General features: G+C 70.4%; 45 protein-coding genes and 2 pseudogenes. 16 read left to right on the plus strand and 31 right to left on the minus strand.

The window, feature by feature from the left end:
* On the minus strand, positions 1–239 hold a 239-nt coding region (locus W5W_RS16775), incomplete at its 3' end, for a hypothetical protein (protein ID WP_238533358.1).
* On the opposite strand from W5W_RS16775, the gene W5W_RS0113290 reads away from it, so the two are divergent.
* Both W5W_RS0113290 and W5W_RS0113295 read left to right on the plus strand, forming a co-directional pair.
* Positions 231–1241, plus strand: coding sequence for a FecCD family ABC transporter permease (locus tag W5W_RS0113290; RefSeq protein WP_232611850.1), 1011 nt, complete (start codon positions 231–233; stop codon positions 1239–1241). The genes W5W_RS16775 and W5W_RS0113290 overlap by 9 nt on opposite strands.
* A gap of 891 nt (positions 1242–2132) precedes the next feature.
* The gene (locus W5W_RS0113295) at positions 2133–3320 is read left to right on the plus strand and encodes a low temperature requirement protein A (RefSeq protein ID WP_238533359.1); all 1188 of its coding nucleotides are present in this window, start codon (positions 2133–2135) and stop codon (positions 3318–3320) included.
* 108 nt (positions 3321–3428) lie between these two features.
* Here the strand turns inward: W5W_RS0113295 and W5W_RS0113300 are convergent, their stop codons facing one another.
* From W5W_RS0113300 to W5W_RS0113330, 7 genes are all read right to left on the minus strand, one after another.
* Positions 3429–5588, minus strand: a complete 2160-nt coding sequence (locus tag W5W_RS0113300) for an ATP-binding cassette domain-containing protein (RefSeq protein ID WP_017195749.1) — start codon at positions 5586–5588, stop codon at positions 3429–3431.
* A 247-nt stretch (positions 5589–5835) separates the two neighbouring features.
* Positions 5836–6738, minus strand: coding sequence for a molybdate ABC transporter substrate-binding protein (gene modA / locus W5W_RS0113305; RefSeq protein WP_017195750.1), 903 nt, complete (start codon positions 6736–6738; stop codon positions 5836–5838).
* 785 nt (positions 6739–7523) lie between these two features.
* Entirely contained in the window at positions 7524–8318 is a 795-nt protein-coding gene (gene narI / locus W5W_RS0113310; protein WP_017195751.1) for a respiratory nitrate reductase subunit gamma, read from the minus strand.
* The gene (gene narJ, locus W5W_RS0113315; protein ID WP_238533360.1) at positions 8315–9226 is read right to left on the minus strand and encodes a nitrate reductase molybdenum cofactor assembly chaperone; all 912 of its coding nucleotides are present in this window, start codon (positions 9224–9226) and stop codon (positions 8315–8317) included. The genes narI and narJ overlap by 4 nt, the downstream gene beginning before the upstream one ends.
* Positions 9223–10869 (minus strand): nitrate reductase subunit beta, encoded by a 1647-nt coding sequence (gene narH, locus W5W_RS0113320; protein WP_017195753.1) that lies wholly within the window; start codon positions 10867–10869, stop codon positions 9223–9225. The genes narJ and narH overlap by 4 nt, the downstream gene beginning before the upstream one ends.
* Positions 10869–14630: a nitrate reductase subunit alpha gene (locus W5W_RS0113325; protein WP_017195754.1), complete on the minus strand. Its 3762-nt coding sequence runs from the start codon at positions 14628–14630 to the stop codon at positions 10869–10871. Before W5W_RS0113325 ends, narH begins: the two co-directional genes overlap by 1 nt.
* Positions 14631–14751: 121 nt before the next feature.
* The gene (locus W5W_RS0113330) at positions 14752–16083 is read right to left on the minus strand and encodes a nitrate/nitrite transporter (protein WP_017195755.1); all 1332 of its coding nucleotides are present in this window, start codon (positions 16081–16083) and stop codon (positions 14752–14754) included.
* 269 nt (positions 16084–16352) lie between these two features.
* Between W5W_RS0113330 and W5W_RS0113335 the strand changes: the two genes are divergently transcribed.
* Complete coding sequence (locus W5W_RS0113335; RefSeq protein ID WP_017195756.1) at positions 16353–16919, plus strand: MogA/MoaB family molybdenum cofactor biosynthesis protein; 567 nt, start codon at positions 16353–16355, stop codon at positions 16917–16919.
* A gap of 155 nt (positions 16920–17074) precedes the next feature.
* Here the strand turns inward: W5W_RS0113335 and mobA are convergent, their stop codons facing one another.
* The 7 genes from mobA to W5W_RS0113370 all read right to left on the minus strand — a co-directional run bounded on the left by mobA (position 17075) and on the right by W5W_RS0113370 (position 25435).
* A complete protein-coding gene (gene mobA, locus W5W_RS0113340; protein ID WP_017195757.1) occupies positions 17075–17917 on the minus strand; it encodes a molybdenum cofactor guanylyltransferase in 843 nt (280 codons plus the stop codon).
* Positions 17914–19389 (minus strand): proteasome accessory factor PafA2 family protein, encoded by a 1476-nt coding sequence (locus tag W5W_RS0113345; RefSeq protein ID WP_017195758.1) that lies wholly within the window; start codon positions 19387–19389, stop codon positions 17914–17916. The genes mobA and W5W_RS0113345 overlap by 4 nt, the downstream gene beginning before the upstream one ends.
* A complete protein-coding gene (locus W5W_RS0113350; RefSeq protein WP_008730971.1) occupies positions 19386–19580 on the minus strand; it encodes a ubiquitin-like protein Pup in 195 nt (64 codons plus the stop codon). The genes W5W_RS0113345 and W5W_RS0113350 overlap by 4 nt, the downstream gene beginning before the upstream one ends.
* Positions 19581–19642: 62 nt before the next feature.
* Positions 19643–21526 carry a proteasome accessory factor PafA2 family protein gene (locus W5W_RS0113355; protein ID WP_017195759.1) on the minus strand — a complete coding sequence of 628 codons (1884 nt, stop codon included), beginning with the start codon at positions 21524–21526 and terminating at the stop codon, positions 19643–19645.
* Entirely contained in the window at positions 21523–23205 is a 1683-nt protein-coding gene (gene arc, locus W5W_RS0113360) for a proteasome ATPase (protein WP_008730960.1), read from the minus strand. Before arc ends, W5W_RS0113355 begins: the two co-directional genes overlap by 4 nt.
* A gap of 188 nt (positions 23206–23393) precedes the next feature.
* Positions 23394–23888 (minus strand): cyclic pyranopterin monophosphate synthase MoaC, encoded by a 495-nt coding sequence (gene moaC / locus W5W_RS0113365; protein WP_017195760.1) that lies wholly within the window; start codon positions 23886–23888, stop codon positions 23394–23396.
* A 47-nt stretch (positions 23889–23935) separates the two neighbouring features.
* Positions 23936–25435 (minus strand): molybdopterin molybdotransferase MoeA, encoded by a 1500-nt coding sequence (locus W5W_RS0113370; protein WP_017195761.1) that lies wholly within the window; start codon positions 25433–25435, stop codon positions 23936–23938.
* A gap of 709 nt (positions 25436–26144) precedes the next feature.
* Between W5W_RS0113370 and W5W_RS0113375 the strand changes: the two genes are divergently transcribed.
* Entirely contained in the window at positions 26145–26600 is a 456-nt protein-coding gene (locus W5W_RS0113375) for a molybdenum cofactor biosynthesis protein MoaE (protein WP_017195762.1), read from the plus strand.
* A 26-nt stretch (positions 26601–26626) separates the two neighbouring features.
* On the opposite strand, the gene W5W_RS0113380 is transcribed toward W5W_RS0113375, so the two are convergent.
* A complete protein-coding gene (locus W5W_RS0113380; protein WP_017195763.1) occupies positions 26627–26908 on the minus strand; it encodes a MoaD/ThiS family protein in 282 nt (93 codons plus the stop codon).
* A 161-nt stretch (positions 26909–27069) separates the two neighbouring features.
* Between W5W_RS0113380 and W5W_RS0113385 the strand changes: the two genes are divergently transcribed.
* On the plus strand, positions 27070–27639 hold the full coding sequence (locus tag W5W_RS0113385; protein ID WP_017195764.1) for an SMI1/KNR4 family protein: 570 nt from the start codon (positions 27070–27072) through the stop codon (positions 27637–27639).
* 99 nt (positions 27640–27738) lie between these two features.
* Here the strand turns inward: W5W_RS0113385 and moaA are convergent, their stop codons facing one another.
* Positions 27739–29052, minus strand: coding sequence for a GTP 3',8-cyclase MoaA (gene moaA, locus W5W_RS0113390; protein ID WP_081486254.1), 1314 nt, complete (start codon positions 29050–29052; stop codon positions 27739–27741).
* Between the two features lie 76 nt (positions 29053–29128).
* Positions 29129–29431 carry a DUF2249 domain-containing protein gene (locus tag W5W_RS0113395; protein WP_008730973.1) on the minus strand — a complete coding sequence of 101 codons (303 nt, stop codon included), beginning with the start codon at positions 29429–29431 and terminating at the stop codon, positions 29129–29131.
* A 149-nt stretch (positions 29432–29580) separates the two neighbouring features.
* Between W5W_RS0113395 and W5W_RS0113400 the strand changes: the two genes are divergently transcribed.
* Genes W5W_RS0113400 through W5W_RS0113415 form a run of 3 tightly spaced genes read left to right on the plus strand, consistent with a single transcriptional unit; the run spans position 29581 to position 34119 of the window.
* Positions 29581–30912, plus strand: coding sequence for a hypothetical protein (locus W5W_RS0113400; protein ID WP_017195766.1), 1332 nt, complete (start codon positions 29581–29583; stop codon positions 30910–30912).
* The gene (locus W5W_RS0113405; RefSeq protein WP_017195767.1) at positions 30912–32432 is read left to right on the plus strand and encodes a hypothetical protein; all 1521 of its coding nucleotides are present in this window, start codon (positions 30912–30914) and stop codon (positions 32430–32432) included. Before W5W_RS0113400 ends, W5W_RS0113405 begins: the two co-directional genes overlap by 1 nt.
* Positions 32425–34119, plus strand: a complete 1695-nt coding sequence (locus W5W_RS0113415) for a multicopper oxidase domain-containing protein (RefSeq protein ID WP_238533362.1) — start codon at positions 32425–32427, stop codon at positions 34117–34119. Before W5W_RS0113405 ends, W5W_RS0113415 begins: the two co-directional genes overlap by 8 nt.
* Positions 34120–34198: 79 nt before the next feature.
* Here the strand turns inward: W5W_RS0113415 and W5W_RS0113420 are convergent, their stop codons facing one another.
* The 8 genes and pseudogenes from W5W_RS0113420 to W5W_RS15330 form a co-directional block, all read right to left on the minus strand.
* Positions 34199–34945 (minus strand): helix-turn-helix transcriptional regulator, encoded by a 747-nt coding sequence (locus W5W_RS0113420; RefSeq protein ID WP_029574332.1) that lies wholly within the window; start codon positions 34943–34945, stop codon positions 34199–34201.
* 611 nt (positions 34946–35556) lie between these two features.
* The gene (locus W5W_RS0113425; RefSeq protein WP_017195770.1) at positions 35557–36222 is read right to left on the minus strand and encodes a GNAT family N-acetyltransferase; all 666 of its coding nucleotides are present in this window, start codon (positions 36220–36222) and stop codon (positions 35557–35559) included.
* 151 nt (positions 36223–36373) lie between these two features.
* Positions 36374–37597: a ribosome small subunit-dependent GTPase A gene (gene rsgA, locus W5W_RS0113430; RefSeq protein ID WP_017195771.1), complete on the minus strand. Its 1224-nt coding sequence runs from the start codon at positions 37595–37597 to the stop codon at positions 36374–36376.
* The gene (gene aroA, locus W5W_RS0113435; protein ID WP_017195772.1) at positions 37594–39084 is read right to left on the minus strand and encodes a 3-phosphoshikimate 1-carboxyvinyltransferase; all 1491 of its coding nucleotides are present in this window, start codon (positions 39082–39084) and stop codon (positions 37594–37596) included. The genes rsgA and aroA overlap by 4 nt, the downstream gene beginning before the upstream one ends.
* A complete protein-coding gene (locus tag W5W_RS0113440) occupies positions 39074–41293 on the minus strand; it encodes an NADP-dependent isocitrate dehydrogenase (RefSeq protein ID WP_017195773.1) in 2220 nt (739 codons plus the stop codon). The genes aroA and W5W_RS0113440 overlap by 11 nt, the downstream gene beginning before the upstream one ends.
* A gap of 179 nt (positions 41294–41472) precedes the next feature.
* Complete coding sequence (locus W5W_RS0113445; RefSeq protein WP_017195774.1) at positions 41473–41982, minus strand: DoxX family membrane protein; 510 nt, start codon at positions 41980–41982, stop codon at positions 41473–41475.
* Positions 41983–42069: 87 nt separating this feature from the next.
* Positions 42070–42822 (minus strand): hypothetical protein, encoded by a 753-nt coding sequence (locus tag W5W_RS0113450; protein ID WP_017195775.1) that lies wholly within the window; start codon positions 42820–42822, stop codon positions 42070–42072.
* Positions 42823–42917: 95 nt separating this feature from the next.
* Positions 42918–44657, minus strand: a pseudogene (locus W5W_RS15330) (serine/threonine-protein kinase); the annotation flags it as partial.
* A gap of 545 nt (positions 44658–45202) precedes the next feature.
* Between W5W_RS15330 and W5W_RS15080 the strand changes: the two are divergent.
* From W5W_RS15080 to W5W_RS15090, 4 genes are all read left to right on the plus strand, one after another.
* Positions 45203–45910: a sigma-70 family RNA polymerase sigma factor gene (locus W5W_RS15080; RefSeq protein ID WP_017195776.1), complete on the plus strand. Its 708-nt coding sequence runs from the start codon at positions 45203–45205 to the stop codon at positions 45908–45910.
* Positions 45910–46272, plus strand: coding sequence for a mycothiol system anti-sigma-R factor (gene rsrA / locus W5W_RS15085; RefSeq protein ID WP_017195777.1), 363 nt, complete (start codon positions 45910–45912; stop codon positions 46270–46272). The genes W5W_RS15080 and rsrA overlap by 1 nt, the downstream gene beginning before the upstream one ends.
* A 104-nt stretch (positions 46273–46376) precedes the next feature.
* Positions 46377–46451 (plus strand): 50S ribosomal protein bL37, encoded by a 75-nt coding sequence (locus tag W5W_RS16955; RefSeq protein WP_370538935.1) that lies wholly within the window; start codon positions 46377–46379, stop codon positions 46449–46451.
* Positions 46452–46562: 111 nt separating this feature from the next.
* Positions 46563–47150: an NADAR family protein gene (locus W5W_RS15090; protein WP_034499119.1), complete on the plus strand. Its 588-nt coding sequence runs from the start codon at positions 46563–46565 to the stop codon at positions 47148–47150.
* A 179-nt stretch (positions 47151–47329) separates the two neighbouring features.
* On the opposite strand, the gene W5W_RS0113480 is transcribed toward W5W_RS15090, so the two are convergent.
* Positions 47330–48538, minus strand: coding sequence for an IS110 family RNA-guided transposase (locus W5W_RS0113480; protein ID WP_017195779.1), 1209 nt, complete (start codon positions 48536–48538; stop codon positions 47330–47332).
* A gap of 194 nt (positions 48539–48732) precedes the next feature.
* On the opposite strand from W5W_RS0113480, the gene W5W_RS15870 reads away from it, so the two are divergent.
* Positions 48733–49341, plus strand: a complete 609-nt coding sequence (locus W5W_RS15870) for a radical SAM protein (RefSeq protein ID WP_081486256.1) — start codon at positions 48733–48735, stop codon at positions 49339–49341.
* Positions 49342–49471: 130 nt separating this feature from the next.
* Here W5W_RS15870 and W5W_RS0113490 read toward each other — a convergent pair whose 3' ends face one another.
* The gene (locus W5W_RS0113490) at positions 49472–51076 is read right to left on the minus strand and encodes an ABC transporter permease (RefSeq protein WP_034499120.1); all 1605 of its coding nucleotides are present in this window, start codon (positions 51074–51076) and stop codon (positions 49472–49474) included.
* Positions 51073–52011, minus strand: a complete 939-nt coding sequence (locus W5W_RS0113495) for an ABC transporter ATP-binding protein (protein ID WP_017195782.1) — start codon at positions 52009–52011, stop codon at positions 51073–51075. Before W5W_RS0113495 ends, W5W_RS0113490 begins: the two co-directional genes overlap by 4 nt.
* A gap of 62 nt (positions 52012–52073) precedes the next feature.
* Here W5W_RS0113495 and W5W_RS0113500 point away from each other — a divergent pair, with 62 nt between their 5' ends.
* Both W5W_RS0113500 and W5W_RS0113505 read left to right on the plus strand, forming a co-directional pair.
* Positions 52074–52748, plus strand: coding sequence for a TetR/AcrR family transcriptional regulator (locus W5W_RS0113500; protein ID WP_017195783.1), 675 nt, complete (start codon positions 52074–52076; stop codon positions 52746–52748).
* Between the two features lie 157 nt (positions 52749–52905).
* The gene (locus W5W_RS0113505; protein ID WP_017195784.1) at positions 52906–53904 is read left to right on the plus strand and encodes a LysR family transcriptional regulator; all 999 of its coding nucleotides are present in this window, start codon (positions 52906–52908) and stop codon (positions 53902–53904) included.
* Positions 53905–54272: 368 nt separating this feature from the next.
* On the opposite strand, the pseudogene W5W_RS15100 reads toward W5W_RS0113505, so the two are convergent.
* Positions 54273–55560: pseudogene (locus tag W5W_RS15100) on the minus strand (IS256 family transposase).
* Positions 55561–56577: 1017 nt separating this feature from the next.
* Between W5W_RS15100 and W5W_RS0113525 the strand changes: the two are divergent.
* The gene (locus W5W_RS0113525) at positions 56578–56862 is read left to right on the plus strand and encodes a hypothetical protein (protein WP_017195785.1); all 285 of its coding nucleotides are present in this window, start codon (positions 56578–56580) and stop codon (positions 56860–56862) included.
* Between the two features lie 121 nt (positions 56863–56983).
* On the opposite strand, the gene W5W_RS0113530 is transcribed toward W5W_RS0113525, so the two are convergent.
* The gene (locus tag W5W_RS0113530; protein WP_008734198.1) at positions 56984–57574 is read right to left on the minus strand and encodes a GDSL-type esterase/lipase family protein; all 591 of its coding nucleotides are present in this window, start codon (positions 57572–57574) and stop codon (positions 56984–56986) included.
* Between the last annotated feature and the right edge of the window lie 97 nt (positions 57575–57671).

A 57671-nucleotide genomic window follows, 5' to 3' on the forward strand; every position in this document is an offset into this window, starting at 1 on the left:
GGGATCGTCACCGCCTTCATCGGCGGGCCCGTGCTGCTGGCCATGGTCATTCGGCGCTCAGAGGCGGGGGCGCAATGAGGCTGAATCCGCGGCGGCACCGGGATCGGCAGGATCATCAGGGCCGTCAGGGCGTCCGGTCGGAGACCGCCCCCTCCGCCCCCTCCGCCTCCCACCGCCTCGGCCCGCCGGCCTCGCAGCAGCGCCTGCCCCTGGGGGCCGGGCGGGCTCTCATGATTCACCGCCGGGCCCTCGTGGTCACCGGCCTGCTGATCCTGGCGGCCCTGGCGGTCATGGGCATCATGCTCGTGACGGGAGCCTATGAGCTCTCCGCCGCCGGTGCGCTGCGAGTCCTGGGAGGACAGGGCAGTGATCTGGACCGCTTCATCGTGCTCGGCCAGCGCCTACCGCGGGCGATCGCCGCTGCGCTGGTGGGAGCGATGCTGGCGCTGTCGGGGGCGATCTTCCAAAGTCTGTCGCGCAACCCTCTGGGGAGCCCCGATATCGTCGGCTTCACCACGGGCGCCTCCACCGGGGGACTGGTGGTTATCCTGCTGAGCGCCGCCTCCTCCACCCTCCAGATCGCCACCGGCACGATCCTGGGTGGCTTCGCCACCGCGGCCGTCGTCGTCCTGGTGGCTCTACGGCGCGGAGTCGGCGGGGAGACCCTGGTGCTGGCCGGTATCGCGCTGTCGGAGATGCTCTCGGCCACCAACGACTACTTGATCTCCCGAGCCACGATTCAGGATGCCGAGGTGGCCAAGGCCTGGCAGTACGGCTCCTTCAACGCCATCACCTGGACCCAGGTGCGCCCGCTGATCCTGGCGGCTGTCGTACTCCTTCCCCTGGTCGTCTGGCTCACGCGGCCCGCAGGTATTCTGGAGCTGGGCGACGACGCCGCCACCGGCCTGGGGCTGAGCACCGCCCGGGTGCGCGGGGCCATGCTCGGCTACGGCGTCGTCCTGGCCGCCGTGTGCGTGGCCGTCTCCGGGCCGATCGGCTTCCTGGCCCTGGCGGCCCCGCAGCTGGCGCGGCGGGTGAGCCGGACCGCCGGGATCACCATGGCGGCCTCGGCGGCCATGGGCGCCCTCGTCCTGGCCGGGGCCGACCTGCTGGCGCAGCGCCTGCTCTCCCCCTTCCAGATCCCGGTGGGGCTTCTTAGCGCCGCCTGCGGCGGGCTCTACCTCATCTGGCTCCTGGTGATCCCCTCCGAGCGCATGGGTGGCCGCGAGTCTCCCGCGTGAGTCCGGGTTCGGGAATCGAGTGGGCGGCGTGGTCGATGCTCGGTCGCGGCCCGATCCGGCGCGTGCCCGTCCGAGTCGCCTGTAGAGCCCGTTGTTCCGAAACGCCTATAGCGCAAGGCTTCAACTCATTGAATCCCTGATCGGGCCGATCCCCCTTCGGGGTTGAGGTTGCGCATGCATACGACCTGATAGCGGCTCGGGGCGGGACGTGTCCAAAACGGAGGAGATTAAAGCACCGTTGGTCTCGGTTCCCACGGGAAACTCGGCTCTAACGCTGCTCTGGACAGCGCGTTTGATTCTCTGTCTTCTTGGTGGCGGGTGAAAAATCCTCCGTTTTGGACACGACGAGGCGAAGCTTGTTCATAGAGCCGTCCACGTCCTGTGTTTCTGTGGGTCAGGACCCGCTGGCACGACGCTGTGGATGACTCTCACTGCGGGTGCAGCCACTGATCTTGGCGACAACATGCTCGTGCTCATGGCCGTCTGGCTCGCTCGGCCCGCGGGCATCCTGGAGTTGGGCGATAGTACCGCGACAGGCCCGGGACTGGGGGCGCCCGGGTGCGCGAGACCATGCTCGGCTAGACCCTCGTCCTGATCTGAGCCGGTCAGCTCGCTCAGCGCCTGTTCGCACAGCGACTGCTCGCTCCCTCCTTCCAGATCCCGGTGGGGCTGCTGTCCATTGCATCGGGCGGCCTCCACCTCACCTGGCTGTTGGTGATCCCCACGGAGAATCCCTGAAACCCCTGAGCATCGCACCAGGGCGGAGCCCGGGCTGAAGGTCGCTGACGTCGGCGATTGCGTGGCCCATGAGGGCCTTGTGGAGTAGCGTCCACGGTGCTCGCAATACTGCAGCGAGCCCTGCTGCCCAGCTGAAAGGACCGTATGCCCGGCATGCCCAGCACTGACCATGACCTGGAGGTAGCCCCCGGCGAGGAGCAGGACGTCACCAAGCTCGAGCTCTTCTTCGATCTCATCTACGTCTTCGCCGTCTCCCAGCTCTCCGAGCACCTCCTGGACAACCTCACCTGGCGCGGCGCCCTGGAGACCCTGGTGATGTCCCTGACGGTCTTCGGGGTGTGGGCCACCACCACCTATGAGTCCACGATGGTGCTGTCCAGACGGCGTACGGCGCGCTACCTCCTGATGGGCGTGATGGTGATCGGCCTGATCATGAACGCCTCCATCACCCGGGCCTTCGAGCACTCGCCGTGGATGTTCGTCGCCCCGCTGCTGGCCATCCAGATCGGCAGGCCGCTGCTGACCCGGCGAGTGGACGTTCTGCCCGCCATGCGTCTACACCGCATCAACATGGTGGTGTGGGCGGCGGTCTCGGCCGTGCCCTGGGTGGTGGGCGCCCTGGTCGACGAGCACAGCCGCCTCGTCTGGTGGGCGGCGGCCGCCGCCATCGACCTGCTGGGCATGCGCCTGCGTCACCCGGTGCCGGGCCTGCCCGTGCCCGGCCGCGACGAGATCGACTTCGACCTGCCCCACCAGATCGAGCGCTGCCAGCTCTTCCTCATCATCTGCCTGGGCGAGGCCATCCTCACCACCGGCAACGCGATCATCCACGGCCTGGACGAGCCCTTGGTCGTGGCGGCCGGAGTGACCTCCCTACTCGTCATCATCGGCGTGTGGGCGCTGTTCTTCGGCCCGGCCAATGAGGAGCACGTCCTGGCCCCCATGACCTCCGAGGCCCACGGCGACGACCCGGCCGCCAACGTCTCACTGGCCGTCCTGGCCACCAACGGCCAGCAGGTCCTCGTCCTGGGCATGGTGGCCCTGGCCGTCGGGGCGGAGGTCGTGGTGGCCGAACCGGCTGAGCCGATCGCGCCGGCGGCCGTCATGGCGCTGTTCGGCGGCATGGTCATCTGCGTCACCGCGTTCTGGTTCTTCCTCACGCGCTCGGCGGGCCGCAGCATGTGGGTCAGCCTGGCGGCCTGCGATGCCGTCCTCATCTGCGCTGCGGGAGTGTCCGTGCTCGCTGGCCTGTCCGGGATCGCGGTGATGGGGCTGCTCGTGGTCGTGACGGCCTCGACCGCCTGGGGCTTCAACCGGGAGGCCCGTCTTCTGGCTCGATAACGGGTCGCCCGTGCGGGCCGGAGATCGGCTGACAGGGGCGAACGGTCGGCAGTGATGGGTGCTGTCGAGTGCGCGGGATTCTCGTGCCCGGGTCATTCGGTCGCTCAGTCACTCAGCACGCTCGGCGGCGCTCTCCTCCGCGCCCGCTCGGCTCCGGCGTGCGGCCGAGTCGCGCTCGCGCCGGGGTACGATGCGCACCTCGACGGCCTTGATAGCGCACCACAGCTCCTGGTCGACGGCGATGCCCATCTCGGCGACGGCGCCTGCGGTGACCGCGGCGCGGATGGTCTGCCCGCCGGTCAGGCGCACCTCAACACTTACCAGGGCGCCGGCCCGGTCCACTCCGGTGACTCTGCCCGCCAGGACATTGCGCGGCGAGCCCTGGGGAGGCTCCCGGTACATGGCCACGGCGTCCGGCGGCACCAGGGCGATGCCGGGCCCGCCGAGGCGCAGGCTCTCGCGGCTCCCACCGGCTCCCTCGCCATCCCAGCTATCGCCGTCATCGCCGCCGTCGCTTCGAGGGCGCCCGTGAACAACCTGTCCCTCATCCAGCTTCAAGGCCGGACTCTCGTCGTCGCCTGCCAGCCGCCCGGTCAGGACCGCGGTGCCGGTAAGCCTTGCGGCGAAGTCCGAGACCGGCGCGGCCAGCACCTCGGCTGTGGTTCCGCGCTCAGCCACCCGGCCGTTCTCCAGGACGACGACGTCCTCGGCCAGGGCGGTGATGTCCAGGACGTCATGGGTGACCAGCAGGACCGTCAGCCCCTCCTCCGCGGCCCGGCGCGCCACCAGGCGCCGCATCTCCCGGCGCGCGGTGACGTCCAGGGCCGACATCGGCTCGTCGAGGACCAGCAGGCGCGGGCTCGTCGCCAGGGCCCGGGCGAGCGCCACGCGAGCCGCCTGCCCGCCCGAGAGCTCGGAGCCCCGACGAGCGGCGAGGTGCTCAACTCCGGCCGACTCCAGTTCGGCATGGGCGCGCTCGCGGGCGGCGCCTTTGGTGACATGGCGGCAGCGCGGCCCGAAGGCGACATTGTCCAGGACGCTCATGTGGGTGAAGATCCCCGGGGCCTGGGACAGCAGGGCGACGTCGCGACGACCGGCGGGCACGAAGCCGCTCGGGCCATCCAGCTCCCGCTCGCCCAGGAGCACCCGGCCGCCATCGGCGTCGAGCAGGCCGGCCACGACCCCGCAGACGGTCGACTTGCCCGAACCGTTGGGGCCGATGAGGGCGAGCGTGCGTCCGGCCCCGACCTCCAGGTCCGCGGTGACATTCCGTTGGGCGGAGGCGAAGGAGACGTGGAGATCCAGGCCGCGGGGCGCGGTGGGGACGGGGCGGGAGGCCGTCGTCGAGCGCGGCGATGACATCTGGGCGCGCCGAGACGGATGCGGCAGGCGGCGCACGAGCTCGGGCCAGGAGATGTTGGTCGCCCCCACGATGAGGAAGGACATGGCGATGAGCACCACCGCCAGTGCCAGAGAGGTCGCCGTGTCGTTCTCCCGCTCCAGATAGATCGCCAGCGGCATGGTGCGCGTCACCCCCTCCTTGGAGCCGGCGAAGGCGATGGTCGCTCCGAACTCGCCCAGGCTCCTGCCCAGGGCGAGTGCTGTGCCGCGGGCCAGGGCCGGTCCCACCAGCGGCAGGGTGATGCGCGTCAGCAGCGTCCACGGGCCCGTGCCCAGAGTCCGGGCGATCGTCTCGACGTGGGTGTCGCGGCTGCGCAGCGCGGCCTCGAGGGTCACCACGAGGTAGGGCATGGCGACGAAGACCTGTGCGATGACGACGGCCGTGGTCGTGAAGGAGATCTGCACGTCCATGACGCTCAGGGTCCGCCCGAGCAGACCCCGCTTGCCCAACGTCGCCAGCAGGGCGATTCCCGCCACTACCGGCGGCATGGTCATCGGCAGCACTGCGAGCACGCGGCCCACGCGCACGCCTCGCCACTGCCGCGCCAGCAGGAGCGCCAACGGCACGCCGAGGCAGACCGAGATCGCGGTGGCGATGGCGCAGGTGCGCAGCGACAGGCCCAGAGCGCGGGTGGCCGCCTGCGACGTCAGCAGCGTCGGCAGCTCTGTCCAGGCCACGCGCGTGCCCAGTCCGACGAAGGGCAGGACGATGGCGCAGGCGCCGAGCACGCCGAGTGCGAGCACGGGCAGCGGAAGCGGCGAGTGGGCGGCTCGTGATTGGCCGCGGCGCTTGCCGGAGCGGGAGGCGGACCCCGGCTCGGTGGCGGCACCGGGTTCGGCCGGGCGGGTGGAGGCGCGGAGTGTCACGTCATCAAACCTGTCACATCATGTGGGCCGGCGTCCGAGCGGGACGCCGGCCCAGGCCGGGGTGAATTCTGGTGAAATCTGGCGAATCAGAGGGGGGCGAGTGCAGTGCGGCCGGCCCCCTCGGTGCGGCCAGTGCGGCCGGCCCAGCCAGCCCAGTCGGCGCAACCCGCACAGTCGGCCGGGCTCAGTCGGCTGAGCAGGTCAGGTCGGCCCAGCCGGCCCAGCCGGTCGAGCGCACTGCCGGCCGTCAGTTGGACTCGCCGGACTCAGCGGGTTCGGTGGCCTCGGTGGATTTCTCCATCGCCGGCTTGGTCGCGGCGGCCGAGTCGGCGGGAGCCCCGAACTTGTAGGTGTTCTGCAGGATCTCCTGGCCCTTGTCGGAGAGCACGAAGTCGACGAAGGCCTTGCCTCCGGCCTCGTTCTTCGAGGAGGAGGTTGTGGCGATCGGGTAGTGGTTGACGACGCCGAGATCCGGGATCGTGATCTCCTCGGTGCCCTTGGCTGTCGCGGCGTCCGTGACGTAGACGATCCCGGCATCGGCCTCGCCGGACTCGACCTTGCTCCGCACGTCACTGACCTTGGTCTCCTTCGAAGCCGGATTGGCGAGGGTGACGCCGGTGGTCTCCTCCATCTTCTTGGTCGCGGTGCCGCAGGGGACGTGGGACTCGGGGTCGCAGATGACGAGGTTGACGCCCTCGGCGTTCAGGGAGTCGTCGAAACCGGTGATGCCGGCCGGATTGCCCTCGGGGACGATGATGCTCAGGGTGTTAGTGGCGAACTCCTGCGGATCGCCCACGAGCCCCTGGCTGACGGCGCTGTCCATGATGTCGGTGTCGGCGGTGGCCAGGACGTCCGCGGCCGAGCCCTCGGACAAATTGGACAGGAGCTCCTGAGAGCCCAGGAACTCGAAGTTGACGGTGGCGTCGGGGTTGGCCTCTTGGAAGGCGGCGCCGATGTCCTCATAGGCCTTCTTCAGCGAGGCCGCTGCGAAGACATTGATCTCTCCGGAGACCTGTTCGGCGGCCGCTCCCGAGGAGGCGGCGTCGGAGGCCTCCGTCGTGGGGGTGGAGGCCGAGCCCCCGCAGGCGGCGAGCGAGACGGCGGATAGGAGGGCGACGGCGGCCAGGGCCGCGCGACGGTGCATGCGCATGGAAGTGGTCCTTTCGTCATGGGTCCCGTGTGACAGAGGGCCTGTGCCGGTTGGCGGTGAGCTGAGCAATGACGGCTCGCAGCCGACGAGCGGCCGGCTAGTTGTTGACTACCGGCCGACTCAACGTCGGGTCGTGGTTGGCTGCTAACCGATTCAGAGTCTCATGTGGCCGGGCCAGATGAAAAGCGAATGAGTTCGGGTGTCCGAAAAGTTTGGAGGTCGGCATCGTCGCGAGTTGATCGAGCGCGTCCGAAATCCCTCTGATCTGGTGCGGCCGGTGCGCGCATGTCCTGTTGGCCCGCGGTCAGGCGGACCGATCTCGGTGCGGAGGTGCTCGGTTGGTTAACACCGCTGTCAGGGGCGGTAGGCGCTGATGCCTGGGTGAGCCGGGATGCTTGACACGCTCTGCAGGACTGCTGCCCTGCACTCTGTCGGTGTCCGCGTGGTCTGCGTGGGCTGGGGGTGGTGGGTGTTGCACACTCGCGCGTGCTCTGCGTCGGTGGGAACCGCGGAATCATGCGGGACAGCAATGTCAGTAGCGGTCACGGTTCCGCTCCCATGTGCAACACCGACGACAACCACGCCCCACACCGAGATCGGTCCACTTCCGGCACGAGATCGGTCCAGGTCAGCCCGGCCAACCCGACGTCGAGGCACGCACGACAAGCTCGAGGGCGAAGGCCGCATGCCGCACCTCAGAACCATTGGCGAGCAGCAGGCCCGCAGCAGCGCAACCGATCTCGGTGCGGAAGCGGACCGATCTCGGTGGAGTTGGCGGCAGTCGGTCAGGCGCCCTGCGAGGGGGTGACGTCGTCGAAGCCCTGGTTGCCGGTTCCCTGGGTGCGCACGGGCGTCCATCCGCGGCGCGGAGCGGCGGCGGAGGTCGCCCCCTCCCGCGAGCGGTAGACGACGTAGGGCCTGGTCATGTACCCCACCGGGACGCTCACCACGTGGACCAGCCGGGTGAAGGGCCAGATGGCGAAGAGCAGCAGGCCGGCCACGATGTGCAGCTTGAACACCGTCGGCACATCGGCCATGAGCTCGGGCTGGGGATTGAGCAGGAAGATCGAGCGGAACCACGGGCTGATGGTCTCGCGGTAGTCGTAGCCGCCGTGCAGACCGCCCAGCAGCTGGGTGGAGACCGTCGCCCACGCTCCCAGGCAGATCGGCACGAGCAGGAGGACGTACATGATCTTGTCGTTGGTCGTCGTCGCCAGGCGCACGGACTTGACGACGATCCGCCGGTAGATCAGGCCGCCCAGGCCCACCAGTGTCATGATTCCCGCCAGCGTGCCGGGAATGACCGCCATGAGGTGGTAGACGTGCTCGGGGATGCCGGCCGCCTCGGTCCAGTCCTTGGGGACCCCCAGGCCCATGCCGTGGCCGGCGGCCACGAACAGGATGCCGAAGTGGAATAGCGGGGAGGACCAGCGCAGGATCCGCGACTCGTTCCACTGGGAGGATCGGCTCGTCCAGCCGAACTGGTCGTTGCGGTAGCGCCACACCAGTCCCGCGCCCAGAAGGAAGAACGACACGTACGGCAGGGCGATCCACAGGAAGTACTGCTCGAAGGCGCTCATGATCGGGACTCCTGTGATGCTGCTCGGGGCTCGGGTAGGGAAGCCGCCCGGGCCGGTTCTGAAACGTCTGAGGCTTCCGCGACTTCTGCGGGACCGGCCGGGTCGATGGGGCCGCCGGCCGCTGTGGTCGCTGCGTCCGCTGCGGTTGCTGTATTGAGCGGGCCGATCGGGCTGAGCGAGCTGATCGGCGTCGAGGGGAAGGGCAGCATGTCCGTGACTCCGACGGTCTCAGTGGGCGGTCCGGCGGCTACCAGTGCCCGCACCCGATCGGCCGTGGCGGCGTCGATCTCGGGCAGGGTCATGGAGATCGCCTCCACCAGGTGGGCGTAGGGGGAGCCGGCGTCCACCAGGGCGCTGCGCAGCACCTCAATGCCCTCACGATGGCTGGACAGCAGCGTCTGGGCGATCTCGTCGCCGCTGCGCGCGGACAGCTCCAGCACCACGGGCAGGTAGTCGGGCAGCTCATCGGCGGCCATCTCGTAGCCGGCCGCCGCCAGCGCCTGCTTGAAGGCCAGCAGCGCCGCCCCGCGGTGACGGGTGTCGCCCACCGCGTAGTAGGTCAGGTACAGGCAGCAGCGCCGCCTCCGATCGAAGGTCTCCACGTAGTGCTCGGCCAGCACGCGGGCGCCCCAGGAGCGAGCAGTGGCCACGAACTCCTCCACGGGGGCGGCGACCGCTGCGGGCGGGGCATCCGGGCCGGTCAGGGCGGCCTCGACCGCCTCCAGCCGCGCCTGAAGGGCGTCCTCGGCCGGGTAGTCCAGCAGCAGGGAGGCGGCCATGTGCACCGTCGCCCGCTGCGGCGCCGTGAGCGCCACCCGCTCGGGCGCCGCCAGTAGGCGCGGCGCCCGCACGAAGGAGGGCGTGCGGACCCTCGTGGGGTTTCTCTTGGGGGTTCTCTTAGGGATCATGGTCGGCCGCTTCCGACCGGGGAGCCGACCTCGACCACGGAGTCGATTCCGATCCCGGCCCCGGCCTTGTCCGGGCCCGCGGCCGGCACCGGATCGCGGCGCACCGTCGGCGTCGGCAGGAGCACCGGAGTAGAACCCGGCCGTCCGTGGAAGGAGGAGACGTCGGAATGGCAGCCGGCCGGGGCGCCCTCGCCCAGCAGCGTGCGCACGTCCGCGCCCATCGCCTCCATGCCGCGGGGGATCTCCGGCTTGGAGGTGGGGATGACGTAGCGGTCGTCGTACTTGGCGATGGCCAGTAGACGGTACATGTCCTCCAGCTCCTGTCCACTCATGCCCACCGAGGCGGCGATGGCCGGGTTCGCCTCGCGCTCCAGACGCACCTCACGCATATGGGAGCGCATGGCCGCCAGGCGGCGCAGGGAGCGCTCGACCGGGTCGGTATCCCCGGCGGTGAACAGTCCGGCCAGGTACTCCAGCGGGATGCGCATCTCGGCCACGGCCGTCAGCAGCACCCTGTGGTCCTCGCCGTCCAGTCCCGCGGCCGCGACCTCATCGACGAGGGGGCTCAGCGGCGGGATGTACCACACCATCGGCATGGTCCGGTACTCGGGGTGCAGCGGCAGGGCCACCTCGTAGGTGGTGATGAGGTCCCAGATGGGCGAGGCCTGAGCCGCGGTGATCCAGGTCTCGGGCACGCCCTCGGCGCGGGCCGCCCGGATGACGTCGGGATCGTGCGGGTCCATGAGGATCTCGCGCTGGGCCATGTAGAGGTCCCGCGGGTCCTTGACGGCGGCGGCCTGGGAGACGCGGTCGGCGTCGTAGAGCAGGACGCCCAGGTAGCGCAGGCGCCCCACGCAGGTCTCCGAGCACACGGTCGGCTGGCCGATCTCCAGGCGCGGGTAGCACAGGGTGCACTTCTCGGCCTTGCCGGTGGCGTGATTGAAGTAGACCTTCTTGTAGGGGCAGGCGGACACGCACATGCGCCAGCCGCGGCAGGCGTCCTGATCCACCAGGACGATGCCGTCCTCGGTGCGCTTGTACATGGCGCCCGACGGGCAGGCGGATACGCAGGTGGGGTTCAGGCAGTGCTCGCAGATGCGCGGCAGGTAGAACATGAAGGTCTGGTCGATCTGGTGCTGGACCTTCTCGCTCATGCCCGCCAGGACCGGATCGTCCGCCAGGGTCTCGGTGGAACCGCCCAGGTCGTCGTCCCAGTTGGGTCCCCACTGGATCGTGGGCATGTACTCGCCCGTGAGCTGGGACTTCGCCCGGGCCACCGGGAGGGTGGGGGAGTCCTTGGGCGCGGACAGTAGACGGTCGTACTCGTAGGTCCACGGCTCGTAGTAGTCCTCGACGCCCGGCATGTCCGGGTTGGAGAAGATCTGCGCGAGACGGCGCAGACGACCTCCGGAGCGGGGCACCAGGCGGCCGCCCGGGGTGCGGGTCCAGCCGCCCTTCCAGCGCTCCTGATCCTCCCAGCCGCGCGGGTAGCCGACGCCGGGACGGGTCTCGACGTTGTTGAACCACATGTACTCGGTGCCCTCGCGGTTCGTCCACGCCTGCTTGCACGTGACCGAGCACGTGTGGCAGCCGATGCACTTGTCGAGGTTCATCACCATCGCGATCTGGGCCATCACCTTCATCAGAAGGTCACCTCCTGGTTGCTGCGGCGACGGATGAGGGTGACCTCGTCGCGGTTGTTGCCGGTGGGGCCGATGTAGTTGAAGGCGTAGGACAGCTGGGCGTAGCCGCCGGCGAAATGGCTCGGCTTGAGCACGATGCGGGTCAGCGAGTTGTGCGTGCCGCCGCGGCGCCCGCTGGTCTCGGTCACCGGGGTGTTCATGGTGCGCTCCTGGGCGTGGTGCATGAAGACCATGCCCTCGGGGATGCGGTGGGAGACGATCGCCCGAGCCGCCACGATGCCGTTGCGGTTGTAGGCCTCGACCCACTCGTTGTCCCTGACCCCGATCTTCTCGGCGTCGGCCGGGCTCATCCAGATGGTCTGGCCGCCCCGGCCCAGCGTGAGCATGTGGAGGTTGTCGTAGTACTGGGAGTGGATCGCCCACTTGTTGTGGACCGTCAAGTACCGCACCGCCACCTGCGCGGTGCCGACCGGCGAGGTGGAGACCGATCCAGGTGCGGCCTCGCCGTACAGGGAGGCGTAGTCCAGCGGTGGCCGGAAGGCGGGCAGGGCCTCGCCCATGTCCCGCATCCAGTCGTGGTCGAGGTAGTAGTGCATGCGACCGGTCAGGGTGTGCCACGGCTTGGCGTGCTCGACGTTGACGACGAAGGCGGAGTAGCGCCGCCCTCCATGCTCGGAGCCGGACCACTCGGGCGTGGTGATGACCGGCTGCGGCTTGATCTGGGTGTCGGCGAAGGTGATCTGCTTGCCGGCCTCCTCCTCGCTCAGCTCGATCAGCGGAGTGCCGGTGCGCTTGGACAGCGTTCCCCAGCCCTGGGTGGCCAGGCGGCCGTTGGTCGCCCCCGACATGTGCATGACCGCGTCGCCGGCCTTGATCGGGGTATCGACGAGCGGGCGGTTCTCCCCGGCGCCGCGGCCGGTGCCGTGGGCGCGGCGGAGCTTGTCCATCTCCTTGTCGGCGATCAGCATGATGCCCTTGGCCGGGATCCCCGGCTTCTCCACCAGCGGGCCGATCGTGTCGAACTTGTTGAGGATCTGGGTGTAGTCGCGTTCGACGGGCACCAGCTTGGGCATGGTGACCCCCGGCACCCACTCCTGCGGCAGCGAGGAGATGTCGCCGTGCGGCATCGTCATGGCGTCGGGGGTGTCGTGGGTCAGCGGGACCGCGACGACGTCGGTCTGGGCGCCGAGGTACTGCGGCGCCCAGGCGCTGACCATGGCGGCCAGCTGGCGGTAGATGTCGAAGTCGCTGCGGGCCTCCCACGGCGGGTCGATGGCCGCGTTGAAGGAGTGGATGAAGGGGTGCATGTCCGTGGTGGACAGGTCGTACTTCTCGTACCAGGTGGCCGCCGGCAGGACGACGTCGGAGTGCAGCGTGGTGGACGTGTTGCGGAAGTCCGCCGTCCACATGAGGTCGAGCTTGCCCTCCGGGGCCTTATCGCGCCACGTCATGGACACCGGCCGGCGTCCCGGAGGCGTCTCGGCGGCATTGACGTCGCCCCCCGTGCCCACCATGTGGCGCAGGAAGAACTCAGTGCCCTTGGCCGAGCTCCCCAGCAGGTTGGTGCGCCAGGAGGCCAGGATGCGGGGGAAGTTCTCCGGGGCGTCGGGGTCCTCCGCCGCGAATCGCAGCTGGCCGCGCGTCAGCTGGTCCACGACGTAGTCCTTGGGTGCCATGCCGGCGTGCCGGGCCTGCTGTCCCAGCAGGAGGGGATTGCGGTTGAAGGTCGGGTACGACGGCGTCCACCCGCGCTTCATGGCCTCGACCATGGTGTCCGAGACGGTCTTGCCGGCCAGCACCCCCGGACCCAGCGGGGAGGCGAGGCGCTCGGCGGGAGTGTCGTCGTAGCGCCACTGGTCGGTGGTCAGATACCAGAAGCCCGTGGAGATCATCTGGCGGGGCGGCCGCTGCCAGTCCAGGGCGAAGGCGAACTGCGCCCAGCCGGCGATGGGGCGGACCTTCTCCTGACCCACGTAATGGGCCCAGCCGCCGCCGTTGACGCCCTGGGTGCCGCACATGGAGGTCAGCGCCAGAATCGAGCGGTAGATCTCATCGGCGTGGTAGTAGTGATTGATGCCCGCGCCCATGAGTACCTGGGAGCGGCCCTTGGATTCGACGGCATTGGTGGCGAACTCGCGGGCCACGCGGATCATGGCCGGTGCCGGCACGCCGGTGAGCTCGCTCGCCCACGCCGGGGTGCCGGGCACGGTGGCGTCGTGGTAGTCCTCGGGCCACTGACCCGGCAGGCCCGCCCGGTGGACGCTGTAGTTGGCCAGGAGCAGGTCGTAGACGGTCGTCACCAGACGGCCGTCGGACAGGCGGGTGGCGGGCACGCCCCGGTGCAGGACGCCGCCGCCCACAGAGCCGGTGGGCGTGGTGGAGCCGGGCAGGTCGAAGCGGGGCAGGAGCACCTCGACGCCCTCGACGGGCGAGGTCGTGGTGCCCAGCTCGGCGATGCTCATGATCGGGGAGATGCCCTCCATGAGCAGGTTCCACTTGCCCTCGCCCTCGGGGGTGAAGCGGTCGGCCAGGGTGCCGCCGGGATCGGTCGGGCCGCGATCGCGGTCCCACACCAGGGGCCGGAAGTCGTTCTTCGGCTGCCCGTCGGCCGTGCCCGGCACGCCGTCCGCGGTCAGGAAGCGGCCGGGAACGTACCCGCCGCCATCGGGCGAGGCGTCGAGCTCCAGCAGGAAGGGGGAGTCGGTGTAGCGCCGCATGTACTCCATGAAGTACGGCTCGTGGCGGGCGACGTGGAACTCCTTGAGGATGACGTGACCCATGGCCATGGCCATGGCGCCGTCGGTGCCGGGGGCCACGCGCAGCCACTGGTCGGCGAATTTGGTGTTGTCCGCGTAGTCGGGGGAGACCACCACGACCTTCTGCCCGTGATAACGGGCCTCGGTCATGAAATGGGCGTCCGGCGTGCGGGTCAGGGGCAGGTTCGAGCCCCACATGATGAGGTACTGGGAGTTGTACCAGTCGCCCGCTTCGGGGACGTCGGTCTGGTCGCCGAACACCTGCGGCGAGGCCGGGGGCAGATCGGCGTACCAGTCGTAGAAGGACAGCATGGTGCCGCCGATGAGCTCGTGGAAGCGGCCGCCGGCCCCGTAGGAGAGCATGGACATGGCCGGGATGACCGAGAAGCCGGCGCAGCGGTCGGGACCCCAGGTGCGAATGGTGTGGACGTAGGCCGCGGCGATGATCTCCATGGCGTCGTCCCAGCCCACGCGCACCATGCCGCCCCTTCCGCGGGCGGACTTGTAGGCCTGTGAGATCTCGAGGTTGCTGGTGATATCGGCCCAGGCGGCCACGGCGTCGCCGTCGTGACGCTCCTTGGCATCGCGGAAGGCGTCGAGCAGCACGGAGCGCACATAGGGGTAGCGGATGCGCGTGGGCGAGTAGGTGTACCAGGAGAAGGCGGCGCCGCGGGGACAGCCGCGGGGCTCGTACTCCGGCATGTCCGGGCCCGTGGTCGGGTAGTCGGTGATCTGCTTCTCCCAGGTGATGATCCCGTCGGTGACGTAGACCTCCCAGGCGCACGAGCCGGTGCAGTTCACCCCGTGGGTGGAGTGGACCATCTTGTCGTGGCTCCACCGGTGCCGGTAGAAGGTGTCGGCCTCGCGACCGCCCGTGAGGAAGAGACGGCGGGCGTCCGAGCTGGCCCGGCCGCGACGCAGGTAGGAGCCCAGGGCGAACAGCGCGGGGGTGTTCTCGACCTGCTTGTCGGGTCCGTCAACGAGAGGGTCGGTGAAGGTGGTCATCGATGGTCTTTCACTGTGATGGTCAGCGGCTGTCGGTTCACTGGGGGCGGGCCGATATGCGCCCGGGAGGGGCGCCGCCCGGACGCTCCGGACCGGCCGTCCCGCCGTCGTCGGGAACGGATCAGCCCGGGAAGGGAGCCCCCGGTCGGGCGTAGCGGATCCAGCAGATGACGGCGCACAGGGCGCAGAAGGCCACGGAGATCCAGTACCAGGCGGTGGCGCCGAGCGAGGCGATGGCGACGCCCACGATGAAGGGGCCGAGGCTCGCGATCGCGGCGGTGAAGCCGATGGCGCCGCCGGCCTGGCGCTTGGGCATGATCATCGGCATCTGCTTGAAGGTGCCGGCATTGCCCAGGCCGGAGAAGAAGAACATCGCCAGCATCGACCACAGGAAGCCGGGGAACTGGGCCGGATCGGTGGGGTGGAGGAAGAACGTGGTCACTGCCAGGGTGACGCCCATGCCGACCACGGAGACGAAGGTCCAGATGGCGCCGCCGAACTTGTCGCACAGCGGACCCCAGCACATGCGGATGACCGAGCCGATGAGCGGGCCCAGGAACGCGTAGGTGGCTCCCAGGGGCAGGAGCGACTTGTCGAAGGTGGCGGCCAGCTCCGAGCTCGGCCCGTAGGTGTTCTTGATGAGCAGCCCGAACTGGGCTGCGAAGCCGGAGAACAGCCCGAAGGTCGCTACGTACATGAGGGTCATGTACCAGGTGTCGGGGTTGGAGAAGATGTCGATCTGCTGGCGGATGTTGGCCTTGACGGGCACATCCTTGAGCAGGGTGAAGGCCAGGATCGCGGCCACGATGGTCCATGGTACGAAGAAGATCGCGACGTTGTGGACCCACACCTGGCCATCCTTGGCTTGCTGGGGCGCGATCCAGGTGATGCCGAACAGTCCGAAGCCCATGAGCCAGGGGCCCATGAGCTGGATGATGCTCATGCCCATATTGCCCACGCCCGCCTGGATGCCCAGCGCGGTGCCGGCCAGGCGTCTGGGGAAGAAGTAGCCGGTGGAGGGCATGTAGCCGGAGAAGGAGCCGCCGCCGATGCCGCAGGCGAAGGCCAGCGCCATGAGCACCCCGAAACTGGTGCCGGTGTTCTGCACGGCGAAGAACCACCCCAGCATCGGCAGGGCGTAGAGCAGGGAGGAGTAGGCCACCAGCTTGCGCGTGCCGACGATGGGCGGCAGGAACATGTAGATGAAGCGGATAAGCCCGCAGGCCAGGCCCGGCATGGCGGCCAGCCAGTACAGCTGCCCCTCGGTGAGGGTGAAGCCGATCTCAGTGAGCTTGGGAGCGATGGCGCTGGGCAGGAACCAGACGCAGAACGCCAGGATCATCGAATAGGTGGTGATGATCAGGGTTCGCCAGGCGATGGGGGCCGACCAGTTCTCCGGCTCCTCCGGGTTCCAGTCGGTCAGGACCCGGCCTGTGGTGTCGAGCTTGCTCATGAGGCTCCTGTAGTGACGTGGGGACGGAGCGCGGTCGCGGGCCTCGGGCCGCGTCGTCCGGGGCGGGCGCCACGAGATACGAGTCCTTGTGGCTCAGACCGACCCATGATGACGGAGCCGGTGCGCGCACGGGGAGAGTGCGCGTCGTATCCCGTCATTCCAATGGTTGTGCAAGGGACCTTTTTCACGGTGTGCGCCGTATTTAGCAAACATCATGTATCGTAATAAATGACGGTGCGCAGGCGGGGCGGCATCATTACGGTGGTCTCATGCGTCAAACCGCCGACAGTCCCCGTCATGATCAGCCCGCCGCCGAGGTCGTCCAGAAGACCCTTCATCCGTTGCCCGAGCCGGTTAAGGGCGCGGTCATCACCGTCTCCGATCGTTGCTTCAACGGGGAGCGCGAGGACGCCTCCGGGCCGCTCGCCGCTCAGCTCCTGGCCCGGCACGACGTCATCGTCGATGAGGTGCGCGTGGTGCCCGACGGGTCCGAGCCGGTGCGGGCGGCCATCGAGGTCGCCGTGGCCGCGGGCGCCCGGGTCGTGCTCACCACCGGGGGGACCGGGGTCACCCCGCGCGACCTCACCCCGGAGGGCACCGCGCCCCTGCTCGTGGCGCGGATGGAGGGCCTGGAGGAGCAGATCCGCGCCCACGGCCTGACCAAGACTCCGCTGGCCGGCCTGTCACGAGGGCTGGTGGGCGTCACGAGCCGCGGAGACGACGGCGCCCTCGTGGTCAATGCGCCGGGATCGCGCGGCGGGGTCAAGGACACCGTGGCCGTCATCGGCCCCCTGGTGCCGCATGTCCTGGAACAGCTCGGCGGCGGCGACCACTGAGCACGCGAGCGCTCGTGGGCGTTCGTGGGCATTCGCGGGCGCTTGTGAGCACTGCTAAGGCGGCGATCCAAGCACCGATCGGGCCGCTGCTGGGCGGTTTACTGGGCCGCCACCAGGCACTGGCCGGTATCGCGGACTCGCCCGTTCGCATTGGCTCAGTGGCGGTCCCAGGCGCGGACGTCCTCCCACGTGTCCAAGTCGCGGGCCGCGGATCGCAGCTCTCCCAGATCCACATGGACCACCGACATGCCCCCCAGGGCCCGACGCACGGAGATGTCCCGCAGGGCCGCGCCCCCTGGCGCCACGCACTGCGTCAGTGCCGCTGTGCGGTAGACGCCGAGCAGGTACTGGACGTGGTCGCCATCCAGCGCGCAGGCGCCGTCCGCGTTCTGCGCGCTCCCGGCGGCCGCCACGAGAGCGGGGAGCCCGCGCCCGGACTCGGGCGCATCGCAGGTGACGACCGCGGTCAGCTCTGCCGGAGCCGCTGTGTGGGCTACGCGGGCAGCTGGTGCTGTGCTCCCGGGGGACCCGGGTAATTCGGGCGATCCTGAAGATCCTGAGGATTCGGCCAGTCGTGCGAGCCCGGCGGCGATACCGGCGACCGGGCCGCCCAGCGGCGGATCCTCCAGCGCGCGCAGGACGCCGGCGGGCAGCGCGACCTCTGCGGGCGCCACGACGACGACGCGACCCACTGTCGCCACTGTCGCCACTGCCGGGCTGCGCTTCTCCGGCGCGGACCGCCCCGTCGGCTCGGCCCCGCTCGCCGGTTCAGCCAGATCGGTCAGCCCAGACAAGCCGGCCAGCACATGATCGAGCAGCCGGGCACCGCGCGCGACGACATCGGGCTTGGAGGCCCCGCCGAGCCGACGCCCGGTTCCGCCCGCCAGCACGACGACGTCGAGCCGTCCTCCATGGGCCGTGCCGGGCGGATCGGGTGAGCCCGTCGTGCTCCCGTTGCCGACTGCGGCGTCGCCCCCGCCGTCCGGTCCACTGGTCACGCCGGTCCCAGGGCGTCGATCTCGGCCAGGAGCGCCTCCACGTCGGCGTCCTCGGTCTGCGTCGGGTCGGGCAGGTCGATCTGAGGACGGGGCGGATTGTCCAGGCGCACATGCGCCCAGCCGATGGAGGCGACCCGCCCAGTGCGCTCGCAGGCTGCGACCACCCGACCGCGCAGGCCGGCCCGGGTTCCGCAGGGCGGCCCGATACGGGCGGCCTCCACCTCCTGCGGGCTCACAAGGGGCTTCATGAGCCCGGCCGACGTCAGCGCCCCGCGCAGGCCGCTGTCCGCAGACAGATCGTGGTAGGCCAGCTCGGCGCGCCGCACTCGAGGGTCCCGCCAGCCCGAGGCGGCGCGCTCGGCCACCCGGGCCAGGACCCGGTGCTTGATCGCCCAGTCCAGCTCGGTGGCCACGAGCTGCGGGCACCCCGACCGCAGCGCCCGCGCTCCCCGCTCCGCCAGATCGAGCACACTCGCGGTCAGCGCGTCGGTCTTGCTCGACAGCCGGCCGGTCAACCGCTCCAGGGCGAGTTCCAGCAGCTCGGGGCAGGTGATGGAACTGCGCCCGCCCACCCGCTCGCATGCGGCATTGGGCTCCCGGTTCCATGCGTGGACGGCGCGCGCCGGGTCGGCCAGCTCGCACTCGGCCATGTCCCACTCGCCGCGCTCGACCAGGGTCAGGGCGGCATCCATCACGACGATCTTGATGGCGGTCGTCCACGGGCTGACCGCGGAATCGCCGGCGACCACGTGCAGGCGCCGCCAGCGGCTCGCGTCGGCGTGGGGCTCGTCGCGGGTGTTGACGAAGGCGCGCTCGTGGGTGGGGTCGGCCGAGGCCGCCCCATGAATGTGGTCGGCGCGGGCCGAGTAGAGCATGGGGCCCAGCGGGTGATCGAGAGGGGGATCAGGAGTGTCGGGAGCGCCGGTGCCACCGTCATCGGTCCGGCTGCCGGCATCCGCCTGGCCGCCCCGCCCGCAGGCCAGCGACCCGGTACCGGCCAGGATCTGGCGCGCCGCCAGGAGCCCCACCATCCCGCCCAGAGGCAGAGGGGCGTCGCGTGTCACCTGGTAGTTCTCGTGGCAGCCGAAGGTGCTGCCCCATGCGTCCGTGTTCGACTTCAACAGGTGGATGCGCACGCCGCGGGATTCCAGTCGGGCGTTGGCGGCGCGGGTCATCGATGCCAGCACCGCGTCGCCGGCCAGGTCCTGGGCCACCGCATCGGTTACCCACACGCACTCCGGCCCCGCGTACTCCGGGTGCATGCCGATGTCGATATACAGGCGCGCCCCGCTGGTGGTGAAACGGTGCGTGCCGCTGGGCGGGGAGGAGACGTCGCGGAAGACCTCCTGCACCGCCTCCTCGACGCTCAACGGCGCGCCGTCGAGACCGGCGGCCACGTGCGCGCTGGTGACTCCGTACTCGGTCTCGATCCCGACGGCGCGATGCAGACGCCCGGCAGGGGCAGGGCTCACTGGCCGCCCTTCTGCCGGAAGCTCTGCACGAAGGTCAGCGCGTTGACCTCCAGGACGTCGTCGATACCGTCCAGGACCTCGTCCAGCCCCTGGGCTCCCTGGGTCGCGGAACTGGGCGCCGCCGGTGCCGGTGCCGGCTCGGGATCGGGCGCCTCTTCGCGCGAGACCTCCTTGTGGATGCGATCAGCCATGTCACTTCCTCCTGAGTGCGTGAATGCGTGAGTGCGTGTGCCGGGCCCGGTGCCCTAGTGCTTCAGTGCCCTGAGTGCCCTGAGTGCGCAGTGCCGTCGTCGTCCGCCGGTGCTTCGGCGTCGGATGCTCGCGGGTGGAGCGGACCCGCACCGGGATCAGCGTAGAAGCCCTCATCCCAGGCGTAGGTGCGCGGCTCGTCGGGGATGTCGATGCCCAGCGCCTCCAGCACCGCGATGAGGCGCGCGGCCCGGTCGTCATCGGCCCCCTCAGAGCTACTGGCCCCGCCGGGATCGCCAGGACCGACGCCGCTGTGCGCGAGGGCGCGCTCCACCTCCGCCGCGGTCGGGTGGAACGGATCGGGCAGGCTCACCCGCAGCAGGTCGGTGGCGTCGATATCGACCACCAGTGAGGTCCAGCTCGCCGCCCACACCCGGTCGGGGAAGGCCCGCAGGAACTCGGCCCGTCCGCCTGCGCGGGTGTCGGCGGGCGCCCGGCCGACGGCGGCGCGCACCGCTTCGTCATCCACGACCCGGCGCACCGAGCCGGCCCGCTCCAGGGCGGCTGCCAGCGACGCCGCCGGATCGACGACGGCGAACTGCAGATCGGCGGCCCGGATGCGGGGATCGTCCCAGTCGCAGTCGTAGCGTGTGCGCAGCCGCTCCAGCACCGCGAGCTTGGCGCACCACTCCACCAGGTGAGCGGCCCGGAGCGGGCCGTCCTCCAGGGCGTCGAGCGCCTCGCCCCACAGCGCCAGGACCGCGGCGGTCTCCTCGTCGAGTCCGTGGCGGCCCTCCGCGGCTCCACCCGCCGCCCCGCTCCCGTCCTGGTGGGCGGCATGAGCGGCGGCGATCTCATCGAGAAAAGCGCGCTGGACCTCCAGGGCGCCGACCGCGCCGCCGTCCGCCAGCTCGCAGCGCACCCGCAGCTCGGGATCGTGGGAGAAGGCGCGCAGTGCGCCGACCGGGTCGGCGAAGGTGAAGCGCTCGGCCAGGGCGCGCGCCCTGTGAGGGTGCTCCTCGATCAGGGACAGCAGCGCCGCCATGGACCCGGTGCGCAGCAGGCCCGTGACCGCCAGGGATGAGGAGTCGGCGGTGATGACGTGCAGGCGCCGCCAGCGGCGCTCCTCGGCGTGGGGCTCGTCGCGGGTGTTGACGATGGGGCGCTCACGGGTGGTGTAGAGCGAGACCGCCTGCTCGATGTAGTCGGCGCGCGCGAAGATCTGGAAGCCGGGCGTCCGCCCCTCCGGGCCGACGCCGACCCGCCCGGAGCCGCCGATCACCTGCCGAGTCACCAGGAAGGGCAGCGTGACGGCGGTGAGCAGGTCCCAGGGCACATCGCGGCGCACCGCGTAGGACTCATGGGCGCCCCAGGCGGCGCCGTGACCGTCGGTGTTGTTCTTGATGACCTGGATCCGGGAGCCGCGCTCCCGGCTCAGGGCGGCCTCGGCGTGATGCATGAGCAGGTCGCCGGCCTTGTCGTACAGCACCGCCTCGCGGGGGCCCAGGGCCTCGGGGGAGGCGTACTCGGGGTGGGTGTGGTCCACGTAGAGCCGGGCCCCGTTGACGGCATGACTGGCCGAGCCCCGGTAGTAGTGGGCCTCGAAGGGAGCCACACGCTTGACCCAGCGCGTGGGGGAGCCGGTCAGAACCGCTCCCGCCTCCTTGTCGGTGCGGGCCTCCGGGGCCAGGTCGTGGTCGGCGCCGTCGCGTGCGTCCCTGGTGGGCAGCTCCCCGGAGTAGTCGAAGCGGCAGCCCGCGCCGACCAGCAGATCCCGCCCGGTGGCGGCCGGCACGTGATCCGTGGACGGCGCACCGCCGGCGGCCGCATCGCGCGCATAGGCGAACAGCAGGTCGCGGGCCAGCCCGTCGGGCTCGGCAGCCGGGTCGTCGCGGTCGATGAGGGCGTACTCGGTCTCCACGCCCATGACCCTGCGCACGGTGATCATCTGGTCTCCTTCCTGGGTGCCGGGGCGAGTGCGATGACGGGGTCGGTGCGCTGGCCACGTCCGATGACGCGCGCCCACTCCTCCGGATCCGAGGCGCCGGGCAGCTCGGCGGACTCGGCCACCTCGGCGTGCAGGGCCTGCAGGAGATGGGCGGTGGTCAACCCGCGTCGGCCCGCCAGGGCGTCCTTGACGGCGGCCGCCTTGGCGCGCTCGACGACCGAGGCGATCATGGCCCCGGAGACCAGGTCGACCAGGTGCCAGGTCTCGACCGCCCCCGAGCGCCGGTGGACCTCCAGGACAGCGGTTTCGGGGCTGCGGGAGAACAGGGCCTCCAGCAGTGCCTCGCCCATGACCCGCACGGCCCGGCCCGCGGATCCGGCGGCGGCGAGCTCATCGGGGTGGATCGGCAGGTCCTCGGTGAGATAGCGCCCCAGGATCTGGCGGCTCGCCTCCCGATCGGGGCGGTCGATGCGGATGCGCACGTCGAGGCGGCCGGGCCGCAGGATCGCCGGATCGATCATGTCCTCGCGATTGGAGGCGCCGATGACGATGACGTTGCGCATCTCCTCCACGCCGTCGATCTCGGCGAGCAGCTGGGGGACCACCGTGGTCTCGACATCGCTGGACACTCCGGTGCCGCGGGTGCGGAACAGGGACTCCATCTCGTCGAAGAAGACCACCACCGGGACGCCGCGGGCCGCCTTATCGCGGGCGCGGGCGAAGATGAGGCGGATGCGCCGCTCGGTCTCCCCGACGTACTTGTCCAGCAGTTGCGGGCCCTTGATGTTGAGGAAGTGGGTGCGCCGGCCGGTGGTGCGCGCCAGGGAGGTGGCCACGGCGCGGGCGATGAGGGTCTTGCCGACACCGGGCGGCCCGTACAGCAGCAGGCCCCGCGGGGGTCGCAGGCGGTGCTCGACGTAGAGCTCGGGGTGGGCCATGGGCAGTTCGATGGCGTCGCGTATGCGCTCGATGGTCGCGTCCAGTCCGCCGATCATCTCCCAGGAGGTGTCGGGGGAGTCGTCCAGAAGGAGGTCCTCGACCTCGCGGCGGGCGATGCGGCGCAGGGCGACGCCGTCCTTGAGGTCGGCCATCAGGGCGTCGCCGGGCCGCAGGCGGACGGCGACCAGGGCGGGGGACAGGCGCAGGACGCGGGTGTCCTCGCTGCGCACGGCGACCAGAACGTGGCGCTCGTCCAGGCGCTGCTCGACGGTGACGAGTTCACCGACGTCGTCCGGCTCGGCCGTGGCCACCGCGTTGAGGCGCTCATCGAGGACGAGGGCGGTACCGGGCTCCAGGCCGCCCAGCGGCAGTGCGGACGAGGCCGTCACCCGCATCCGCCTTCCGGCCACGACGACGTCGATGGTGCGGGCCATGGCGTCGACGACGGTCACATGCGTGGCGAAGGAGAGCGGGGGCGCCGTCAGGCGCTCGATCTCCTCCTGGGCGGCCGCCAGCTCCCGGCGGGCCGATGTCAGGGCGCGGGCCAGGCTGCGGTTCTTGCGCACGAGCACGTCGGCGTCGGGAGTGCTCGGATCGGGTGGGGTGACTCCGGTGGCTTCGACGGCCCCGGCTGGTTCAGCAGCGCCGGCTGCTGCGGGGGCGGTGTCGGTGGAGCGCCCGGCACCGGCATCGGCGCCGGTGCTATGCGGCTGCGCGGGTGCCGCTTCGCCCTCATCCACGTCCTGCTCCTTCGCCTCGGTGGTGGTAGGCGGCCCTCCGGGAACCGGAGTGGCACGCTCGTACCAGAACGAGGTTAACGCGTCGGGCGGCACGGCAACAGGGGAAACAGGGGGATAGGGCCGGATTCGGGGCGGTGAATGATTGATTCCATTCATTGGGAGGAATCCAGGGGGCGGCCGGCTCCGGCTCAGTCGGCGGGGCGCACCCAGTCGCCCGAACGGCCGCCCGATTTCGCAGTCACCCGGGCCTCGCGCAGCGACACGCCCCGGTCCACGCCCTTGACCATGTCCACGATCGCCAGGCCCGCAACGGTCGCCGCCGTCAGCGCCTCCATCTCCACGCCCGTGCGGTCGGCCGTGCGCACGGTCGCGGAGATGCGCACGCCCTCCTCCTCGACGACCAGGTCCACCGCACACCCGTGCACGCCGATGACATGCGCCAGGGGCAGCAGCTCCGGAGTCCTCTTGGCCGCCGCAATACCGGCCACGCGCGCCACGGCGAGCACATCCCCCTTGGGGACGCTCCCGTCGCGCAGCGCGGCGACGATGCGGGGCGAGCAGGCCACGAATGCGGTCGCACTCGCCGTGCGCACGGTAGGACTCTTGGCGGTCACATCCACCATGCGGGCGGCGCCGGTCTCATCCAGGTGAGTCAGACGGGGCGGATCGGACGGGTCGGGCATGGGCTCCTCCGGGTACTTCTCCAGGTAATTCGGGGTTCCATTGAGGTTCAGTGCAAGTGAGTGCGATTCAGCGCGATAAGGCCGACCTCGTCGCCCACGCCGACCTCGGTCACCTCCTCGCCCACGACGGCCAGCGCCTCGGCCGCGGGCAATGAGGCCACGAGGTGCGAGCCCGAGCCCAGGCGGTGGGTCGGTTCCACCCATAGAACTGGGCTCGCGGTGCTCCCGGTGCTTTCAGTGCGCTCAGCGCATTCAGCGCGCTCGGTGCTCTCGGCGGCCGCGCCCGGCGCTGAGTTCTCCATGTCCTCCATGTCCTCCACGGACGCCCGGGCCGGAGCCTGGACGAAGCGCACGGGGATGTGCTGGCGCCTTCCCGGGGGTGTGCGCCAGGCCGCCGCGGCCCGTGCTCGCATCGAGAGGGCGTCATGAGGGCGGCGAACTCCGCTTCCGGGCAATGGGCCGGGAACAGAGTCGCGCCCGGCCAGGCGCGCCAGGGCCGGGGCCACCACGGTGATGAAGGACACGAGCACACTCACCGGGTTACCCGGCAGGGTGATGATGGGCACCTGCCGATGCGTCCCGCCGTCCTCGATACGCACCACGCCGTGGCCCTGCGGCTTGCCCGGCTGCATGGCGACCTTGGACAAACGCAGCCGCACCGTGCCGTCTGCAGTGTTCTCGCCGTTCTCGCCGTCCTCATCATCCTCAGCCAGCATGACCAGGGGGTCGAAGGCGCCGGCCGACACCCCGCCGGAGGTGACGATGAGATCGGCCCCGCGCGCCGCCTCGATGAGGGCCATCGCCAGTGACTCGGCGGTGTCACCGCTGCGGGAGACCGAGGCGAGCCGCGCTCCGTGCTCGGCGACCAGCCCCGCCAGCAGCAGGGAGTTGGAGTCGGGGATGGCGCCGGCGGGAAGCTCCTGGCCGGGCTCGACGAGCTCGGCGCCGGTGGACACCACGGCGACCCGCGGTCTGGGGAAGGCGCGCACTGCGGACAGGCCGACCGAGGCGAGGGAGGCGACGGCCGTCGCTGTCATGAAAGTGCCCGCCGTCAGGACCGAATCGCCGATGCCGACATCCTCGCCCGCCTGGCGCACGTTGAGGCCCGGCCTCGCGGCCACACGGATCCCGACCTCGGCGGGCGGCGGGTGAGGGCCGGGCGCCTGGTCGGTGTCCTCGACCTTGACAACGGCATCGGCGTTCTCGGGGAGCATGGCGCCGGTCATGATCCGCTGGGCCGTCCCGGGAACCAGGGGGGCGGGCGCGGTGCCGGCGGGCACATCCCCGGCCACCGGCAGGATGACCGGTGCCTGGGGGACGGCCGACTCCGTGTCCCGGGCGCGCACCGCATAGCCGTCCATGGCCGAGTTCGTCCAGGGGGGCACGGGCAAGGCGGCGGTGACGTCCTGGGCGAGTACCAGACCGTGTGCCGCGAATAGGGGAGTATCGACGGCGGGCAGAGGCGTCAGTGCGGCGAGGACCTCGGCGACGTAGGCCTCCACGCTGAGCGTGTCGGGCATGGCGGGCTTCTCAGCCGTCTCGGGCATGGCTCTCCTTCTCGGGGCCGGCTTGGCGCGCCGGCGGTCCGGGCCGTGCGGGCTGCGGCGGCGATGACTTCTCGGTGCCCATCATGGCCCATCATGGCCGTCCGGATGCACTAATGCGGGGCGGCCCGGTGGCGGGAGGTGAATAAGGTGAATTAGGAGGCGAATGAGCCCTTATGCCTTAAATCCCCATCATCCCTCATCATTCCTCGTCATCGTTTAGCGGCGCTCCGACCAGCTGGTGTCGCCCCGGGGAGGCGCTCGCGGATGCCAGGCCATCGGGGCTGCACACTCGTCCACCACCTGAATCGAGAAGAACCGCGGAATCATGCGAAATTCAGATCTCGGTCGGCATCATCACCCCGCTCCCATGTGCGCACACCCCCCTCAGTGCACATGGGAACCCGACAACGAATCCTGGCCGCTCGCAATAAACCCCGGAAATCCGCCCAAAAATGTATTTTGCCTGCAGCAACTCCCTTCCTCCCATGTGCAACCTCGCCCCACGGCGCCCAGCTCCGTCCCGTGACCTTTGGAATCACTCATCTGCTGGTGGTGGCGCGGCGAGCCGGGATACTGGAATCACGACCGGGGCTGAGCCGAATGCTGAGTAATCCTGAGTAATCCTGAATACGGTCGACGCGCGCATCGGCGTGTAGCCTCCCCTGCAGCAGCCCGCATCGTGAGCGCGGACCGCCTGGGAGGAGCGGGCATGACCCACACCACTGAATCGAGAGAGCAAGCAGCTGCGCGCGTCGCGCGGGCCGGGGTGATCCGCGAGCCGGTCTCGGTCCCCGAGTTGGCCGCTGCCGTTCAGGACCGGGCGGCAGGCGCCGTCGTCACCTTCGAGGGCGTGGTGCGCGACCACGACCGCGGACGGGAGGTCACCGCCATCGCCTACTCGGCCCACCCGAGCGCGGATGAGGTGATCGTCCGGATCGCCCGCGAGACCGCCGAGCAGTCGGGATTGCGGGCGGTCGCCGTCGTCCACCGCATCGGGGAGCTGGGAGTTGGGGACACGGCGCTCGGCGTCGCCGTGAGCGCGGACCATCGCGCGCCGGCTTTCGAGGCCGTCCGCGACATCGTCGAGGAGGTCAAGAAGCGACTGCCGGTGTGGAAGCACCAGCTCTTCGCCGACGGTACGCGCGAGTGGTCCGGCTGCCCGTGACGGCGGGGCCGGCGGGGGCCGGGGTCTCACCCGCCGGCGAAGGGCGGCAGGATGTCGATGCGGTCGCCGTCCTCCAGGGGCGTCAGCGAATCCGCCGGTGTTGAGAGGGCGTTGACCAGGTAGCTGGAGACGCCGATGATCCGCGCCATCTCCAGGCCGCGGCCCGCCAGCTGCTCGCGCAGGGAGGCCAGCGTCGTGCCGGCGGGCAGTTCGAGACGCTCCTCGGGGCGCCCCGCGGCTTCGGCGGCTGCGGCGAAGTAGCGCAGCTCGACGTCGATCGCGTGATTCGCGGAAGAAGAAGTGGTCACGTCGGCTCCTCTCGGGCCCGGATCCTGAACGGGCGTTCCCGGCTCATGCGGGCGAGGCCCGGTGCCGTAGGGGTCGCGTGGATGGTACCCCGCTGTCGGCTCCCGGTGGCGAGATGCGCCGGGGTGCGGGTTGGTCGCATGCGATGTGCGAGAGTCGACCCATGGATGTGGATGCCGCATGGGACATCGTGGAACAAGTACTGTCCGACCGCGTGCCGACTGTCGCGGCCACGCTGCGGGGGCCGGCGGCCTCGGAGGATATCGAGCGCCTGAGTGCGAGGGTCGGCCGTGACTTGCCGGCCGACTTCGTGGCGAGTCTGCGCCGCCATGACGGCCAGGACAATCCGACTCGGCTCCTCGACCTTTTCGACCACTTCACCCTGTTGGGCGTCGAGGACATGATCGCGACTTCCGACATGCGTGCAGAGGTCTTCGTGGGGGAGGAGGAGACGCCCATCGACTGGATGGTCCCCGACAAGGTCCGCACCGTCATGAACCGCCGGGGCTGGCTGCAGTTCACCGACGCCGAAGGCCGTGGCTACGCCCTCGACCTCGACCCGCTCCCGGCGGGCCGGGCGGGGCAGGTCATCTACCTGCCGATCGACGGCCTTACGCCCGAGCCCGACTACCCCTCCTTCACGGCCTGGTTCTCCGAGGTCGCGGAGAAGTTCGCCGCCGGCGCCTTCAGCGTCGAGGACGGCGATGCGATCTGGCTCGATTACGACGAGTGACGTCTGGACCGATCTCGGTGCGGAATGCGACCGATCTCGATGCGGAACCGGACCGATCTCGCGGCGGAAGCGGACCGATCTCGGTGCTCAGCCTCAGCCTCAGCCGCCGATGGCGGACATGGTGCGGGCCGGCCGTGCGAAACCGGTGCGGCCCCGTTCCGGGGCGTCCGCGCCATGGGCGAGCGGCTTGTACCAGGTCGCCCCGGCCCAGATCCGGATGAGCTCGTCGTCGCTCGCGCCGGCGCGCATGGGGCCGCGCAGATCCGTCTCCTTATTGGAGAACAGGCAGGTCATGAGTCGTCCATCCGCCGTCAGGCGGGTCCGATCGCAGTCGGAGCAGAAGGGCGCGGTCACCGAGGCGATGATCCCTACCGTCCCGGCTGGGTAAGGCCCCTGCCGATTCGCACCGGCGGCGACCTCCCACACGGCCGCCGGACGGTGGTCCGGTCTTCCCCGCGCGTGCAGCTCGAAGCCCGCCGCTGCCAGGACCTCGAGCACCTGCTGGGCGCCGACCACGTCCTCGGCGCGCCACGACTCGCGCGGTCCCAATGGCATGTGCTCGATGAAGCGCAGACTCCAGCCGCGCCGCAGGCACTCGCCCAGCAGTCGGGGGGCGCGCTCAGCGAGACCGTCGGGCATGGCCACGGCGTTGATCTTGATCGGCGACAGCCCCGCCGCCTGTGCCCCGGCCACGCCCCGCAGAACCCCGTCGAGACGATCGCGACGGGTCACGCGCGCATATTCGGCCGGATCCAGGGTGTCGATCGAGACGTTCACCCTGTCCAGGCCTGCTTCTCGCAGGCCGACGGCGCGCCTGTCCAGGCCCAGCCCATTGGTCGTCAGGCCGATGTCGGGCTTGACTCCGCGCCGCGTGTGCAGACCGGCCACTGCGGCGACGATCTCTTCCAGGTCCCGTCGCAGCAGCGGCTCCCCGCCGGTCAGGCGAATCCGCTCCACTCCGAGGCGCTCCACCGCCAGTCGCGCCAGCCGCCCGATCTCAGTGGTGGTGAGCAGACTGGGCGTCGGCAGCCACTCGAGCCCGGCGGCGGGCATGCAGTAGGTGCAGCGCAGATTGCAGCGGTCCGTGATGGACAGGCGCAGGTCGCGCACGGTGCGCCCGTGGCGGTCGGTCAGCCGGTCGGGGACCGTGCCTCCCGCTGTTATCGGAGCCGTTATCGGCGCTGCCGGTCCTGCCTGTCCTGCCTGCGCTGTCAGGGCCGGCAGGGCTGCCGGCGCCTCTGGAGCGAGAGGGGCCCGACCTCTCTCAAGCCCGGTGCTCCCGGCGTCATGATGCGGCCCGGCCGGCGGCGCCGGAAGCGCAGACGGCACCGGGCGCACCGCCGGAGTCGGCAGTGCCACGGGCGTGCGCACCGTCATCTCGGCGACGCGGCCGTCAAAGGGCGAAGGAGCCATGACGAGGAGGATACGGGTCCGTGCGGGCCGGCCTTCTCCCGCAACCGGAAGGTCCGGCTGGCCGGCGTAGGATCACTCAGGCGACGCGCAGGATCTCGACGCGCGCGTAGCCGTCCTCGGCCTCCAGCAGGGTGTGCTGGAAGGTGAAGGGCAGCTGGTCGATCTGGTTGAGCAGCGGCGTGGGCACGTGCGGGGCGACCAGGTCGAAGCCCTCGCCCACGTTCAGCGAGGAGGCCGCGCCGATCACGGCGGCGTGACGCAGGCGGTGCGGGATCGCGCGGGCGTCGAGGGTCAGACGGTCGGAGTCGTGCTCCTGGCACCCGCAGGCGTGGGAGTGCTTCTTCTCCTCGATCGGGATGAGGTTGGGGTTATCGCTCATGGCGCTCTCCTTGTCGTGAGTGTGACCGCTGTCGGTTGCGCATCGGATGCGCAACCGCCCGATCTGTGACGCTGAGCCGGAGCGCGTCGTGAGATCATTGCCCGGCCTGCGGCTACTTTATTACGGTGAACGATGTGGAAAAAAGTGAGGTGAGTGTGTCGAAGGACCCACGTTCGGCCGCCTCCGATCAGATCTCGGGTGCATCCCAGCCGGCTGTATCTTCTGCATCGACTGCATCGGCTGATCCGGCCCGCTCCGGTGCTCCTCGGCTGGCCCCCAGGCTCGTCGCCCTCGCCCTGGGCGGCGCATGCCTCCTGTCCGGCCTCGATGCGGCCCTGCTGAGACTGGGGGCATGGGCGCCGGTGGACGGCGCGGCACTCGCGGCCTTCCACGGTCCTCTCATGCTCGTCGGCTTCCTGGGCACGGTCATCGGTCTGGAGCGAGCGGTGGCGGCGCGCACGAACTGGGCCTTCCTGTCGCCCGCGGGCAGTGCCCTGGGGTGCCTGTCCCTGGTGGCCGGGGTCCCCGAGCCGGTCGGTCAGGTCCTGGCACTCCTCGGCTCTGCGGCTCTGTGCGCGGTCTACGTGCACGTTCACCGGCGCGTCGCCTCCATCGCCGTGGATGTCGAGGCCATGGGCGCCATCGCCCTGACACTGGGGAACCTGCTGTGGCTGCGAGGCATGGCGATCGAGACCTGCGTCCCCCTGTGGCTGCTCTTCCCGGTGCTGACCGTCGTCGGCGAAAGGCTCGAGCTGGCCCGGATCGCCTTCGTCGGTGGTGCCGTTGAGGAGGTCGTGCGCGCCCTGTCCGCCGCCTCCCTGATGGGCGCCTGCATGCTGGCCGTCACCGGCACCGCCCGTCTCGTGATCGGCCCGGCCCTGCTCGCCCTGGCGGTGGTCATGGCCCGCTACGACGTCGCTCGCCGCACGATCCGCGCCACCGGGGCCGTGCGGTTCGCCGCCGCGGCCATGCTCGCCGGCTACTTCTGGCTCGCCGTCGCCGGATTGGCCTGGAGCCTGGGTCCTCTGGACGCCGCCTACGACAATTACGACATCATCATCCACTCCATCGCCCTGGGCTACGCCTTCTCCATGATCCTGGCTCACGCACCGACGATCATCCCCGCCATCGTCCACCGCCGTCTGCCCTACCACCGGGCCATGTGGCTGCCCTACGCCCTGCTGCACGTCGGGCTGATGGTGCGGGTCGTCGCCCGACTCCGCGCCGGGGTCGCTGAGCTTGCCGAGGGCACAGTATGGCGAGCCGGCGGCGTCCTCGGCGTCGTCGCTGTGCTCGTCTTCCTGCTGCTGACAGTCGCCCGCGTCGCCACTGCAGGGCGGATCGGCGCCGGCCGGCCAGCTTGGGCGACTGGGCCCGCCGACCCCGGAGGACCCACTGAGCCCGGAGAGCCCGCTGAGCCCGCCGGGTCGGTCGGGGCCGGGGCGGACCCGACCGCCGGCACTGCACGGGGGAATGAATGATGCCCGTGTCCATCGGACGTCCCGACGAAACCGGCCGTCGGGAGGAACGAGCCCGCAGAAGGCCCGCATCCGCTACCGCGGCCGGCCTGCAGCGGCGCCCCGAGCGCAAGCCGTCCCGCCGCAACACCCAGGTGCGGCGCAACGCCCTCGTGCTGGCCTGGATCGTGGTCGCCGCCGTGCTCGCCGTGCTCATCATCGCCGGACCACTGGCCTCCTGGGGCACGTGGCTGCCCCTGCACGCCCTCCTGCTGGGCGGCATCGGCTCGGCGATCACCGTGTGGTCCGCCCACTTCGCCGACACCCTGCTGCACCGTCCGGCGCTGGGCGGAGCCGCTCTGCTCGACGCCCGCCTGTACGCCCACGGGGCGGGCACGGCGCTCGTCCTGGTGGGGATCACCGCGAGCCTGCCGGTTGCCGCCATCGCCGGCGTCACGATCATCGTACTGGCCGCCCTGACGGGCGTGGTCGCCATCTCGGTGCAGTACCGGCGCGCCGTGGCGCCGCGCCTGGCGGCCCTGGCGATCCACTACGCCGTCGCCCTGATGCTCCTCGCGCTCGGCGCAGTCTTCGGCTACCTCACCAACTGGGCCGAGGCCCGCGGATCGATGCACCTGTCCGACGTCTTCTACGTGGCCCACACGACCACCATGGTCCTGGGCTTCGTCGGCACCACCGTGCTCGGCACGCTCACCGTGTTGTGGCCCACCATGCTGCGCACCAAGATGGAGCCGGAGGCGCCGCGCTGGACCACCCGCGGCCTGCCCCTCCTGGTGTGCGGCACTGCGCTCGTGGCGGCCAGTGGGCTGTTCTCGCCGCTGGCCGTAGTCGGCATGATCGTTTACCTCGCCGGGGCCTGCGGCGTCATCGTGCCCGGGTTCAAGACCGCTCGGCGAGTGCCGCCCACATCCTTCGCCACCGCCTCGGCCGCCGCCGCGGTCATCTGGTTCCTCATCGGCGTGGTGCGGATAGGCACGGGCATCGGCGTCTCGGCGCTCGGCGACGCCGGGGCCGTGGGGCAGGCGGCCGCCGCTCGAGAGGTCATCCACGGCGTGCGCGTGCTCCTGGCTGCGGGCTTCGCCCTGCAGGTGCTCGCCGGTGCCTTGAGCTACCTCAGTCCCGTCATGCTCGGCGGCGGGCCCGCGGCCACGCGCGCCACCAACGCCATCATGGACCGCGCGGCCGCCTACCGGGTCGTCGCCGCCAACGCCTGCCTGGCCCTGGCGCTGCTCACCGTCCTTCCCTGGGAGGTGCGCATGAGCGGGGCCGTCACGGCGGGCGCCATCGCCGCCTACGTCCCGATCGGAATGGGGCTGAGCGTGCGGGAAGTCGTGGTCCGTGCCCGCGAGAAGAAACGCGGGGCCGCCGTTACGATCCCTGGTGGTTCACCCGCTGCGGCGCCAGGTGCGTCGTCGTCCAGAATGCCGGTCTCGTCCGTCAGGCAGCCGCACCCGCGAGCCGAGAACGGCCGGAGGCCGGCAGCATCCCAGCCCCCTCAGCCCCAGGAGAGCGCCGATGAGTGAGAAGAACGCCCCCGAGGATTCTGGGAATTCCGGGGAATCTAAGGCCCGCGGTCGGGCTCGGGCCGGCGACGCCGGTGACGGCCGGAGCGGTGCGACTGGCCGCGCCGGCGCTGCCGAAGGAGTCGGGAGTGCCAGTCAGGCCGGTAACCCCGATGGCCCTGGCCGTGCGGATCGAGCGGGCCGGGCGGATCGAGCAGATCGTGCCGACGGGGCGCGCATCCATCGCGGGGCCGTGACGGCGGGCACGGCCCCCGCCGTCGGCCGCGGGCGCGCCGTCGCCTCCCCTCAGGACGCCGATGCCGCCCGCCGGCAGGCGCGCGCCGTCGACCGCCGAGGAGCTCTCTTCGGGCTGCTCACCGCCGGGGCGGCCGTCGTCGTGGGCGCCGCGGTCGGCGGTCGCGGAGAGGGAGGCGCGGGGACGCGGTCGGTGACCGCCACGGGCAACACCGTCGAGGCCGCCATCAGCGTGGACGGCATGCGCTTCGTGCCCGACACTGTGGACGTCGCTGTCGGGGACCGGCTCGTCATCACCCTGGACAACACCTCCGACCAGGTCCACGATCTGGTCGTCGAGCTCTCCGCCGGGGGCACCGCCACCACCGGGCGCATCGCAGCGGGGGCCAGCGGAACCCTCGATGCGGGTGTCGTTGCCGGGCCGCTGGAGGGCTGGTGCTCGATCGCCGGGCACCGCGCTCAGGGCATGGTCTTCCACGTCACTACCGGTGGGCGCAGTGCCCAGGCGAGCGACCATGCGGGCCACGGCGATGGCGGCGCCCGCTCCGGGGTCTCCTCCGGCGATGCGGTGCCGGACTACTCGGCGACTCTGCCCGACGATGTCTCCGCCTTCGACGCCGTCCCGCCCTCGGCGGACACCTCCACGGTTCATGAGCACACCTTCACCGCCACCGAGCTCGTTGCCTATGTCGGCGGTGGAGTCACCCAGAAGCGCCTGACCTTCAACGGCCAGGTCCCCGGACCGGTGCTGCGCGGCCAGGTGGGCGACACCTTCAGAATCACCCTGGTCAACGACGGCACCATGAGCCACTCGCTCGACTTCCATGCGGGCGTCGTCTCCCCGGACGAGGTCATGCGCTCGATCAATCCCGGGGAGCGGCTCGTCTACGAGTTCGTCGCCGAGCGCGCGGGCATCTGGCTCTACCACTGCTCGACCTCCCCCATGAGCGTGCACCTGTCCAGCGGCATGCACGGCGCCGTCATCATCGATCCACCCGGTCTGAGCGGAGTCGACCGCGAGTACCTCATGGTCCAGTCCGAGATCTATCTGGGGCCCGAGGGCGAAGAGGCCGATGCCGCCAAGGTGGCGGCCAAGACTCCCGACCTGTTCGCCTTCAACGGCATCGCCTTCCAATACCGCGACCGGCCGCTGCCCGCCAAGCCCGGTGAGCGCGTCCGCTTCTGGGTGCTCAACGCCGGTCCGTCGGAGCCCATGAGCTTCCATTGCGTGGGTCTCCAGTTCGACCAGGTGTTCTTCGAGGGCGCCTGGACCCTCGGGGGGCCGGACCGGATCGGTGCCGCGTGGTCGGGCGGAGGGCAGGCGCTGGGCCTGCAGCCCGCTCAGGGCGGCTTCGTCGAGTGCGCGCCGGCCGAGTCCGGCACGTACACATTCGTCTCCCACGCCTTCGCCGACATGGAGAAGGGGGCCATGGGGAAGCTGGTTGTCTCCTAGGGCATCAGTAGTGCACTAGCAGAGCACTAGTAGGACACGAGGACAGGGGCACCGCACCCGGCGGGGCCGTGGGCGCGGCTCAGTTCTCGACGCTGACGTGGCAGCCGTTGTCGAGCAGCGGTGCCAGTACGAGGCGGGTGCGCCCACCGGCCTGATCGGCGGGAGAGTCGGGGGCATCGTGGGAGTCGGGGGAGTGCTGCGGCCCTCCGCGTTCGTAGACCTCATTGAGGTAGCCCTCATGCATGATGCACACCAGCGGATGGGGTGCCCGGGCGCGGGTCATCAGCGGGCAGGCCTTGAGGATGATGGTCTCGCCATGGGCTTCGGGGGCGAAACCCATGATGGACAGGTTCGGCAGCAGATTCGCGGCGCGCTCCGCAGGGCTCGCCGTCTCGTCCTCCTGGGGATCCTCGCCCTCCTGCATCGATGGCGTCATCTGCGCCCATCGCCGTCCGATCGCCAGGGCGAGCTCGCGGGCCTGCGGACCGGTGCCCAGTGTCTCCGAGATCGCGTCCAGCAGGGTCAGGTAGGAGTCCAGGACCTCGGTCGGACTCGGAGCGGTCGAGGTGTAGCGCAGTGCGGGGCGGCCGCGTCGGCCTGTCGGCTTGGTGGAGACCTCGACGAAACCCGCGTCGAGGAGCGCGTCGAGGTGCTCGCGCACGGTGTTGTGGTGAAGATCCAGGGCGGAAGCCACATCGGCCGCGGTCATCGGCCGACCGGCGGTCTCGATGAGTTCGAGAACCCGACGACGGGCGACTGTCAGCTCAGTGCGCGCCGACAGGTCCACCCAGGAGGGACGCGGTAGGCGCGCAGAGACATCAGACATGTAGTGAGCCTACGGGAGCGATATCGCTTGCACAAAGCCCATGGTTGGTCCCCGGGTGCCGTCGTCACCCGGATGCTCGGCCCGTGTAGACCGATCTCGATGCGGAATGTGGCGTGTTAGGACATCCGGGACAGGGCGAGTGTTCCTGGTGGGGCGGTTCTCGGGGCAGGGGGGTCGTATGAGTGGGGCTTGGACGGCTGCGGGCCGGCTCTGTCGGTGTCCACGTGGTCTGCGTGGTGGGGGTGGTGGGTGTTGCACACTCGCGCGTGCTCTGTGTCGGTGGAAACTGCGGAGTCATGCGGGACAGCAATGTCAGTAGCGGTCACGGTTCCGCTCCCATGTGCAACACCGACGACAACCACGCCCCACACCGAGATCGGTCCACTTCCGGCTCGAGATCGGTCCAGGTCAGCCCGGCCAACCCGACGTCGAGGCACGCATGACAAGCTCGAGGGCGAAGGCCGCGTGCCGCACCTCAGAACCATTGGCGAGCAGCAGGTCCGCAGTAGCGCAACCGATCTCGGTGCGGAGTACGACCGATCTCGGCGCGGAACCGGACCGATCTCGAGCCGGGTTACGACCGATCTCGGGGTGGTCGCTGTCGTCGCAGGTTACCGGTGGTCGTTGGCAGGGCGGGTCATGGCCCAGTAGGCCGACGGCAGCGGCGGAGCATCGAGCACGGCGACCTGCTCGAAGCCCAGGCGCTCGTAGAGGCGCCGTGAGCCGGGGCTGGTGGACTCCAGATGAGCGGGCACGCCATCGGCGTCCACCCTCTCCAGACCGTGACGCAGCAGGGCGCTGCCGGTGCCCGTACCCCTGGCCTCGGGGGCGACGGCGATCATGTACAGGTACCAGTGCGGAGTCGGCGGGCGGTGGGCCTCGCACGTGCGGTTGTTGAGCAGGCACAGCTCCCACGCGCCTCCAAGCAGCCCGAGGTCCAGCCCGGGCGGCAGCGCGCCAGCGAGTCCGAGCGGTCCCGCGACGTCGTGGGCCTCGCCGTCGGTGCCCGGGGCGTCCCACAGGGTGACGCCGAGAAGACGACCCGAGCCGTCGACGGCGGCATCGACCCGGGCGCTCGCACGTACCGCCTCATCCTCGCTCAGGTAGTGCGAGGCCAGCTCGATGCGGTGGAGGTGGTCGAGGGCCGCGCGCGGGTCGGGGGCCGCGGCGACGATGACGCTCATGATCGGGTCGGGGAGGAAGGCGTCGGTGAGCAGGTCGGCGACGGCGCCCAGATCATCGGGGCCGGCAGCGCGGATCATGGGCGTGTTCACCATTGCAGTATTTCCTCAGTTCCTCTCGCGCCGGCCGGACCGGTCGGGGCGGCCGGACCGGCGCCACTGTTCCACGGATGGTGCGCGGGAGCGAATCGGCCCGACGGCCCCGCGCCCGGCATCGGTAGGCCCTTCAGCGGATTGCAGTACCGCCTCAGCGCCGGTGCCCGAGCTGGATCGTGGGGTCCTCGGCCTCCAGGGAGGGCGCCAGCAGCCTGCGGAAGGAGTCCACTCGCGCACGGCGAGCGGTCCGGGCGGCGTCGGAATCACCAGCGGTCCGCGGCTGCTCCACCGTATCGGCATCGGCGGCGACAGTATCAACTCTCTCGGCCCTGCCGTCCGTCTCACCCGACTCACCCGGCTGACCGCTGTCGGCCCCGCCTGCCGCCCATTCGTCCAGGGCGCACTCGAGAACACCCGCCTCGTGCGTGCAGCCGCGCGGGCACTCCTTCGCGACCTCGGCCAGATCCGGGAAGCCGCGCAGGACGTCGGCCGAGCTCACGTGCGCGACCCCGAAGGAGCGCACCCCGGGGGTGTCGATCACCCAGCCGCCGCCCGGAAGCTCCAGGGCCTGGAGGCTGGTGGACGTGTGGCGCCCTCGGCCGGTGACCGCGTTGACGCGGCCGATGGCCCGGTCCGCCCCGGGCACGAGGGCGTTGATGAGTGTCGACTTGCCGACCCCCGAGTGCCCCACGAATACGCTCGTTCGTCCCGAAATCGCCTTGCGCACGGTCTCGACGCCACGACCGGGCGCATGCGAGACATCCTCGCGATCAGAGGGATCCAGGTTGGGATCCAGGCGGGTCGTCACCGAGGGCACGCCGAGCGGCTCGTAGAGGGCGAGCAGGTCGGCGGCGTCGGCCAGGTCGGACTTGGTCAGCACCAGCAGCGGCTCCATGCCGGCGTCGTAGGCGGCCACGAGATAGCGGTCGATCATGCGCGGTCGCGGAGCGGGGTCGGCCACCGCGACGACGATGACGAGCAGGTCGGCGTTGGCCACGACCGGCTTCTGCGAGCCCGCGGCGTCTCCGTCCTCGGCGGAGCGGCGCAGCAGTGTGCGGCGCTCCTCGACGCGCACCATGCGGGCCCGCGTGTCCCTGCGGCCGGAGATGTCCCCGACGAGTCCGACCCGGTCCCCGACGACGACCCGGCCCCGTCCCAGCTCACGCGCCTTCATGGCCGTGATGTCTCCGGTCCCGTCCTCGGTGAGGGAGGGGTCCGCCAGGCGGATGCGGTAGTGCCCGCGGTCGATGCGGATCACCGTGCCGATGACTGCGTCGTTATGGGCGGGGCGCTGCTTGGTGCGCGGACGCGAGCCGCGGCCGGGCCGCACCCGTACGCGCGGGTCGTCAGTGCCGATATCGCGCCGGCGCGTCACCGCGGGACGCCGCTCTGATCCAGCCCCCGGCTCGGCTCCCGACCCAGCAGGCCCGCCCAGAGAGCGGGGAAGTCCGGAAGGGTCTTGGAGGTGCATTCGACGTCGTCGAGCTCGGTTCCGGGCACGCCGAGGCCGATGAGGGCGGCGAAGGCGGCGATGCGGTGGTCGGCGTAGGAGCGCAGGAGCGCCGGATGCAGCCGATCGCCCGCCGGCAGGGCGTCGATCATCAGGCCGTCGTCGGTCTGCCGGGCGATGCCGCCCACTCGGGTGATCTCGGTGACCAGGGCCGCTAGACGATCGGTTTCGTGGCCGCGCAGGTGGGCGATGCCGCGCAGACGGCTGGGATGCCCGTGCTCCGAGGCGAGGGCGGCCAGCGCAGCGACCACGGGAGTGAGCTCGCCGACGGCGGACAGGTCCGCGTCGATGCCCCGCAGGCTGGAGGCGCCCGCTCCGCGCACCACGAGGGTTCGCACGCCCTCCGGCCCGTCGCGCAGCTCGACGTCGCCGCCCAGGCGCGGCAGCAGCTCGCGCCAGGCGTCGCCGGCCTGGGTCGTGGGCGCGGGCCAGCCGGGGAGGCGCACCTCGCCGCCGGCGATGAGCGCCGCGGCCAGGAAGGGACCGGCGTTGGACAGGTCCGGCTCGATGCCCGCCCGCCCGCCGGCGGGACGCCCCGGGCGGACGGTCCAGGTGCGCTCCCTTACGGCGGCCGTGGCAGAATCGGCGGAGCCGTCCGGTTCCCCGGGCATCTCGGGTTCCTCGACGACAATGCCGCGTTCACGCAGGCTGGCGACGGTCATGGTTACGTGCGGCAGGGACGTGACGGGTCCGACGGCGGTCACGGCGAGTCCGCCGGGCAGCAGTGGACCGATCAGCAGCAGGGCGGACAGGAACTGGGAGGAGGCGGAGGCGTCCACGCTCACCCGGTGCGGCCGTTCGGGCCGGGCGGGGTCCGCCGGTCGGCGGAGGGCGCCGTTACCGGGGCCTACGCGCACGGGCAGGCGGCCGGGCTCGCCCAGGCAGGTCACCTCGGCGCCCAGTTCCGTCAGGGCGTCCAGCAGCGGGCCGAGGGGGCGCAGGCGCGCGGCCCGATCGCCGTCGAAGACGACGGGAGCGTCCGCGATCGCGGCCAGCGGCGGGACGAAGCGCATGACGGTGCCGGCCAGGCCGACGTCTATGCGCCCGGCCCCGTCGGGACCGGTCTCCACATGCGCGGGCAGCGGGACGGGGCGGGCGCGCAGGCGGGTCGGGTCCCCGTCGATCTCCTCGAAACGGGCCCCGAGCGCGGTCAGGGCCGTCAGCATGAGATCGGTGTCGCGCGAGCGCAGAACCCCGGTGAGCGTCGTCGGAGCCTCGGCCACCGCGGCCAGCACGAGGGCGCGGGCCGTCAGCGACTTCGAGCCCGGCAGGGCGACGGTCGCGTCGAGGGGGCCGCGGGCGGGCGGTGCGGGCCAGGGCTCGCGAGCGGACAGAGCGGGGTCAGAGTGCATCGATGATCCGATTCAGAGCTGCGGACGGGCGCATGACGGCATCCGTCTCGGCCTTCTCGGGGCGGTAGTAGCCGCCGATGTCGACCGGGCGCCCCTGCACGGCGAGCAGTTCGGTCTGGATCGCCTCGTTGGCGGCGCCCAGTGCCTCGGCCACCGGTGCGAAGCGGGCCGCCAGCTCGGCGTCGGCGCTCTGCTCGGCGAGCTCGCGGGCCCAGTACAGCGCCAGCCAGGCGTGCGAGCCGCGGTTGTCGATCTTCCCCAGACGGCGCGCGGGGGAGCGGTTCTCCTCCAGCAGCGTCGTCGTGGCGGCGTCCAGGGCGTCGGCGAGCACCTCGGCGCGCGCATTCCCGCTGACCTGACAGACATGCCGCAGCGCCTCCGCCAGCGCCAGGAACTCGCCCAGGGAGTCCCAGCGCAGGTAGTTCTCCTCCAGCAGCTGGCGCACGTGCTTGGGGGCGGAGCCGCCGGCACCCGTCTCGTACAGGCCGCCGCCGTTCATCAGCGGCACCACCGACAGCATCTTGGCGCTCGTGCCGACCTCCAGGATCGGGAAGAGATCCGTGTTGTAGTCGCGCAGCACATTGCCGGTCACCGAGATCGTGTCCTCGCCGCGTCGCGCCCGCTCCAGCGACAGCCGTGCGGCCGCCACCGGGTCGAGGACGCGGATGTCGAGGCCCTCGGTGTCCTCCTGGGCCAGATACCGCTCGACGAGCTCGGCGATGACCCGGTCGTGCCCGCGCTCGGGATCCAACCAGAAGACCGCCGGCGCTCCGGTGGCGCGGGCCCGCGTGACTGCGAGGTGCACCCAGTCGCGGATGGGGCCGTCCTGGGTCTGGCAGGCGCGCCAGATGTCGCCGGCCTCGACGTCGTGGGACAGCAGAACCGTTCCCGGCTGGGCGCCCGCGCCATCGACGACGACCACCTCGACGCGTCCGGCGGTCGGGATGGCGAAGGTCTTGTCGTGGCTGCCGTACTCCTCGGCCCGTCGGGCCATGAGCCCGACGTTGGGCACCGTCCCCATGGTGCGCGGGTCCAGGGCGCCGTGCTCCTTGCAGTCCTCGATGACGGCCTCGTAGACGCCGGCGTAGGAGGAGTCGGGGATGACCGCGAGGGTGTCGGCCTTGTCGCCGTCGGCGTTCCACAGCTTGCCGCCGTTCCTGATCATGGCGGGCATGGAGGCGTCGATGATGACGTCACTGGGCACGTGCAGGTTGGTGATGCCGCGGTCGGAGTCGACCATGTTCAGGTGCGGCCCGGCCGCCAGATCGGCGTCGATGGAGGCGCGGATCGCCTCGCCGTCCGCCATGGCGCCCAGTCCGTCCAGGATCGAGCCCAGTCCGTCCTCGGCCCGCAGCCCGGCGGCGGCCAGGGCCTCGCCGTAGACGGCGAACGTGTTCGGCAGTGCGGCGCGCACGGCGTGGCCGAAGATGAGCGGGTCGGAGACCTTCATCATGGTGGCCTTCAGGTGCACCGACAGCAGGACGTCGTCGTCCTTCGCGGCGGCCATCGCCCCCGCCAGGAAGGAATCCAGTGCGGCCGCGGACATGTAGGTCGCGTCGATGACCTCGCCGGCCGTCACCGGCAGTGAGTCGCGCAGGACCTGCACGCCGGAGCCGTCGGAGGGCACGAGCCGGATCTGCAGCGTGCCGGCCTCGGGAACGACGACTGAGCGCTCGTTGTGGCGGAAGTCGCCGGCCGACATCGTGGCCACTCGCGTCTTGGACTCCGGGCTCCACGCGCCCATGGCGTGCGGGTGGGAGCGGACGTAGGCCTTGACCGCGCCGGGGGCGCGCCGGTCGGAGTTGCCCTCGCGCAGGACGGGGTTGACGGCGCTCCCCTTGACGGCGTCGTAGCGGGCGCGCACCTCGCGGTCGGCCTGCGTCACCACGGAGTCGGGGTAGTCGGGCAGGTCCACCCCCCGGGCCTGCAGCTCACGAATAGCGGCCTTGAGCTGAGGAAGGGACGCCGAGATATTGGGGAGCTTGATGATCGTGGTGGTCGGGGACTGGGTCAGCGCCCCGAGGGCCGCCAGATCGTCGTCGGCCAGGTCGAAGGCGGCCAGGATGCGGTGCGCCAGCGAGATATCGGCGGTGCCGACGCTCACGCCCGCCGCGCGGGTGAACCCCTCGACGATCGGCAGAAGGGAATGGGTCGCCAGCATGGGCGCCTCATCCGTCCAGGTGTAGATGACATCGGGCTGGTCGCTCATGCGCATGTCCTTCACTGGTGGCCGCTGGTGGCAGCTGGTGGCATTGTGATGGGGCAACCCTAACGAGTGAGCTCTGTCCTAAGGAGGGGCGCCCACTGGAGGAGACGAGCGATGCTGCTCTCTTGCGTCTTTGCTCTCGTCTCTGCTCGGCTGCTCGGCTGCTCGGCTGCTCTGCCGCTCTACGCCGTCTTCCTCCGGGGGCGACTGGCGTGCCCCGCGGCCCAGGCCGCGGCGATGGCCTTCCGCTGTTTCTCGCGGTTCGCGACCCGCCAGGTCAAGGACGGGCGGCCCTCGCGATCGACGGCGGCCAGCAGGAGTCCGGCGCCGACCGCACCGCCGCGGGCCAGTCCGGACAGAGCTGCTTTGCGCGCCTCCTTGCCCTTGACCGCCCACACCGGGTTGTTGACCAGGGTCAGGGGGATGTTGAGCCCCGCCAGCACGGCTGCGCAGGTGCGCGGGGCGCGACTCGTCGCCAGCCCCAGGCCGGCTGCGACGCTCACCGCGCCGCAGGCCCGGGTCAGCATGCGGGCGTCCGAGGTGAGCACCGGCGGCAGTCCGACCTTCTCCAGCAGTGGCGAGACCTTCTCGAAACGCTCCACGTGGCGCGCGGGACGGGTCAGGGCATCGACTCCGTCCAGGACGAAGGACGCGGCGAGCATCGGGCGGGCGAAGGCGCGCAGAACGTTCATGGCTCCATCCTGACCCACGGGAGCGCCCGCGGCCAGGTTCTCGCCGCATGTCTTGCGATCCGCAATGGGGAGTCGCCCGTTCTCGATTCAGCGGCTCGTTCTGAGGCCGCTTGATGTGAATTGGCTTCCCGTCCACGCCAGGTCGGCGTCGCCCTTGCCGGTGGAGCACAGATGGCACTTCCGGTCATCACTGATCTCCTGATTGACCCATTCGAGATGGGCCATTCCCTCTGAGGTCGTGATCGACGCGATGATTCCGGCTTCTGCTCCGGAGTCGATATCGCGAAGACCGATACTGCCCGCCAAGGAGAGGGAATCCGTATAAGCCGCGATGTCCGTGTGGAAGAGGTCCTTGCCCTCGCGATGGCATTCGAGCGGCACCAGGGTCAGGGGGCCCGTGCTCGTGTTCATGATGGTGGCCGGGTGGCGGACGTAGGCGAATGCTGTTGTGCCGGTGGAGTCCTGGGCCGAGGCGTATCCGTCTGTGAATGACGCCGTCGTGCCGCCATCGGCGATGCAGCCCTTGGGGAGGGGGAGACTCGCGTTTCTCAGGTCCGGGGAATCGGGGACGTCCAGTGTCGGCGGATCGAGTGCCTCTGCGGTGGTCGGGGCCGTCGTGGGGGAGACGGAGGGGCGCGGGCTGCCGGAGTCGCTACCGTTGGCGTCTCCGGTTGCGGCGTCCGAGGGATCCTGAGCGGCTGCTGACTCCTTCGACCCCTTGGTCGTCCCCGGGTCGTCGGTGGTGCTGCGGTCGCCCGTGATCAGCGAGCAGGAGCTGATGAGCGCGAGTGCGGCGATGACGCTGGTGGTGGATAGGAGGCGCTGAGAAATGTAGTGCATGTCGGGATCGGATCCTCACGTGGGGGCGCGGGCGGCGGTGAGACGAGCGATGATCTGGCTGACCTGTATGTCGCTATATGTCGCTCCGATGGCTTTCAGTGATTCGCGAAGTTGATGGAGTCTACTTTGTCTGAATCTTTTTCCAGGATGATTATTGGACTGGAGCAGCTCGCCTGACACGAGAGATCTACTCGGCATGCGAACTGGTCGGCGTCCACTTGGATTCCCGCCGCTGCGGCGTCGGTGCTGTTCATGCAGGTGCTGACGGTGTAGCCGGCGGATGCGCTGCTGACGATGTTATCGCGTGTCGACTGATAGCCGGGGGTCGGTGAGGAGTTCTCCAACTGCTGGCGCGATTGCGGGGTCGTCAGGCGCCATACGCTCGCCTCATCGGCCTGCGTGAGCGAATCGATGAATGTTCGTGTGACGGTGGTCTTGACGGTGGTCTTGTCGTCCGCTCCGTTGGTGCCGGCGGCGGTCGGCTCGTCGCTCGCGCTCGGTGCGGTGGGAGCCGGCTGCTGCGAGGCGGACGTCGGCGCGTCATCGGCTTCGTTCGCCGTGGTGTCTCGGTTTCCGTGGTCGGACAGCCGGGTGTAGGCGAAGACTCCGATGGCGCCGGCGAGCACCAGAATGCATACCATCGCCGCGACGATCGCTATCACCGTACCCGGGCGCCTGGATGGCGATGCCGGAGCGGGGCTCCCCATGGGGCCGGGATGCCCGGGAAGTCCGGGACGCCCGGGATACCCGGGGTGCCCGGGGTATGCGGGCGCGGCGCTCGACGGGTGCGGCCAGATGGCCGGATGCGATGCGGCGAGGGTTTCGGCGCTCTCCGGATTCTGAGGATTGTCCTGCGGGTTGTGAATCGCGGGCGCGCCCGACGTCTCGGGCGTGCAGGGGGACGATTCCAGGGCGGGCGCTGCGGGGATTCCCGTGAGTGCGTGTGCGAGGTGATCCAGATTCTGTTTCGCCTCGCCGATCTGGGGACGCGCATCCGGATTCTTGTCCAGCATCGTGCTGAGGAGATCCCAGAGCGGGTCGGGAATTCCGGTGGGACGTATGGGGATGGTTTGAGCGTGGGCTGCGATGACGTAATTGTAGGGTCCGTTGAACGGGGTGACCCCACAGGCCATCTCGTACAGTACGATTCCCAGCGAGTATACATCCATGGCGGGGGAGGACCTGTATCCTCCGTTGACTTCCGGGGCCATGTACAAGGGGGTTCCCGCTCCCGCCGCTGTGCGGGTGGCCGATGTCGAGTCGCATATGGATGCGATGCCGAAGTCCGCGATCTTCGGTGTGCTCGGGGATGTGGAGGAGTCGATGAGAACATTCTCCGGCTTGATATCCCTGTGGATTATTCCCGCATTGTGCACGGCCATGATTCCGGAGGCCATGTGGGAGCCTATCCGGGCGACTTCGTGCGGGGGCAGAGATCCCTGGGATCGGATGATGTCTCGAAGGCTTCGCCGTCGGCGTAGTCCATGACCAGGCCGAGCGTATTCCTCTCCACGACGATGTCGTGCACTTCGATGACATTGGGGTCTGAAGCCTTTTTCAGGGCGGTCCACTCTTTGAGGAAGGCGTCTATGACGCTGCTCTCGGTGGTGATGACAGTGTGCAGGATCTTGAATGCGAGAGGCTGCGGGGAGTCTTTCGCACGGCCTTTCCATACCTCCCCCTGTGCTCCCGAACCTATCTGCTCCTCCAGCACATAGCTGTTGCCGAGATGCCGAGGCGATGGAGTCGATGATGGAGTTTCCGTCATAAGAGTTTGCCTGATTCTGCGGGGAGTGGGGCGGAGAGGGCGGGAGACGTGAAGAAGCCGGAATAATTCAGAAGAAGTTATGGGGGAGGTTGGGTGAACCGATATAGCGAGACTACCAGAGCCGGACGGGGCGGCGGCCGGTCCGCCTGGGGCGGGTGCGGTGCGCGCGACGAGGTCGGACGTAATGCGGCTAGTGACTGCTGACGACTGCTCGTGACTGCTTGTAGCTGCTTGTGGTTGCTCGCGCCGGCGTCGCCCGATCGCTATTGCGCGAGGCGATCGTGAGGCCAGGCGGTCGCGATGGGGTCTGATTCTGGGACGGGAATGAAACCGGCTTGCGCTCCTGTTGACCAGCACGTGACTGCGAAACCGTCGAGCAGACCGTCGCCTCCGGCGCCGCCGCGCCGTGCGGGCTCTCCATCGCGCGCCCCGTCGCGCGCCCACGCGCCGGCTGGAGGGCCGCGGGGCAGGGGAGATCGTTCGGTGCGTCCGGGGAGTCATTCCTCCGGCGGCGGGGAATGCGGGCCCGGCCGTCTGGACGCGCCGAACGTTTCCAATGCTCGCAGCGGTGCGGCTGGCACCTGCGAGTGCCCGGGGGCGCTAGGCTCGTGGATGATGACGGACACCGACGAGCCACGCCCCGACGGCGCTCCTCGCGCCAACGGCGAGGCGGCCACCGACCTTCTCACCGATATCGACCCCGACGGCTCCGGCAGCCTCGACCGGGCGCCCGAGGACGAGTCCGAGGAGGAGCGCGCTGCGCGCTTCGAGGCCGACGCCCTGCCCTATCTCGACCAGCTCTACGGTGCGGCCATGCGAATGACGCGCAACCCGGCCGACGCCGAGGACCTGATCCAGGACGCCTACGCCAGAGCCTTCGCCTCCTTCCACCAGTACCGTCCGGGCACGAACCTCAAGGCCTGGCTGTATCGGATCCTGACCAATACCTTCATCAACTCCTACCGCAAGAAGCAGCGCGAGCCGCTCCAGTCGGACGCCGACGCGGTCGAGGACTGGCAGCTGCATCGGGCCGCCTCCCACGACTCCACCGGGCTGCCCAGCGCGGAGAACATCGCTCTGGACGACCTGCCCGACGAGGAGATCAAGGCGGCCTTCTCCGAGTTGAGCGAGGACCGGCGTCTGGCCGTCTACCTGGCTGATGTCGAGGGCTTCTCCTACAAGGAGATCGCCGAGATCATGGACACGCCCATCGGCACCGTCATGTCCCGCCTGCACCGCGGGCGCCGCCAGCTGCGCGAGCTCCTGGCCGATCATGCACGCCAGCTGGGCTACACCACGACCCGGGAGGAGGGGCGCTGATGGGCGGATCGCAGGAGAAGGACGAGCCCTGCTCGTGCTCGGAGGCCCGTGAGCACCTGGAGCGCTTCCTCGACCACGAGTGCGACGTCGACCTGACCGCTCGCCTGGCCGAGCACGTGGCGACCTGCGAGCACTGCTCGCGCATCGCCGACGCCGAGACCCACCTGCGCGAGATCCTGCGGTCGCGCTGCGCGGAGCAGGCGCCGCCCGGGCTGCGAGCCCGGGTGCTGGGGAGGCTGTCGGTCATGCGGTCGACGACCTCGGCGGCCTCGGTGACGTCGGTGACCTCGATGACGTCGGTGACGACCGCCGACGGCACGACGACGGTGCGCAGCCAGTCCGTCCACTACCGGCGCGGGTGATCGGTGCAACTGGGCGGGCGGGTGGCTCGCGATCGTCGACGTGTGCGAGAATGAAGGATGTTTCGTGTCCCCTCGTGGGGCGGTCCATCCACGAGGAGGCAGTCATGAGCAAGCGCGGTCGTAAGCGTCGTGCACGCGCCAAGAGCAGCGCCAACCACGGTAAGCGCCCGAACGCCTGAGCCGTCGGCGCGCAGCGTCGGCTCTCACAGTCCGATGACGGCGGTGGCCGATCACCCGTGCGGTGGTCGGCCACCGTGCGCGTCGGGGGTGCGTGTGACAGAATCGGCGGCATGAGGGCCGAGGACGTGCGTTGCGTCGAGGAGTTGAGTCGGGTGGTGCGCTCCGGGGGCCGAGTCGAGTACCTCCACTTCTGGAAGCCCCGGGCCCGCCCGGACGGGAGCCTGGACGGTTCATGCTTGAGCCAGTGGTGGCCCTCCCCCTTCGAGGCCGACGGCGAGCGCTTCCCCAGCGCGGAGCACTACATGATGTGGCGCAAGGCCCGGCTTTTCGATGACCGGGGGCGAGCCGCCGAGATCCTCGCCGAGCCCAGCCCCGCCCGAGCTCGGGTGATCGGGCGCCGGGTCGCCGGCTTCGACCAGGAGATCTGGACGGCGCACCGCTGGGAGATCGTTGTGGACGCCTCGCTGGGCAAGTTCGGGTCGGACGCCGCGCTGGGCGACTATCTGCTCGGCACGCGCGATCGGGTGCTGGTGGAGGCCTCCCCGTTGGACCGGATCTGGGGCATCGGCCTGGCGGCGGACTCGGAGTTCGCCGAGGTGCCCTCCAGATGGCGGGGGCTGAACCTGCTGGGCTTCGCCCTCATGGAGGCCCGCGCCCGCCTCGTCCCGCCCTCCGCCTCTTCCCGTCGGGATCGGTAGGCGCCCTCGTCGGGACCCGCCGGGTGCCGACGAGTGGAGGTCGTCCCCGGTCTGACCCCGCTGTTCAAGGCCGACCCCGACATTCGCGTCTACACCGTCGCCTGATCCATCGAGATCGGCCGGCTCCGCCGTGAGCTCGACCGGCTCCGCCGCGGGGGGGGGTGCCCCTATGTGGTGTGTCAAGCGGTGGTGGGTAGTTTCGTGGCTGGTTGGGGGTTGTAGAGGGTGTTGTTGCGGATCATGGCGTGCAGGGTCGGGGTGCGGCGGTGGGCCAGGGCGAGGACGGCCTGGTTATGGCGTTTGCCTTGGTCGCGTTTGCGCTGGTAGTAGGCCCGGGAGACGGGGTCGGAGCGCAGTGAGGCGAAGGCGGACAGGAACATGGCGCGCTTGAGTCTCTTGTTGCCGCCGTGGGAGACGTGCTCGCCGCGGATCGATGAGCCGGAGCGGCGTGTGACGGGAGCGAGCCCGGCGTAGGAGGCCAGCTGGGCGCCGGTGTCGAAGGTCTTGCCCAGGGTCTCGGCCAGGAAGACGGCGGAGGTCCTGACCCCGATCCCGGGCATGGAGGTCAGGACCTGGTAAAGAGGGTGGGCCTGCACCAGGGTCTCGACCCGGGCGGCGACATCGGCCCGCTGAGCGTGCAGCGCGATGAGCTGCCTGGCCAGGTGAGGCAGAACCACTGCTGCGGCGTTGGTGCCGGCGACAGTGACACTCTGAAGTTCCAGGGCCGAGACGATCTGGCCAGCCCAGGTGGCGTGCCGCCTGCACCCGTGCTTCTTGAGCCTGGCGTCAATCCTTGCCTTGCCCGCGCTCTTCAGCTTGGCTGGGGTGGGCCAGGCGGCGATGACCTCCAGGATGGCGTCATGCTCCAGCCAGGGCCCCAGCACCCGTTCGAGGGCTGGGTGGATCTGGGTGTACAGGCCCCGGACCCGGTTGGCGGTCTGGTTGACCTGGCGGGCCAGGTCCAGGTCGAAGCCAGTCAGCATGCTCAGCGCCGCGGCGTCCTCGTCCGAGGTGCTAATGGCACGCAGAGTGTGGGGCATGGTCCTGGCGGCCTGGACGATGACGGCAGCGTCCTTCGCGTCGGTCTTGGCGCTGCCCGGCGTCAGGTCGGCGATGCGTCTCATGGACAGTCCGGGCAGGTAGCCCACGGTGATGCCCATGTCCTGAGCCACCGCCACCGCCAGGGCCCCGATGGTGGCGGGCTGATCGACCACCACCAGCAGGTTCCCATGATCGGCCAGCTTCTTGTAGAGAGCACGCAGGCGCTCCTCGTCGTTGGGTAGGGCCCTGTCGAGGACCTTCCGCCCGTCCCGGCTCAGGGCCGTGGCCCAGTGCTCGCTCTTACCGACGTCGATGCCGATGAAGACGTCGATGTCTTCGATATCCATCTCTCCTGCCGCCTCTCGGTCAAGTCGATACGGGGTCAGCCAGTGGACGACCGGTCCCGCACCCACGTATGCGTTAGACCTCACACTCGATGGGTCGTTCCCCTTATCAGCGGTCACCAGCGCCCGGCTGCCGCGGGTGACAACACCCCCCCGGATCATCAGAAGACAGGGGCAAGACATCATGCCCACAGCAGCTGGCCCAGCCCCCGGCACCTACCACCAGGGACCACCAACAAGGTAACGGGGGAGAGGCGCTCATCCAGGTCGGCTTCGTCTCACAATGCCTGACCCGCCTCAAGGAGCAGGGGATCCACACCGCGATCGACACCGCCGGGAACGTCCCCTGGGGCTACTTCGCGAGGGTCGTCGACCGCACCGACCTGTTCCTCTACGACATCAAGGCCATCGACGAGGACGCGCACCGCCGGGGCACCGGCGTGTCCGGCCGCCGCGTCCTGGACAACGCCCGGCGGCTCGCCGAGGCCGGGAAGACCATGTGGATCCGCCTCGTGGTGATCCCCGGCTGGAACGACGCCGCCGCCGATCTCGCGGCGCGCGTCCGCTTCGCCGCCTCCCTGGGCCCCGCCGTCGAGAGGGTCGACCTCCTCGGCTACCACACGCTCGGCGTCGGCAAGCACCTCAGGCTGGGCATGGACTACGAGCTGAGCGAGATCCCGGCCGTGGACGAGGCCCTCATCGACTCCGTACTCGAGCTCGGCCGCGAACTGGGACTGGCCATCAAGTACGAGCCCGGTGTCCAGGCCGCGGCGCGGCGGACCTCGGTGCGGGGCAGGATCGCCTGAGCCCGGTCCGCCCGTGGGCGACAACCCGCGGCCGACACGGGTCGGCACCGGCACGGACCAGCGCGGACGGCCGGCCACCCTGCGGGATGACCGGCCGTCCGCCGTCGTGCCGGCACGATGAGCGGATCGCTCACCCGGCCCGCAGACTGCGCCGCGAGAACACCAGGAGGGACAGTGCCAGCAGCGCCGCGGCCGCCGCGCACTGCCCGGCGATCACCCGCGGATCCGGGTCGTCCACGGGCAGGCTGCCCACCATGTGCGTCGGCGAGAGGTCACGGGCCCACTCGGGCAGGCGCAGAGCCTCCGCCAGGAAGTCGACGACCGCCGTCCATGCCACCGGCACCCATCCGAGCGCGCACCAGCGGGGACCGAGGGACGCCAGCAGCGCCTGCAGGGCGCCGATGAGCACCACGGGCGGCAGGTAGGCCCAGCCGACCTCCAGGACCGAGGCGACCGGCACGGACCGATCGGCCACGCCCCAGATGCTCACCCCCAGCACCGATGCGGATAGGCCGAGGACGCAGGCCGTGGACAGCAGCGTCGCGGCCCACCAGCCCAGCCAGAACCGGGATCGCCCGAGCCGGGTGGACAACGCCAGCCCCAGGCGGCCCGAGGACTCCTCGGCGGCCAGGTGCGCGGCGCCCTGCACCGCCGCACTGGTGCTGCCGATGACCATGATGGTGGCGGCCAGCTGCACCACCAGGTCCGACGCGTGCTCGACTCCCATGCTGGCCAGCATTGAGGGGTTGGCGGCGATAACCTCGGTCATCTCCTGACTGAACAGTCCGATGAGCAGCGCCCACAGGCACACGAGCGTGAGCCAGGTTCCCGTGACCGCGCGCTCCAGTCGCAGTGCCAGCACCCAGGGGGCGGCGGCGCGCGTCGAGCCGCGCGCCGGTCCGGGCCGCGGGGCGATGACACCCGCGCCGGCGTCGCGGCGCACGGCCACCACCGCGGCCGCGGTCAGCAGCGCCACGGAGGCGAGGCAGTAGGCCGCCAGGGGCCACGCCCGCGGTGAGTCGAAGGCACGGACCTCCGGCAGCCACCCCAACGGGCTCGCCCACGCGGCGTCCCACCCCATGGCGTCGATGACGAAGCGGGTGAGGTAGACCATGCTGACCGCGCCCAGGCCGAGCTGCTGGGCGGTGTGCGCCTGCTGGCACAGCTCGCCCAGGAGCAGGCCGACGGCGGCGAAGAACAGGACGCACGCGCCCACGCCGGCCGCGTACCAGGCCGAGCCGACCACGGGCAGGCCGGTCGCCGCCATGGAGACCGTCAGCCCCACCGCCGTGACGGCGCAGGTCAGGACCAGCAGCAGGGCGGCGGCGGCCGGCGGGGCCAGCCGTCCCACGCGCGATGCGGTGAGCAGCTCGGTGCGCCCGGCCTCCTCCTGGCGCCTGGTCAGTCCAATGGCCGTCACCACGCCCAGGATCGGGAAGAGGATCTGCCCCATGAATCCGACCTCGACGCCGGTGATCCCCCCGAGGGTGTCCAGCGCGTAGCCGCGGCCGTTGAAGGCGGTGGAGATGCCCGAGACACCCGCGGTCGCGGCGTACTCGACGCGCTGGGCCCGGGTGGGGTAGAGCCCCTCGACGCCCACGGCGATGGCCGTCACCAGGGCGATGCAGATGACCGCGACCAGCGCCGGGCCGCGCCATGAGGTGCGCAGCCCCAGGACCGTCATCCCTCCCAGGCCTGCCAGCGGGCGGCTGCGACGGTGAGCGGACCGTGTCATCGCGGCTCACCGCCGTCGTCGGACCCCTGCCCGGTGTACTGGTCCAGGAAGAGCTGCTCGAGGCTCGGGGGGTGCACGGCGACCTGCAGCGGCCGGGCCGCTCCGATCGCGCTGAGGACCGCGGGGAGCGCGGCGGCCTCGGCCAGCAGCGTGGTGCGGCGGCCCCGCGGCTCGGCCTGGGAGTGCAGGCGGTTGACGCCGTCCATGCGCTCCAGCTCGGGCACGGCGGCGGGGGTGACGACGTCGACGGCGGTGGCGGCGCTGGAGCGCAGCTGCGCCAACGACCCGGTGAAGACGGCCCGCCCGGCGCGCACGACCGTGAGCCGGTCGCACAGGGTTTCGACCTCGGCCAGGATGTGGCTGGAGAGCAGGACGGAGGTCCCGGCGGCGGAGCGCTCGGTGACGACGGCCTGGAAGACCGCCTCCATGAGGGGGTCGAGTCCGGAGGTGGGCTCGTCCAGGACGAGCAGCTCGACGTCGCAGGCCAGGGCCGCCACGAGTGCGACCTTCTGGCGGTTGCCCTTGGAGTAGGTGCGGAAGCGCCGGGTGGGGTCGAGCTCGAAGCGCTCGACGAGCTCGTCGCGGCGGACCCCGTTCATGGTGCCGTGGAAGCCGCCGAGCAGGTCGATGCACTGGCCGCCGGTGAGATTGGGCCACAGCATGGTGTCACCGGGGACGTAGGCCAGGCGGGAGTGGATGTCGACGGCGTGGCGCAAGGCGTCCTGGCCGAAGACTGCGACCGTGCCGGAGCTGAGCCGGAGCTGGCCGAGCAGAGCGCGGATCGTGGTCGACTTGCCGGCGCCGTTAGGGCCCAGGAAGCCATGGATCTCACCGGTGCGGACGGACAGGTCCAGTCCGTCCAGGGCGGTGACGGCGCCGAAGCGCTTGACGAGTGACTGTGCCTCAACAACACAATCTGACAGTGACTTGCTCATGAGAGTCACTTTACTTGTTAAGGTGGGGCTGTCAAGAGCCGACGACGCCCCAGGAGAGCCCCGTGTCCGTCCCCTCCAGGCGCTCCGGTGCCGACGCCCCGGAGCGTGACGCCGCCGACAGCGCCGCGAACGCCGCCCGCGCGCCGCGGCCGGGCCTGCGCGAGCGCAAGAAGGCGGCGACAATGCACCGCATCCAGGCCGCCGCCCTCGACCTGTTCGAGCGGCACGGCTTCGACGCGGTGAGCATCGAGCAGGTCGCCGACGCCGCCGAGGTCTCACCGTCCACGGTCTACCGCTACTTCGGGACCAAGGAGGGACTGGTCGTCCACGACGAGTACGACGACCGCGTCCTTAAGCTGCTCGTCTACTACCTCCAGCGCGACGGCGACCTGGCGCACGTGCTGACCCGGGTGCTGGACGAGCTGTGGGCGGAACACTTCGTCAAGGACGCCGGACCCTCCTGGGTGCGCACCCGCTGGTGCTTCGAGCACCCCTCGATCCAGGGCGCCATGTGGGTCCTGGTCAACGAGCAGGTGGAGACCATCGCCCGGGCCGTGAGCGACTCGCGACGGATGCCGCTGCTGCGGGCCAGGATCCTGGCCTCGGCGACCGTGTGGGGGATCGTGGCGGTCCTGCGCACCTGGTACGAGCAGGACGGGGCGAGCGACTTGCGTGCGGACATCGGCCAGGTCATCGACATGCTGGCGCGCCTGGAGCAGACGTCGCCCGGGTTCTAAGACGTAGGGCCGACGGGGGCGCCGGGCCAGTAGGGGCTGGCCACCGTGCTGCCCGGGCACCGCGACGAGCAGTCCGGGGACGCCGGGCCGGCAGGGGCCGATCGAGCGCGGCGAACGGGGGCGATGCCTCCGATGAATCGGTTCGTAGACTGCGCGTGTGAACGATCGACTCAGCTTCGAGGGTCTGCGCTACGCCCAGGCGGTCGCCCGCACCGGCTCCTTCAGCGCGGCCGCCCGGGAGTACGACCTCACCCAGCCGGCGCTGTCCAACGCCATCCGCCGCCTGGAGAAGATCCTCGGAGCCCGGCTGTTCGAGCGCAATACGCGCGGCGCCCGCCCCACCGTCTTCGGCGCGACCATCCTGCCCCGGATCGACGCCGCCCTGGCCGCGCTCGACGCCATCACCGCGGAGGCCCGGCACTGGCGGGCGGGCGAACCGCGGCCCGTGCGCATCGGCGTCTCCCCGCTCATCAGCGCCGACGTCGTCGCCCGCGCCCACAGCGCCGTCGCGGGCCTCCTCGGTCGCGGGAGGGGCTCCTTCGTCCTGCGCGAGGCCGATCTGTCCGAGTTGTGCACGGCCCTCGACGACGACGAGCTCGACCTCATCGTCGTCCCCGCGGTTCTCCCGCTCACCCGTTATCGTCATCACGTCACTGGCAGCGAGCCGGTCGTGCTCGTCGAGCCGGGGGCGGGCGATGCGGCGGGCCCCGTGAACTCTGCGAGCCCGACGGACCCGACGCGGGCAGCGGACCCGGCGAACTCGGCGGACCCGGTGGGCTCGGCGGATCCGGCGAGCCCGGCCGAGGTGCGCGCGGCCGCCGCCCGCATTGACGATGTCGCGCGCCGCACCCTCCTCCTGGTCCCCGACACCTGCGGGCTGACGACCTTCACCCGCGACCTGCTCGCTGATCGCGGACTGCCGCTTCGGGCCTACTCGGGGGAGGCCGCCAGCTACCGGGTGCTCGAGGACTGGGCGGGGATGGGGCTCGGTAGCGCGCTCCTGCCCCGCTCGAAGGTGACCCGCGTTGACTCGAGCGTGCGGCCCGTGGTCGACGCCCGCGGCGCGGTCGTCACGATCGCCTACGAGGCGGCCTGGGACGGCGCGTCGCCGATCGCGGGCGAACTCGAAGCCCTGGCGGAACTCCTCGCCTCCTGAGCGCCGCCTCGTTCCTCGTCGCCACGATTCTCCTACCCACCACCGCGCCCCTCCGCCTCTGCTACGCTCCTTCTCCCTTTGCTACGCTCCCTTTTCTCGTACAGTGAAGGGTCAAGGGGCGTAGTAGACGTCGCCACGCCGCATGGTTGATTTCAACGACGGCTGGGATCAAGTGGGTTGTCAGTGAGATCGGCTTGAATAACCGCCGGAACCGGCCCGGCGGCCACCGGAACCGACCGAGCCGGTGTGCCGGAAGCGGTCGAGCCTTTCTTACCGGGAGTGACGGGTCCGTGGGCCCGGATCGGTGCGGTGATGGGGATGGGCGGGCGGTGGTGCGGGTCAAGTCTCTTGGTGTGGTGTTCTTCCGGTCAGGTGGTGATGGCGGGCAGGGCGGGGCGACTGTTGACGCCGTCGGTGCTGTTGTCGGTGTGGAGCATGTCGGTCAGGTGTCGCAGTGAGGTCTGGGAGAGGTATCGGCGTTCTCCGTACTGCCACTCCTCGTTGCTCTGGCAGGACGGAGCCGATCAGACGGGTGACGGACTCGCTGTCGGGGAAGACCTGGACGACGTCTGCGCGGCGCTTGATCTCGCGGTTGAGGCGCTCGATGGGGTTGTTGGACCAGATCTTGGTCCAGTGCTCCCCGGGGCGGACGGGTCGTGGCGAAGGCCGTTGGGTCCGGCTCGGCGTCGGCCGGCATCTGAGCGATCTCGGGGAAGGCGTCCCTCAAAGTGTCGATGACGTGCTGGTACTGGGCGGCGACGGCCTCGGGCGTGGTCTGGGCGAAGATCGTGGAGACCAGGGCGCCCGCGGGCTTGGACTGGGCCGACCCCAGCTTGGAGGTGATGGTGCGGGCGAAGTGGACGCGGCAGCGCTGCCAGGACGCCCCGGGCAGGATGGCCCTGACCGCGGCGCGGATGCCGGCGTGCGCGTCACTGGTGACCAGGACCACGCCCTCGGGGTCGTGGGGCGAGGGGACCTTGAGTCCCCGTTCGCGCAGGGACCGCAGGAAGGACGTCCAGAAATCGGTGGTCTCGGCGTCCCCCAGGGCCATGTTCCGGGATCTCCCGGCGGCCCTGGGCCGACACGCCGGTGGCCACCACCAGCGCCCGGGAGACCACCCGGCGCCCCGCCCTCACGTCCAGGTACGTGGCGTCCACGAACAGGTAGGGGAATCGGGTGTGGTCCAGGCGGCGGGACAGGAACTCGTGCACGTCCTCGTCGATGTCCTTGCAGATCCGGGAGACCGTGGACCTGGAGATCCCGGACTCATTGCCCAGGGCCTTGACCAGGTCGTTGACCTTGCGCGTGGAGACCCCTTCGATCCACGCCTGGCAGATCACGGCGCAGGGCCTTGTCCACGCGCCTGCGCGGGTGGAGCAGGGACGGGAAGAAGGATCCGGTCCGAAGCTTGGGGATGGCGAGCTCGACCTCGCTGGCGGTGGTGGCCACCGTCTTGAGGCGCTTGCCGTTGCGCCTGTTGGTGCGCTCCGGCGTGCGCTCGTAGCGCCCCGCGCCGATCACGGCGGCGGCCTCGGCGTCGACCAGGTCCTGCAACCCGGCCTGGAGCAGGCGGCGGAAGACGTCGTCGTGAGCGAGATCGGGGTCGGCAAGGACTTCCCGGATCAGCGTGGACACGGCAGACTGGTGACTGGGCATCGTGGGTGCACTCCTTGTGAATCTTGGTCGAAGAACTGGGGCTCCCACGATGCCCGCCGCCCTTCACGGGCCGGCGGGCCCCTCGACGCCGAGGGCCCGCGGGAATTGCCACCACACTAAGAGACGCACCCGTGGTGCGGGTGGGGCTCCTGGGATGGTCCGGGACGGGGCGTGTCCAAATCTGTTGCAAAGGCGCTCCGGGCTGGGATCGACCACGGAAGAAAGTGCGGAATATCAACGTTTTTTCTCGTGCATCTCGGCTCGACCCGGGCCTTTGCAACAGATTTGGACAACCCGCGCCGCTGCGGGCCCCGGGAGGGGCGCCGCGAGCCGGACGACGACCACGGCGGCATCCCGATCGGCCGGGCGGGCCCACGAGAACGTCCACCAGGGGCTCGTCCTCGCGGGTCGGGGCACCCGGCGTACCCCGGCGCACCGCTGTGCGCGAGAGGCCGGCTCGTCCTCGCGGGTCGCGGTGTCTGGCCCCGGGCGCCTCCTGGCATCGGGAGTGTATTTCGCTCTCGAGAAGGCGTTTCCGACCGCTGCTCTCGAGAGCGGGGCGGACATCTCGGCGAGAAAGGGGCCGACCGCATCCGACGAGGGGCGGTTCCGGCGCCCCACTCCATTCCGCTCGCCGATCGTCCCGCATGGTGGGGCAGTGTCTCGCATGTCGTGACGCGGTCGCTCTGCTTGGACCACTTGCGTGCGGTTGGACCACTTATGTTCCGTTGGACCACCGTATTTCGTGAACCAGGTGGTCCAACGGAACATAAGTGGTCCAAGCAGAAGAGCGCCGCCATGAGCCCGCTGGCGACCCTGCGACCCGCACCCGCATCACCGTCCTATGAATATTGATGATCACTCGGAGCGGCTCGCTGGCCAAAATATAACTTTGAGTGATGCCGACATTAAGGAGAATCCTCTACCGAATCAGCCTCGTCGACCCTACGGTGCGGGCAGTGGCGCACCGGCAGCCGGTCGAGCACCGAGACGCCACCCGATATCGAAGAAGCCATCATGACCGCATATCTCCAGGTCACCATGACCATCAACCCGGACGACCGCGCCGCCGGCGCCAAGGTCTACTCCGACTACCTGCAGGAGTTCCTCGACACGGTCCCCGGCGCGAGGACCAAGGAGCTTCTCGTCCGCGATGAGGATGTCCAGGTCCTCCACGGCTTCGAGACCCCCGAGCAGGCCAACGCCTACCTGAGCAGTGAGCTCTTCACCACCAAGGTCGTCCCCGGTCTGACCCCGCTGTTCAAGGCCGACCCCGACATTCGCGTCTACACCGTCGCCTGATCCATCGAGATCGGCCGGCTCCGCCGTGAGCTCGACCGGCTCCGCCGCGGGGGGCGGCGGTCCTGTGCTGTCTCGGTGCGGAGCTCGACCGGTCCGGGTGAGGGGGACTCCTGGGCCGCGCTCAGCTCGGCTGCTCCACTCCCAGCCACTCGTACCAGCCGCGGTGCAGCACCAGCCAGGCGAGCAGCCCGTAACCGGCCTGGCCGGGGTGGCTGCCGCCGGCCGCGGCGACGTCGGTCATCCACTGCTCATGGTTGTGCAGCGGCTCGAAGGTCTCCACGTAGGGGATCTTGCGCCGGTGGCACACCTCACTCACTGCACGCGACAGCGCCGCCGTGGCATCGGGATTGACCCCGGGCAGCGGTGGGGGCCCGACGACGAAGCAGGACCGTTGCTCGCCGGCCGCCTTGTCCAGGATGTTGGCCAGCGCCAGACGGCTGCGGGCGGGCGAGATGCCGGAGTTGACGTCGGCCGCGCCCAGTCCGATGACCAGGCGGTTGGTCCCGGTGTGGGTGGAGCGCGCAGCCACCTCGGACGGCCAGCGGTCGGCGAGTTGGACCGTCGTCTCCCGGGGCACGGCCAACGTTGCCCAGAAGGCCTCCAGGTCTCGGGGAGTGCGCGCCATGACGCGCCCTGTCCACCCCAGTGCCCGGGGATCGCCGTAGCCGGCCACGAGTTCGTCGCCGATGAAGTGGATCCGGGTCTCGTCCACGTCGCTCCTTTCTCGCCGTCGGCGGTCGGACCGGGCCTGGTGATCAGCCCGGGGTCCGGGCGCCGATGCGGCCGTGGCCCGATGTCGCCGCCGTCGC

The organism is Actinomyces massiliensis 4401292, assembly GCF_000269805.1.
Lineage (GTDB): Bacteria > Actinomycetota > Actinomycetes > Actinomycetales > Actinomycetaceae > Actinomyces > Actinomyces massiliensis.

Coding starts and splice junctions, on each gene's coding strand:
- moaA (WP_081486254.1), bottom strand. CDS start 29,052: ATGGCTCCTTCGCCCTTTGACGGCCGCGTCGCCGAGATGACGGTGCGC.
- W5W_RS0113420 (WP_029574332.1), bottom strand. CDS start 34,945: ATGTCTGATGTCTCTGCGCGCCTACCGCGTCCCTCCTGGGTGGACCTG.
- W5W_RS0113350 (WP_008730971.1), bottom strand. CDS start 19,580: ATGGCTGATCGCATCCACAAGGAGGTCTCGCGCGAAGAGGCGCCCGAT.
- W5W_RS0113495 (WP_017195782.1), bottom strand. CDS start 52,011: ATGAGCAAGTCACTGTCAGATTGTGTTGTTGAGGCACAGTCACTCGTC.
- W5W_RS0113335 (WP_017195756.1), top strand. CDS start 16,353: ATGCGTCAAACCGCCGACAGTCCCCGTCATGATCAGCCCGCCGCCGAG.
- W5W_RS0113330 (WP_017195755.1), bottom strand. CDS start 16,083: ATGAGCAAGCTCGACACCACAGGCCGGGTCCTGACCGACTGGAACCCG.
- W5W_RS0113445 (WP_017195774.1), bottom strand. CDS start 41,982: ATGAACGTTCTGCGCGCCTTCGCCCGCCCGATGCTCGCCGCGTCCTTC.
- moaC (WP_017195760.1), bottom strand. CDS start 23,888: ATGCCCGACCCGTCCGATCCGCCCCGTCTGACTCACCTGGATGAGACC.
- narH (WP_017195753.1), bottom strand. CDS start 10,869: ATGAAGGTGATGGCCCAGATCGCGATGGTGATGAACCTCGACAAGTGC.
- aroA (WP_017195772.1), bottom strand. CDS start 39,084: ATGCACTCTGACCCCGCTCTGTCCGCTCGCGAGCCCTGGCCCGCACCG.
- W5W_RS0113395 (WP_008730973.1), bottom strand. CDS start 29,431: ATGAGCGATAACCCCAACCTCATCCCGATCGAGGAGAAGAAGCACTCC.
- W5W_RS0113450 (WP_017195775.1), bottom strand. CDS start 42,822: ATGCACTACATTTCTCAGCGCCTCCTATCCACCACCAGCGTCATCGCC.
- W5W_RS0113440 (WP_017195773.1), bottom strand. CDS start 41,293: ATGAGCGACCAGCCCGATGTCATCTACACCTGGACGGATGAGGCGCCC.
- W5W_RS0113425 (WP_017195770.1), bottom strand. CDS start 36,222: ATGGTGAACACGCCCATGATCCGCGCTGCCGGCCCCGATGATCTGGGC.
- W5W_RS15090 (WP_034499119.1), top strand. CDS start 46,563: ATGAGGGCCGAGGACGTGCGTTGCGTCGAGGAGTTGAGTCGGGTGGTG.
- W5W_RS0113415 (WP_238533362.1), top strand. CDS start 32,425: ATGAGTGAGAAGAACGCCCCCGAGGATTCTGGGAATTCCGGGGAATCT.
- W5W_RS0113385 (WP_017195764.1), top strand. CDS start 27,070: ATGGATGTGGATGCCGCATGGGACATCGTGGAACAAGTACTGTCCGAC.
- W5W_RS15080 (WP_017195776.1), top strand. CDS start 45,203: ATGATGACGGACACCGACGAGCCACGCCCCGACGGCGCTCCTCGCGCC.
- W5W_RS0113375 (WP_017195762.1), top strand. CDS start 26,145: ATGACCCACACCACTGAATCGAGAGAGCAAGCAGCTGCGCGCGTCGCG.
- narJ (WP_238533360.1), bottom strand. CDS start 9,226: ATGATCCCTAAGAGAACCCCCAAGAGAAACCCCACGAGGGTCCGCACG.
- W5W_RS0113370 (WP_017195761.1), bottom strand. CDS start 25,435: ATGCCCGAGACGGCTGAGAAGCCCGCCATGCCCGACACGCTCAGCGTG.
- W5W_RS0113480 (WP_017195779.1), bottom strand. CDS start 48,538: ATGGATATCGAAGACATCGACGTCTTCATCGGCATCGACGTCGGTAAG.
- W5W_RS0113325 (WP_017195754.1), bottom strand. CDS start 14,630: ATGACCACCTTCACCGACCCTCTCGTTGACGGACCCGACAAGCAGGTC.
- rsrA (WP_017195777.1), top strand. CDS start 45,910: ATGGGCGGATCGCAGGAGAAGGACGAGCCCTGCTCGTGCTCGGAGGCC.
- W5W_RS0113355 (WP_017195759.1), bottom strand. CDS start 21,526: ATGATCACCGTGCGCAGGGTCATGGGCGTGGAGACCGAGTACGCCCTC.
- W5W_RS0113525 (WP_017195785.1), top strand. CDS start 56,578: ATGACCGCATATCTCCAGGTCACCATGACCATCAACCCGGACGACCGC.
- W5W_RS0113295 (WP_238533359.1), top strand. CDS start 2,133: ATGCCCAGCACTGACCATGACCTGGAGGTAGCCCCCGGCGAGGAGCAG.
- W5W_RS0113405 (WP_017195767.1), top strand. CDS start 30,912: ATGCCCGTGTCCATCGGACGTCCCGACGAAACCGGCCGTCGGGAGGAA.
- modA (WP_017195750.1), bottom strand. CDS start 6,738: ATGCGCATGCACCGTCGCGCGGCCCTGGCCGCCGTCGCCCTCCTATCC.
- W5W_RS0113490 (WP_034499120.1), bottom strand. CDS start 51,076: ATGACACGGTCCGCTCACCGTCGCAGCCGCCCGCTGGCAGGCCTGGGA.
- W5W_RS0113290 (WP_232611850.1), top strand. CDS start 231: ATGATTCACCGCCGGGCCCTCGTGGTCACCGGCCTGCTGATCCTGGCG.
- narI (WP_017195751.1), bottom strand. CDS start 8,318: ATGAGCGCCTTCGAGCAGTACTTCCTGTGGATCGCCCTGCCGTACGTG.